Here is a 57,244-nt window from a genome sequence, read left to right as displayed (position 1 = left end):
CGCTGATCTGCTCAAGCAAATCGGCGCGCAGCGTGCAGCAGATACAGCCATTGCTCATCTCGATAAGTTCATCGCTGCCACGCTGCAGCGATACGTCGCGCTGCACTTCCTGGGCATCGATATTGACGTCGCTCATGTCGTTGACGATCACCGCCACTCTCAGGCCTTCGCGATTGCGCAGAATATGGTTGAGCAGGGTGGTTTTTCCGGCGCCGAGGAAGCCCGAAAGTACCGTCACCGGTAGTCGGCCCGACTGGGCGCCGGTTATCATGCGTTCACCGCTTGTGCAGGGCTGGCCTTGTCCAGGTAGCCTTCGAAAAGGTCGACCACCACGAACCCATCATCCGCCGCTTCCCCCCACAGGTCTTTCACGCGGAACTCGACGTGGTAGGTAGGCTGATGCGCCGCGCTCGTATCGCCATGGCCAATCGCGTCGGGAAACGGCCACTTCGCCGATGTGCGGTGCAGCACCACACCCTCTTTGCCACGCACGTAAGCCGGCATGCGCACATGCCCTGCCACGTACTCGTCGCGAACCACCACACGGTCGCCCACTTCGAACGGCGGCCTCCCGGTCAGTGCCGCGCGACCTTTGGCATGGGCGGGGTTGGCCAGCTTGAAGTGCGAGCCCAGCGCCTCGTCGAGCTCCGCCTGGGTGATCACGCCGGTTTCGACCAGCAGGGTGGCGGTGGCGATGACATAGCGTTCGTAGTACTGCGTGCCCACGTGTTGACGCACGTCCAGGCGTTCGACGGCGTGACGCACTTCGTCCACGCTGAACTTCTTCAAGTGATCGACGCCGATGAACATCAAGCTGTAGGCCAGGTGTTCCCAGTCCTGTTTGAACACCGGTGTGTAGCTCAGGCTGTTGATGGTGTGGGGGATTTTGCCAAAGCCCTGGAAACCGCCAAGATCATGAAAGCCATCCATTGTGCATGCCTCTGAAAAGTTAAGAAACAACGCGCCTCGGCTACGCTGCGTGGGGCAGCGCCACACCGATCAGCACATCCTTGGTGATCAATTTTTGCAGCGCCTCTTCATCCATGGCCTCGCTGCCCTTGGGCCTCACCGGCAATACCAGGTAGCGGGTTTCGGCGCTGGTGTCCCACACCTTGACGGTGACGTCATTGGGCAGCTCGGTGCCCAGTTCGCGCAGGACCGTGCGGCCTTCACGGACCAGCCGGGCACGGAATTCGAAGCCCTTGTACCACTCCGGCGGCAGGCCGAGAACGGGCCAGTTGGTGCATGAACACAGGCTGCAGACGATGACGTTTTTGAGTGTCGGCGTGTCTTCCAGGGCAACGATGTATTCGCCCTGTGGGCCGGTGTAGCCGAACTGCGCGCAGGCGGCGGTGCCGTCGCGCAGCAGCAGCTCCCGAAACGCCGGGTCCACCCACGCCCGGGCCACCACCCGGGCGCCGTTTTCCGGGCTCCATTCGTGTGCCATCAGCTGTGTCATCTGTTCTATGTAACCGTCGGGAATCAGCTCCTTTTGCTTGAGCACCTGAAGTAACGCCTGTGCTCGCTCGCCTGGGGTCGAAGTGGTGTGGTCATGGGTTTTCATCGTTGGACTCCTCATCATTGAGCTTCGAAGCAGCGACTGATGGCTTTATTGTTTTTGCGCTTCACGGGGGCGAATCGATTACAGGGTTTTCCAGTCGACGGACGCCTCGAAGGCGGCGGCTGCCTGGTAGATCGTGCCTTCGGCGTAATGCTTGCCCACCAGCATCATCCCGACCGGCAGGCCGTCCACCAGGCCGCAGGGAATCGACATGGCCGGATGGCCGGTGATGTCCTGGGCTGAGGCATTGCCGATCATTTCCAGCGCGCGGGCCACGTATTCGGTAATCGAGCAATCGGCGTGCGGATGGGGCTGGGCAACGATAGGCACGGTCGGCAATACCAGCAGGTCATAGCGCGCCAGTGCCGCGTCATAACCGGCCCGCGCCATGCGCCGCAGGTTTTGCGACTTGGCATAGAAACGCCCGTTGTAGCGATCCAGGCCGTATTGGCCGATGAACATGCACATCTTCAGGGACGCCGACAACGTATCGGCCTGCTCGCGCCATTGCACCTGCTTGTCGAGCAACGCGACGTCATACAGACCTTGCCAGTTAAAGCCGGCCCCATTGCCGTGCATCATCTGCATGGTCAGGCCTTCACAGCCGATGGGCAGCCACAGCGAACCGGCGATGGCGTGTTCGGGCACCGACACCTCTTCGACCTCTGCGCCCAGCCGCGCAAGTTGGGCGATGGCGTTGCGTACCGAAGCGGCGACGCGCGCGTCCTGGTTCGCCAGTGCGAAGCCTTCCTGCAGAATGCCGATCCGCAGCCCTTGCACCCCGCGCTGCAGATAGTCGCTGTAGCTGTCGACCCGTGGCGCGGCCTGGCGTGGATCGAGCCCATCCGCGCCGGCCATGACCTCCAGCATCAACGCGTTGTCGCGCACCGTGGCGGTGATGGGGCCGGCATGGTCGATCGTCGCTTCGATGGCCATGATGCCGGTGTAAGGCACCAGGCCATGGGTCGGCTTCATCCCGTAGGTGCCGCAGAATGCCGACGGAATCCGGATGGACCCGCCCTGATCGCCGCCGACCGCCAGATCGGCTTCGCCCGTGGCAACCAGCGCCGCGCTGCCGGACGAGGAGCCGCCCGACGAAAAGCCTTGGCGGTAGGGGTTATGCACCGGCGCGGGGTCGGAGGTATGACTGCCACCGGACACGCAATAATGCTCGCACGTCGCTTTGCCAATGATGGTTGCCCCCGCATCCAGTAAACGGGTGACGACCGTGGCGTCGAACGACGGCACGAAGCCCTCCAGCGGCTTGGCACCATTCATCATGGGCACGCCGGCCAGCGAGATATTGTCCTTGAGGACGACCGTTTTGCCCGCCAGCTTGCCGGTGCGGGCACCGTTGACTTCGGTGCGTACATACCAGGCATTGAGCGGGTTGTGCGCCGCCGAGGGGCGATAGCCCGGCGTGCGCTCGTAGCGTATCGGCGGGATGCAGTCAGGCAGCGAATCGATCAGATCGTAGGCGTCGAAGCTCGGTTGCATCAAGGCCAGGTATTCGCTGGCCTGTGCGTGGTCGAGCTGCATGTGCAGGTTACCGGCGATATCCAGTAGCTGCTCCAGGGTGGGGCGAACGATTGCCATAGTGAGGCTTTCCTTATCCTAAAGGCCTGTGAGCACGGCGTGCTCGGCAAAAAAATCAGTGGGCCTGGAAGCCAGGATAATCCCGGCCGACCCACTCGGGCTTGGCTGAAAAAGACAGCGGCTTGGTTGAAACGGACAGCTCTCTGTCTGTCTCAAAACACGCGCGCGTAACGCAGGTTCATCCGAAAGTTTTCCCTGGGGCCGTTCTCCACCGAAAGGTCCTTGCCCAACTGCAGTTGGATCTGGTCCTGGGCGGTAAAGAATTTGGTGGCCGTCACGCGAAAGTTGGTCGTGCCCATTTCGTTGTCCTGGTTGACGTGTTCGATATTGGTCTCACCGGCCCAGGTACGCCCAAAGCCGATGCCGAACGCGGTCGTGGCGTCAGGCATGTAGCGCCCCATCACCTGCGCCGCGTAGGACACGTCCTGCTTGAGGCGGTCGCCATTGGCACCGAAATCGGTGTTATCGCCATACCAGGTCGCGCCGCCTACCAGGTCCATCGCCCAGTGTTCAGTGAAGTGCTTGACGTAGGCGCTCTGCAATTCGAACTTCCAGCGGTTCTCACCGATGTTCAGCGCGTCGTCCTTGTCGTAAGTGCCAGTGGGTACATACACATAGGGCGCGATGCTGAGGGTGTCGCGGGCGTCGTTCAGCCGCCACTTGAGCGGCGCCGTCAGGATCAGGTCGCCGATGCCGCGCGTGCTGCCCAGTGCCGACGCATCGCCGCCGGTGGACACGTGGCCGAAGGGCAACAGGAATTGCGGGTCGATGGTGAGCGTGTCGCTCAACGCGTAAACATGCAGCAGACGCAGGATGCCGACGTCCGAGTTCAGGTTGAAGTCCGAGCTGGCCTTATGGCCGTTGGTATAGGCCGAGTTCGTGGTGGAGTGCTGGTAGTAAATCGCACCGATGGTCGCGCCGACGGGGTATTGCTCGTAATCGCCGGGGGCCACCTCGACGGCGTGCGCCTGCAGCGCGGGCAATACGGTGGTGAGTGTCAGCAGACGGATCTTGTTGTTCATCGCGTATTCCTTGCAAAGGGGGGCCGTGCCGCCTGAAAAAAACGGCAAGCGAGCTGAAGTCCGGGTGGGCTGTAACGCCGCGGGGGCTTAGGCTGACGCCGCTTGCGCGTCGCGCAGCATGCCGGTATGCGGGTGGCAGTTGATGTACTCGAACACCTGGCTTTTGGCGTCCGACACCGACACTTCGTGGTACAGGCGCAACTTTTTCAAACCGGCGGCCACGCGGAAAAACGTCACGAAAATGCGCAGGTGGGTGGGGTGGGATTCGGCCCAGCGTTCGAGTTTTTCGAGTGAGCGCCAGTGGCCGATGTTGTAGCTGACGTCGAGGAAATTGCCGTCCATACCGATATTGCGCACGAACCGATTGCTGTAGCAGCCAAGGGGTTGGCCGTTGTCGCGCAGGAAGTCCATGCCGTCCTGCAGCGTCGGCAGGATTTCATCGAGGTACAGTGAACGTTCGTCCGCTTCGGCATCCGCCCAGTCCTGGCCCGAACGAATCAGCGCAATGTTGTCATGGCCCAGCACCACGACGCGCCCGCCTTTGGCAGGGTCGCCTGCGACGACGCGCAGTTCATCGGACGGCTTCATCCAGTCCGTTTGAGAGATCGGAAAACGATCGCGCATCGAGCCCCAATAACCATGCTCTTCGATTTCCCCGCTGGTGGAGTCCATGACCGCGCCGACACCCGGCAGGTTTTCCTGGAAGGCATACAGGGTTTCGAATTGCTCGGCACGTGGTGCGGTGATCTCACGGAAGTAACCCAGGCCCTCACCGAGACGCTCCGGCGCCGCCCACCAGCCATTCACCTCGGCTGAACGCAGCCAGCGGCAGTGGGCGGCCGGGTCTTTCCAGTAACCCACGACAATCAGATTATCGAAGCCGCTGTTGTCGGTGTGGTGGGTCAAATCGTGGGTCTGCGGGCCATCGGGCAGGCTGAAGCTGCTCACGATATGCCGCATGGCCTGCAATGCAGCCTCGCGTTGCGCCTCGCCTCGATATTGCACACCCAGGTAAGCCATCACCACTTGTTGCAACTGCTCGTCAGCGCGTGCCACCCACATCGGAAACGGTGGCTGGTACTCCTCGGGCACGCGGCGAGACAAGGTGCGCGGACATTTGAGATGTTTGTCGATTGCAGATTCCATGTTGAGCTCCTGGTTATTATCGTTCAGGCATACGGTTCAGGCTTGGCGGTCCCGCGGTTGTCCGCGCTCGGTGACCTGCCGGCGATGCAGCAGCTGCATGACGCCCCATTCGATCCACCAGCAGGTCGACTCTTCCGGCACGAGGTCGCGTTGGTGCAGAAGCCAGGATGAGTCAGACAATCGTTGCGCAGAGTGTGGGTGCATGGTGTGCCTCATCAGCGGGGGTATGAGCGGCTGTGAGGCAGAAATTAGGCTGGCTGGCGATAGGCCGCTTTGTTCATCAGGACAACTGTTTGGCTGGCAAGGACAACACTGCATTGACGGCTCGCCACGAACGGTTTTGGTGCGTGCACGGCCAAAGCCTGAAGACCTTTGCGTCCAAATGGGGAGGGTTTGCTTTTCACCAACTATGCCGCGTGGCGGTGACTTGCAGAGGAGTGACGCCCTTGACGCTCTGCGGGGCTAGGTGATTTCGCCTGGCCTGTTAATTGCTTGATTGCGTTCAAAAGCCAATGAAAATTTTTCGAGCGCTTACTGCACCGGTACCGAGGGACGTGCCATGAACTCAACCATTCAGTATTCGACCCTTGCCGTTTCGGCACCTCGTCGCTTCGATTATTGGAAAGAAGTGGTATGCCGCCATTGCCTGGCGGCCGATAGCCAGCCCATGTCCCAGAGCGGTTTTGACGGTGCGCTCGCAGTAAATCCCATGGGAGATCTGGATATCTGTTCCTTGTCCTCACCCCTGCATTATTGGGAGCGCTCCGCCGGGCATTTGCGCAGCGGTCCGGCTGAAGATATATGGCTGGGTTTCTCTCGAAACGGCTATGGCCAACTTGAGCAGGGCGGGCGCAAAACAACCCTGTCGCCTGGCAATTTATTTCTTTATGACGCAAATCAGGCATTCCGATTCAGCTTTGGTGGTACCGAAAATCACCTGGTCCGAATCCCGCGAGCACTGCTCACCGAGCGCCTGCCACGAATCGCCGACTACACGGCCATGGTCCTTGATGACCGGCGCCCCGGCGTTATGCCATTGCGTGAAATGCTGCGACAGGCCTCAAATACGCCGGCTTCGTTGCAGGATGCGAATATCTCCACCCGTTACTCAAGTGCCATGCTCGATCTGCTCGTTATCAGCCTTGAACTCCAGGACCTCAAGACGACTCACGAGGAACTGGATCTCTATGGCCGTATAATGCAGTACATCCAGCGGCACCTGACCGAGCCGGATCTTTCGATTGAAGTCATTGCCCAGGCCCACCACGTGTCGACCAGAACCGTCACCCGCGCCTTCGCTCGCTATCAGAAAACGCCGGTCGCAGAGATCTGGAAAGAACGCCTGAATGCCAGTCGCGAAGCGATTGAGCGTGGTCAAGTGCGCAGCGTTTCCCAGGCGGCGCTGGACTTCGGCTTTTCCGATTTCTCCCACTTCAGTCATGCGTTTCGAAAGGCATTTGGGGTTGCGCCCAATACCCTGTTACATCGAAATTGATATTCACACCTGAGGAATACTCGGGAATAACAGGACGATAGGTTAGTTGCACACGCAGTACGAGCTTTTCCCAAGACACACCCATCTCAATGCTAACCGGATGCGGTGTTTGGCGTTTCCAAAGTCGTGAAAGTTACCCGGGCTTTAGCCGGTTAGAACAGAGATCGTCCTCGTGGCGGGATGGTAACATCAAGTATGGCGTGAGTGCCGAACAGGGAATAGGAGATGCAGGGACTGCCTATGGTGCCCTCTCGCAAGTCGGTTCGGCAACTTTGGAGGAAGGAGGCGCTGCAGGCTACACTGATGGCTCTGAACGCACGACCAAGATTGAGGATGCTTATCTGGGATGACGGTCGGGTAATCTGTTTGATGTCATTGGCCAGCACGGTATCGACGCTTTATTCGGTCGACAAAATATTGCAGTTGGCGACGGCTTCCTTGTTCAGGGCGACGCCTTCAGTGCGGGCCGCGGCTTCGCCAACGGCCAATACAACCGAGGAGGCGCTTTCTAAGTGGCTGCCCGTAAAGCATTTGATAAGACAGCAGTGTTGCGCATTGGTGTTAAAGAGGGGCTGGCGTGGCGATCTGATGTGGCTTAAATCCGGTAACCATGCTCAGGCCAATACCGAAATGTATGTCGGCACGCTGGAACACTTGGCTGCAGCGGGTAGCGGTGTAGTGCTCAGTGCGACATGCCCTGTGTGGCATTGCCGGTCATGCTGTAGGCCCCGATCATGACCAGAATCATTAACAGGCCGATCAGAACCATGGATACGAGGGATAGTGTCTTTGCGTAACGCTCGACCTGTTTCAGTGATATCTCCAACCAGCGAAGGCTGTAGCGGTGCACAGCAGCCGAGAAGCTCTGCGTGGTGGAGAGAACAATCAGAAATTGAATCGCTTCGTGGTCTGGGAATTCATGCCCGGAAAGATCCAAAGCCTCTCCAAAGTTTTTACCCATCCGAACCCCGTAGTGGGCGGCTTCCAGGCGTTCACGCAGCCACGGATTTGCCCCACGCTTTAACGTGTCCAACGCTCCGAGCGGATCGATATTTGCTCGCAGCATGAGCGCGATATTGAGGAGGAAAGTTGAGCCGTGGAGCGCTTTGTAGATTGACCAGGGAGGCAAGATCTCCAGCCGTGTCCGCCAAGGGCCACGGAAATAAGGCAGAGTGACGACACTGGTTACAACCAGGACCACCACAAGGCACAAAGTCAGAAGTCCCCAGTTGGTCACAAAGGTGGCGATCATGTGCAGAACCATGGGTGCGCCGGACCAGGCTTCTGGGTTGGATGAGCGGCTCATGGAGCAGTAGGTTGATCAACTGATTGTTGGGGTCGTTCGACAGGATCAACGAGAGGTTCGGTATGCTGGTCTTGGAGATGATCCGTTCAGGATCCGTAAGATTCTGCGCGATGAGCTCAAATATGCCGCCGCTCGCCTCCTGCGCTATTGGGTAGTAGGAAGAGAGAGAAGGCTGCACAGGGTCCAAATCTATGAGTAGGACCTTCAAGCCTGAATCGGCGCAGAACCCACCGAGATTGGCAGCTTTGGTAGATTTTCCGACGCCACCTTTGGTGGACACTAGCGAGGTTACGAACATGATTTAAAGCCTCTAATGGGGACATTAGAGACTGCGGATTGGATCCAGAGCCTTCATCAGGAGGTTCTGCCTAAACTGAGGGCATGAAACCAATTGGCTTTTAACCAATTGGTCGTAGGTTCGAATCCCACACGACCCACCATTTCGAAAATCTGGAAGGCCCATGAAAATGCGGATTTCCAGGTTTTTTTTTGCCCTGCAGATTATCCGGCCTGAGGTGGGGTAGCTGATTGGGCTTCCGTCACGGCATTAAGGCAACGATCTGTAAGGCAGCTGGCTAGTCTTTCGAAGCTGAAGGCAGGCGATACCGTTTGAGCGCGATGCGCACCCAGACAAGCAGCCGTCTGTCGCGAAACATAGCGCCGGCAAGCCGTGATGTCAAATTGCAAGGCGGAGTGCAGCTTCAGAGCTACTGGAGGCCACGCATATTTTTTCATCCTGACGCAGTGCGTGGCTGTTATCGGCTATCTTGCACGTTTACTGAAACTGAATACATGCTCTGGTCGAGCGCTCATGATGATGGCATTTAGGCCTCGTTTGAGGTGACGGGCTCGCTATGAACAGAAACTGGTGTGGATTTTAATACATTGACCAAAGGTGCGGTCGACATCAGTTCGAGACGCTCCGCTACAGGGGGATTGGAGGCCGTATCGTCGGCTTTTTTGGCCTCACTCGATTCGGTCGTCGCCGGTTGCAGCTCTGTCCCGGATACCAAGCTCACCCGCGGTACTGCGCTGCCAGCCACAGGGCCTGAACTTTTGGGGATTATCGGTCTAACTAGATAATTGATTTTGGCCTGTTGTTGACCTCTTTCATTCATAACTTCTCGCATCAGATCGTAGTCTGGTTCTATGTACTCCATCGTCGTTGCTATATTTGAATGATTCAGCAGATTCTTTGTGATGTGAATATTACGCTCGGGCTGCCTCATCAGTTCGCTGGCTATCGTGTGCCTGAAGCGGTGCGGTGTCATGCGCGTGCCAGTCATATTGGTCAGCTTCTTGTACATGGCCTCCACCTGATCAGAGTTCATATACTCCCGCTTGTAATGACCGGAGAATCTGTTGATATTGAAAACTTGGTCAGTACCAGAAAAGCCAACCTTCTTGGCTGTGTCCATCACCAGCACCAAATGCGGCATCAGTCCATCAGGTATTGGAATCATAAACTCCCGGTGCGTTTTCTCTGTTTCTCCCCTTACTCTTATCAGTCTCTGTCCCAGATCTACGTTTTCGTACCTCAAGCACAGCAGCGCGTTGAGTCTTATGCCTGTGTAATAGAAGGTTTCAAACACTGCCAGCCAGAACCATGCTGGAGTGATCTCTGATCGTTTTCCAGTCGATAGTTCCTCTTGTACGAGAAACCTTAGCCAGTTGCGTGCCCGAACAATGACGTCGTTGCCAATCGTCTTCTTCGGACGTTTGGTAGGCATGACACGGGTATCCTTTAGGGGATTTACTTTCAGCTCGACAAGCCCGTGCTCCATTGCGTACCTGTACACCGTCCGCAGATGGCTTGAGTAAGTATTCCAGCTCCGCTTGGAGATCCTTGCCAGTTCCGATCGGCGCCATTCGAGCATGTCTCGATGAGTGGTTTCGCAGGCTAGGCATTCGCCGAAAAAGTTCACGTACGCTTTCGTAGCCGCTCTGTAAATCTTTACTGTGTCAGGACGAAGGTCATGGGTGAGGATGTACTCCTGGGTCAGTTCCGGAAGCGTCATCGGTTTCATTCAGATGTGTCCTTGTCTACCAATTCTGCCAAGCTGATGACCGGGTTGTCATAGGGCACCTCGCTGAAAACGTCGGTAGGCTCTATGAGCAGATAGCCCCGCAGTTGCTTGCTTTTTCGTGGTCCTTTGACCAGGCACGTCCAGATGTTCAGGCCTGCGCCAGTCTTGCGATGTTTTTTCAGCTTCTCAAAAGAACGCTGAACGACCTGCCAAGCTTCCAGATCCCGCTCTTTAGCCTCACGCTCTATGTCTGGGTGCTCAAGTGCGTAACGTTTGAATATGTCCGGGCTAACCAGAAACGCAGTGCCATCCACGGTATGCACACGAGCCTTGGCGTCATTGATGATGATCCTGTGGGAGATCACGCCCCCCTTCAGCCAGGTGAGGAAATTCAAGCCGTGGCTTGAGCTACCTTCCGGCGAGACTTTTGCCGGCTCTTCGACCGGAGCTTTGTCGTTCGTTGCCTTGATACCCACAAGCTGCCGAGGTTGGCTAAGACTGGTAGCTGCCGGAGGAGGGGGCAAAAAGGGAATCTGATCATCATCGTCTAACGGCTCGGGTGCTGGTTGAGTCGGTGCTGTCGCTACCGGGTCGGGGAACAGATCGAGCAGCTCGTCCAGTGCATCAAAATCTTTTGCTGCAGCAGGCGCTTGCTTAGGTGTCGGGGGCGCTGCTGATACTGCAGGCGTATTTTTGCTGTTCACGGGTTGAGACTCTTCGCCTCCAGCAGGAGCTGGCTCGTTTTCATCTGCCGCTGGTGCAGATTCCACTGTCAGAGTGCCGGTATAGGTCTCAGGCCTATCAGTGGTGTTCGGCCAAATCAGCGCCGGCGCTATTTTCAGCACCGTGAACGTGTTCTTCCAGCCGCGACCATTGTCGATACTGGCCTTCCAAATGGCTTTTCCCACTCCGTTGGGCTGAATGATCGCCTGATCCTGGAGCAGGTTAAACATCGGGGCGTTGGATGAGGGGATGTGTTCGATACCCCCATGCTCCAAGCGTCTACGAGGTCTTGTTGAGCTAAAGCCTGATCTCGTTGCAAGCGCTGCGCATCGCTGCTCTTGAGGCGTTGCTGCATGATTGCGATGGCTTGTTGCTGATTAGCCGGCAGTCCTTCAGAGAGCTTGGCCTCAAGCCGTTCTGATTCGTCCAGGATGATCAGCCGGACATGTGCCGGTGCCTGGACTGGGTGGTTCCGGTCAGTAACGATCCACGTCTCCGCGTTCGCGAGGGGGACCTGTATGGCCGCGATCACAGTCAGGATGGTCATGCGGTTCTTGCAGCTGAAGCGATAGGTTCTGGAGGGGGGCATTAGGCAGTACCTGCAGGTGGTGTCAGGTACAGAAAACGCGATTAATGAACTGTCGTCAGTAGGAAACCGTTATCGGGACGGATAGGGTTTGAAGTGGGTATCAGCGCGGATTTACGGCTGAAGCTGATCTGGAGCATAACTGGAGCGATTAGTACGCAGCCGTAATTTTTGACCACCTAACCGGTGGCAGCCGCGCAGCGTAAGTGTCGTTGCCAGCGACGCTCAGTACGTTGCACACGATTGCATCGGTGTCGCGAAGGTGCGGAAGATCTGCGTTGCGAGCTATATATCGCCGAGTGAATGGCATGCTTTGGCAGGGCTGTGGTGTTGCGGACTCAACGTTGAACAGCCTGCGCCCTGACAGCGAGCTTGTAAAATTACCAGACCGGTATTACCTCAACCATAGCCAAGTCGGCCACCAGCAAGTCCGATAAATATTCCGCCGGCAAGTGGTAACCTTTTTGAAGCTCGGCCACGGGCAGACCTCACCAGAAATCATCGGGTCGCCCCATTCGTCTACCGGCACCTTGGGTTTTCCGGAAAAGCTCATACACTTGCCCTACAGGCCAAGGAGGACTGCTCAACATGACCGATGAACAAGGAAAGGTTGTTTCTATGAAAGAGCAGCTTAAAGCGCGCCAGACCGATGCCAGACGTAGGCAGCAGCTCTTTGATAGAAGGCTTGAGGACGCACACGCAATGGCGCTCATGTTTATGCGCAACCAAGGTGATCATCTGGCGACGATCAAGGCTGCGCTGAAAGTCGCTGACCGGTACGTCGTAACACTGAGGGAGTGCATCCATGTACTGGGAGGCAGTAGTTTGGAAGTCACCGCGACCTTCCCAGAAGGGAAGAAGGCGATAGATAAGCTCTCGCAGTGAACTGTTAAAAGTCTGAGCCTCACAGAGCCCTGCCCAGCGCGGGGTATACCATCCTAAGCAGCTAGCTCCACTGAACCGGCTTTTCGTGTGGCTGCTGCCCTGTGCCCGAGCCGTGAAAAGCAGCCTAAAATTCATGGTCCACCCGGCTAGTGGTACATGTACGTACAAGTAAAAATCAAAAGTATCTTTAAATAATACCCCATTAATCTGCGACGCTTTACCCTGTAGAGTCCTGAATTGTCGGCGGCTCAAATACGATCCCGACGATGAAAATTGATACGATTCCGTGAGGAAAATGCATGCTCGATAACAAGTGCGTCATCATCATCGACGAAACGTTGCCGCTTGGGGTCATCGCTAACACCGCGGCGGTTATCGCTGCCAGCTTTGGAAAACTTTACCCGCAGATGGTGGGCGAAAGCCTTATCGACTGGCAGGGACATGTACACGGTGGCATCACTACAATCGCATTGCCGATCCTAAAAGGCTCGGCAGAGCTACTCAAGAAATTGCGGGAACAGTTGCGCGAGTTCGAGCCAGAAATAATAGTCGTTGATCTCATTAGTGCGACTCGAACAACTCGCTCTTACGAGGAGTATGCCGAGGTCCTAGCGCATGGTCCAGATGACGCAATTCAGTACCAAGGACTTGGGATCATCGGTAACAAGAAGTTGGTAACAAAACTTACTGGCAACCTGGGCCTTCTACGCTGAGCCAAATGCTCTAGGTCATCAGCCTACTATCTGCAACGGAGATGCAATATGAATGAGAACCATAATGATGTAGCGGCCCATCCGCGTTACTTGATTCCGGAGAGCACCTATGCGCATGATCATCCGGAAGTGGTTTACTGGACCAAGCACTTCATGGCAGAAGCAGAAAAGCGCAATGTGTTTACCAATATCCAAGCGACATTGAATGTTCATCGCTCGCTTATGGCGGCAGAGACTATGGCTGCCGCTTGGTACGACTTCACTCGATATGTGCCGACTTTCATCACTAAAGCTGTGGCGCAGACTGACGACCCTGAGCGGCAGCACCATCTGATCCAGATCGCCTATGATGAACTAGGTGGTAATGATAAGAACTATATTCATTCGAAGTTGTTCTTGGAAGCCTTAGATAAGGCAGGTATAAGGCTCGCTTCAAGTTCATCTCCATCTTCTATCAAGGAGATTCTCAAGGTCTTAGACGAGACGCTGGTTGGCACAAAGAGCCAGTACGGCATTGTCGGTCTTCTGCTCAGCTTTGAGATCATCGCAGAAGAAAATATTGAGGCTTTGTTTCAGAGTCTTTGTTATGACGAAGCGAGCGAGTTAGCGTTGGCCGCGACGCCGTTTTTCAAGATACACCGTGCCGATGAGACTGAGCACATCCGTCATTCTATTGCGAACTTCCTTCGCTTTTGCAAGACCGAAAGAGCTCGCGAAGAGTTTCGTGTGTCTTTCGACCAAGGCATCGATTTCTGGCACCGTTTCTGGGACCAGTGCGCGCGCCTGGTAAATCTCGAAGCGAATTCGCGTTCCTGCGCCTGAGCTCGTCCCTACACCCGCTGCAATTAATCAATCAACCGGATACTTAATCCGGTTGATTGACAGTTCTCACGCCGGAGATTTCCAATATGAAGACTGTCGTATTCATCGAAACAAACTTCAGTGGACTCGATGCTATTCGCTATTGCAACGAGGCGGGCTACCGCTCTGTATTGGTGACGGATAGTGTCGAGCGCTTTCGGAAGTGGTTCCCTGCGTCTGTTCTATACAAGCTTGATTTGGCTGATGCGATAGTTTCAGTAGACGATTCCAACGACTTCGAACAAGTACGCGCTGCTATTGAGACGCAGATAGGCCAAATTGATGCTTTGTTGACCTTTGCGGAGATACGTACTGCAGTCACAGCCAAGTTATGCGCACATCTTGGTCTTCGCGGGGCCGATCCAGAAGCCATCGCTATAGCACAGGACAAGTACCGATTCCGTCAAGTCCTGCAAGAGCGAGGTGCGGATAGCGTCAAGGCAGTGCGTATCGAAACAGTCGAAGAGTTACGTTTGCTTGGCGAGTCCATGACCTTTCCCTGCTTCCTAAAGCCGGTACAAGGGCACTCCAGCATTGGCGCTATATCATGCGCCAGTAAGTCCGATATTGAGTCAGTAGTCGCTCGACTTAGCACGATTTCCGAAGACTGGATTTCAACGGCCTTCGTTGTCGAGGAGTTTCTTTCTGGTGACTTGGTGAGTGTAGAGATGCTTACTACGTCAGCGGGAGAGCATCAATTAGTCGGCGTATCTGACCGTGATGTCGTGCATGGCAGCGTTGAGATAGGCGCATCCTTCCCTCTACTTAACGAACACTTGCACGAGATTCAGTCTAAAGCGTGCTCGGCTCTGGACGCAATCGGTTATAACTTCGGGCCGAGCCACATCGAGATTATAGTCACCGCCGACGGCCCCCATTTGGTCGAAGTGAACACTCGTGTCGGCGGCAGCGGACATTCGATCATGCTCGACTTAGCGAGCGGCCGCTCTATCGTTGGCGACTGCATCGAACTCTGTTTAGGTAGTCTGGTACCTCTGCGCCCACTTTATGAGGCGCACCAGGGCGCGGCTTGGAAATGCCTAGTCAGTGAATTGGAGGGTGTAATAGCTAGCCTGCCTTCAGTAGAGTCGATAAAACAAAGTTTTCCGTCTGTACGCGAGGTTTGGCTGCACCATGAAGTGGGTGACAGCATAGACGGTACGCACTCCAACTACAGCTGGATCTTGCAGGTCATGTGCGTAGGCCGTGATCAGCAAGAGGCCAAGAGCAACGCAGCCCAAGTGATAGACTTTGCCTCTCAGCGTACCTCTATAAAACAGCAGGAAATGGCATGATTGGGCTCAATAGGGGGCGCCTCAATCTGCTATTAGGCAGCGCGGCGTTTACACTCTCTTCGGCGGGCTCGGTACTGTTGCACATCGTCCTAGCGCTGGCCGTCTATAAACAGACAGGTTCAGCGCTGTTGACCTCGCTGTTTGTGTCGCTGCAATGGTTACCTGCGTTCTTGGTGGTGCTCTTTCGGAGTGATTGGGAGCACGGGCTTGATCCACGTGCACGCTGGTATCTCCTCGATCTGCTCTCAGCCGTGCTGACACTCCCAATATTTTTCCTCGCTGATGGGCAAAACTATTGGGCCATTGTGTTTGTTCTGCTGATCCGTGGCGTGGTAGACCAAATTAACCGCATCAACAAAACTATCGCGACGCGAGTTCTTTTTCCCAAAGAAAAGGTAACTCACTATGCGTCCTTTTTACAGTCCAGCTATCATGTAGGCATCGGTCTAGCTGCCATGGCGGGAGTTTTTTTCGCTAGCTATGTCGACCTTAAAATAGTTGTGCTAATCGACGCGTTTACTTTTGTGCTTTCAGCTGGACTTATATGGCTAACTCGCTCAATATCCGGACTAGTCAAGGCGGATGCGGTTTCTAATGGCTCTTTGTTCGCTCGCTTTCGGGAGTATCGTCAAGCTCTATCCAATGATCCTCGTCTACTCCTTTGCGCTGCGTTGATGCCTTTGACGGCAACATTCTTCCAAGGGACCTACAGCGTACTGCAGCCGATCTTCCCTGTGTCTCGTTTTGGATTGGATGTGTCAGCAGTATCCATATCGTACGTGCTGGCAAGTATCGGTATCGTAATCGGCTCATGGTCATTCAGCCTATTTTGTAAAAAGTTTAGGCTCTTTGAACGCTCTTTTTATAACTCTAGGATGTTGGCGATAGGTTGCTCAGCGCTTGCTGCTGCGTTATACGTCGGCGTTGTTAGCGCACCTACTCCGTTGCTTAGCGCAGTATGCTTTTCGCTGATGATCGTGGTCTTCGAGTTTCTTTGGATGATGGGCTATGCCGGTACCGTAGCCTTCGCCCCCGCCGGCCGGCTGGGCTCTATCTTCGGCATCTCATTCGCTCTAGGTTGCTTGTTTGCTAGTCTCCTTTCGACGCTACTTGGCTTCGTATTGGATTTCTTCGGTAATAACTATTTTTACCTCATCGCTTTGCTGATGTTCGCTTACTTGTCGTGTGTCGCACTTTTATTGCGGCCTGAGCAGAATGTTGCAGCTGTTGCTGTCCAGGATTAATACAGAATGTTCTAACTGAACAACCAAGAAGGAACGGCAGAAATGGGTAACTGGATTACGTCTGAGTTGTGCGAGCTGAATGAAGAGAATATGAACCTTCTTCTCGATTTTAAGATCCCGGGAATCATTGTCAGAGGATTTCTACCCATTGAGTTGTGCAAGGAAGTCGCAAAGAGTCTTGTGGCGCTAAGTTTTGAAAACTATGACCACCTTAAAGAGATTCCCGTTAATCACATTGGGCTTTGCCATAACCAGTGGGCGAACGATCAAAAAGACGTCTATTTCGGAAAAAAACATCAGGCCCAGCAGGTGATCGACAACATCTATGAGAAACTGAGCATTGATCCGGTCAAGATGGTCACCGAGGCGCTCACTCAAAGAAGTGGCCGTCAGGCTGCTATATTCGAAGAGCCCGGTTTCGGTAGCTACTTTGCTGGTGCTTTCCGTAGCTTCCGCGGACACGGAAAACTTCACGTCGATCATGCGCCCACCCACATACTGAAGCCTTGGGCAGTCACTGAGATTAGCCGGCAGATGACCTGGAATCTCTATTATTCGCAGTTGGACAGCGGAGGCGAACTCGTCATTTACGACACCATTCATACGTCTCAGAACGAGCCGATGAAGGTGGCTGGGGACTACTACTTTCCTTACGAAGTTCTGGAGAGCAAGGACCGCATAAGTCTTATACCTAAAGTGGGCGACCTGATCATTTTCAACACGCAAAACTTCCACGAAATCTTAGGCAACAGCAGTGGCGGTCATCGTGTCTCACAGACCTCATTCATCGGCTTAAAGGCAGATGGTTCATTGGGATTGTGGTCGTGAAGGCTTCGTACGGTTCAGGTAATGGAGGCATGAAAGTGAGATTATTCAGGCATATGGCCTTCGGTATAGCAGGATTGCTTTCACTGCCAGCGCTAGCCGCGCAGACGCTGGTTTACTGTTCTGAGGGGAGTCCAGAGGCACTAAACCCGCAGCGCACTCTGTCCGGTACAGCGCGTAACGCGACTGCTACCACTATCTACGATCGTCTCGTCGATTTCGAACCTGGCACTACCAATGTCGTACCCTCGCTGGCGGAAAGCTGGACCATTTCCGAGGATCGCAAGGTCTATGAATTCAGTCTACGCCGCGGGGTTAAGTTTCAGAAGACGGATTATTTCACCCCGACGCGGGAGCTGACGGCAGACGACGTGATTTTCTCGATCAACCGCCAATTCGACTCCAACCATCCATACCACAGCGTTGGCGGCGGAAGTTATCAGTACTTTCAGGGCATGGGTATGGATAAGTTGATTGATCGGGTTGAAAAGCTTGACGAGCATCACGTACGAATTGTTCTTAACCAGCCGGAGGCGCCTTTCTTGGCAGACATGGCGATGCCTTTCATGTCCATTCTGTCTGCTGAATACGGTGAACAGTTAATGGTGCGCGGTACACCTGATGAGATAGACCAGTTGCCGATCGGCACAGGTCCTTATCTCTATCGTAGCTACCAGAAAGACAGTGTCCTACGTTTCGCCTCGCACCCTGGCTATTGGGGAGTGCCAGCTAAGATAGACAACCTCGTGTTTGCGATCACTCCCGACCCTAGTGTTCGTCTTCAGAAGATGAAGACTGGTGAGTGTCAAATCGCTGTTTCGCCGGCACCGGCCGACCTTGACGCAATACGCAAAGATAAACGCCTGGTTCTCGATGAGGCTGAGGGAATGAATGTCGGCTACTTGGCGATGAATGTACAAAAGGCCCCGTTTAACGACGTAAAAGTGAGGCGCGCCATTGCCCATGCGCTGAATAAACAGAACTACATCAATGCGGTTTATCAAGGGACAGGTGAAGTTGCTATTAACCCCTATCCGTCCAGCCTGTGGTCATATACCCGTAATGTCTCCACTTATAATTATGATCCTGCTATGGCGCGTAAGCTATTGACCGAAGCCGGCTATCCCGATGGATTTAAGACCACGTTATGGACCTTACCCGTTAGCCGTCCTTACAACCCTAATGGGCGCAAAATGGGAGAGATGATGCAAGCAGACCTAGCTCGTGTGGGTATACGGGTGGAGCTTGCTACCTTCGATTGGGGTACCTACCTGGACAAGGTCAAACGCGGTGAGCATCAGATGGTCCAGTTAGGTTGGTCCGGAGATAATGGCGATCCCGACAACTTCCTCTATACCCTGCTAAGTTGTGATTCAGTCACTCGGGGGTCAAATAACTCGCGCTACTGCTCGGCAGAGTTTGATCGCTTGATCAGCCAGGCACGTGTCGAGTCGGACCAAGCGTTGCGCGCTAGCCTCTACCAACAGGCGTTAGGACTATTGAGCCAGGACGTACCGGTAATTCCTATCGCACACTCGAAGGTGTACAGGGTGCTAAGCCCTAAGCTGGCAGGGTATAAGATGAATCCATTCGACATGGATTACTTCTCCCAGCTGTCGTTGCGTGATCAATGAGGTGGTGGATGGCTCGTGTGCAAGGGCTATTCGGGGTGTTGCCCACTTTACTCGGCATCAGTCTAATCGCTTTCTTCGTGATACGCCTTGCGCCCGGCGATCCGGTTCTACTGATGATTGGCGAACGCGGTGCAGACCAAGCTCAGTACGCACAGATGGTCGAGCGCCTCGGACTCGATGAGGCGCTACCGCTGCAGTATTTGCACTTCATGGGGAACGCGTTGCTTGGCGACTTGGGTACATCCGTGGTCAGCGGTCGCACGGTGCTTTCTGAAATCTTATCGAGGTGGCCAGCGACTATGGAACTAGGTTTCGCTGCGATAGCGATTGCTCTAATAGTCGGTGTGCCAGCGGGAGTGCTCGCTGCGGTCAAGCGCGATACCTGGTTCGATCGATTGGTAACGGTGATTTCTCTGATCGGCTATTCGATGCCGATTTTCTGGCTGGGATTGGTGCTCATCCTGATGGTTTCAGTCTTGTTAGGCTGGACCCCTGTATCCGGCCGTCTTGGAATCGAGTATGAGGTTCCTGTTAGGACCGGCTTCCTGTTAATCGACACTGTATTTCCCGATGTTTTTCGGACCTATGGTCTGGCTGCGTTCTTCAGCGCGTTGCATCACCTCATTTTGCCGTCTTTAACCATGGCGGCAGTACCATTGGCCGTGTTCGCTAGGATTACTCGCAGCAGCATGCTTTACGTTCTCGGCGAAGACTATATCCGAACCGCTCGCGCCAAGGGCTTGGCCGAGCGACAGGTTATCTGGAAGCATGCGTTAAAGAATGCTTTGTTGCCGATCATCACAGTAGGTGGTCTGTTTTTCATCAGCGCTGCTATAGCCGGTGCCATTCTTACCGAGTCTATCTTCGGGTGGCCAGGTATAGGCAGCTACGTTGTCAGTAGTGTTAACGCCCGTGATTATCCAGTAATCCAAGGCTGCATCCTATTAATAGGGGTGCTAGTGATCGTGACAAACAGGGCAGTTGACCGGCTCTATCGCATGGCCAATCCGAAAATGAGGAGCTGAGATGCGCAACGTCTTGCCATTGTTTCCCTTTTCTCTAAGTAGTTCTGGATCCCTTGGTCTGCTTACGATCTTAATAATTATTGCGTTCTGCCTCTTCGGTCCGGTTCTGTTTGGGCTAGAACCCTATGAGATGAGCGACGACCTACTTTCAGTTCCGAACTGGCTAGGTGGCAATAGCGGCGTCCTGGGTACCGACGACTTGGGACGCGACCAGCTTGCACGGCTGGTATATGGTGCGCGCAGCTCGCTGGCTATAGGTGTAGTAGTGGTGCTTATTTCCTGCACTGTCGGTTCGCTGCTCGGCCTCTACGCCGCCTGCTTTGGCGGTACGGTTGATCGAGCTATCACGCGCCTTGTCGACGTGATTATGTCGTTGCCTAGCATCTTGCTGGCAATCGTAATCGTTGCGGTACTTGGACCTGGGCTTGTAAATGCGATGTTCGCCGTGGCTCTTGTCTCCATGCCTCGTTTCGTAAGAATCGTTCGTGCAGTAGCGCTGGCGGAAATGCAGAAGCAGTACATCTCGGCCGCACGAACTTGTGGTGCATCGACACAACAAATTATCTGGAGTGAGGTGCTGCCAAACTGTTGGGGAGCAATAATCGTCCAGGCGTCGCTGGGGTTCAGCGACGCGATCTTGGAGATTGCCGCCCTCGGTTTTCTGGGTCTTGGTGCACAGCCGCCCACCGCAGAATGGGGCGCAATGTTGGCCGACTCGCGCGCCTTCATTGCTTCTGAACCACAACTAATGTTATTCCCTGGGCTGTGTATCTTCCTGACTGTGATCAGTTTCAACCTGCTTGGCGATGCATTGCAGGATCTCCTTGATCCTCGGTTGGGGGGCAGACGATGATCCTTTCGGTGGAGAAACTTTGCATTCGCCTGCCACTGGCAGGTCAGATGCGCTACGTGGTTCGCGATCTCAGTTTCACAGTCGCCGCAGGCGAAACCTTGGGAATTGTAGGTGAATCCGGATGCGGCAAAAGCCTGACCAATCTCGCACTAATGGGACTATTGCCGACAGGGGCTGAAGTGTCGGCCGAGCGCCTCGATTTGTGCGGTCGAAATCTACTCGCATTGTCAGGAGCTAGCGACTGGAGGAAAGTACGCGGAAGTTGCGCAGCGATGATCTTCCAGAATCCGATGAGTTCTTTGAACCCGGTAATGACCATAGGCGCGCAATTGGCGGAGGCCTTGTGGCTGGCCGATCCGGACGCTTCTCGGGCTACAGTTCGCGAGACGCTGCTGGCGCTTCTTGACCAAGTCGGCATTCCACGTCCAGCGGCGCGCGCTGCGGCCTATCCGCACGAGCTTTCTGGCGGGATGGCGCAGCGAGTGATGATCGCAATGGCCCTAGCGCTAAAGCCAGCACTCCTAATTGCCGATGAACCGACTACCGCACTTGACTCCACTACCCAGTGGCAGATCATGGATCTGCTCTTGCGTCTTCGGGATGAAAAAGGTATGGCCATGATGCTTATATCCCACGATATTGGTTTGGTCAGTGCCTACGCCGATTACGTCCAGGTCATGTACGCCGGTGAACTCGTCGAACATGGTCCTGCTAACGAGTTGCTTGAGCAACCTAGGCATCCCTACACTCGGGGCCTGATTTCGTCTCAGCCTGGCTACGCGGGCAGAGCGCGCAAAACTCTCCTCCCTGCGATCGGTGGGCAAGTTCCTTCGCTTAATAGCGAAACAATTGGTTGTCGTTTTGCCAGTCGCTGTCCATCGGTTAGAGAGCAATGCGGCGTGGAACAAACGCTTCGTCGTCCGCCCGGTACTACGAACGTTATGGTCCGTTGCATTCAATGAGGAGAAGCAAAGTGCCTAGTCAAAATGTCCTGTCGTTCGAGGGGGTGACCAAAACTTTCGAAACCGCTTCTGCTACAGATGCAGTAAAAGCCGTGAGCGAAGTTTCTTTGCAAGTAAGGCGTGGTGAGACGCTGGCGATTGTCGGCGAGTCCGGCAGCGGAAAGTCCACCCTAGTGCGTCTGCTGATGAAACTCGAATCGCCCAGCTCTGGGCGGATTTTTTTAGATCAAGGCGGCGTAGTCTGTGACATCGCTAAAATCGCTACGAGTGATTTCTATCGTAGGGTCCAGATGGTATTTCAGGACCCCTACGGTTCGCTGAACGGGCGTAGGCGCGTATGGGAGATAGTTAGCGCTGGAGTGGCTTACTTGGGGCTGAAACGCACGCGCGCTGATCTTCGCGAAGCTGCAGAAGAGGCTTTGGCGTCGGTAGGGCTGCCTGCAGCATATCTGGACACCTATCCAGACCATTTGAGCGGTGGTCAACGGCAGCGGGTCTCCATAGCCAGGGCGCTAGCGGCGAGGCCCGAGATTTTAGTGCTGGACGAGCCGCTTTCCGCGTTGGACGTCTCGGTACAGGCACAGATCGTCAACCTGCTATTGGAATTGCAGGAACGTATGAAGTTGACTTATTTGTTCATTTCACACGACCTCGCTGTCGTCCGACACATCGCTGACACAGTCGCTGTTATGCGTTCTGGGCAGTTGATTGAGGTCGGACCAGTCGAAGATGTTATCGATCGCCCCGCACACTCTTACACCCAAGCTTTGGTAGGGGCCTCATTCGCTGTCCGATCAGTACGGTCTGAGCCTAGAGAGCAGGGGTTTTTTCTGGATGTAGGAGCTTCGTCTATGCAGATTAGAGGTATCGCATGAGTAAGACTTTGGCGCCTGCACTTGGGTATTTGACGTTACAAGTACGCTTCAACGGAGTGTGCCACTCCGGAGTCTGCGACCCCCAAAGAACTCTGCTGGAGAATATCGAGGCTATGGGGCTTCAGATCCGGAGCGCTTGCCGGCGCGGACGCTGTGGATCTTGCAAGGTACGGCTCGAGGTCGGGGGATTGCATCCGGAGCGGCATATTCTTGAAGACGGGTACGTCTTGTCCTGTTGCTCTCTTCTCACCAGCGACGCTTCAGTCGTGGTTGACTACACCTGTAAGGACTCTCAATGATCAATTTTCAAAGTATTCTCGGACGTCGCTCTCAGCCTCTGATCGGCGGCGAGATAGACCGCGAAGAGTTGCAAAGTATTCTGTCTTGCGCTTTAACCGCGCCAGATCACAAGCGGCTCAGACCTTGGCGCTATATCGTATGCCATCCTGAGCACAAGGAGGTCTTGACGTGGTTGATCGTATCCAGCTTGCCTGAAACCTCTGCGGACCTGCGAGAGAACCAGGTAGAGCAGGTTCGGCGCAAGCTTAGCTTTGCTCCGCATATTGTAATCTGCTTGCTAGAAATTAATCGCTCTTGCACAGTGCCTGAGGTAGAGCAAGTGCTATCCGCAGGCGCGGCGATTCAGAACATGATCATCGCGGCCGAGGGACAAGGCCACAAATGCTATTGGAAGACAGGAGAGTGGGCATATAACATGAGATTACACGAGAAACTTTCTCTGAATCCCGATACCATCATTACTGCATTCCTAGGCTTCGGCAAGAATGCCGAGACTGCCCATAAGCCTAGGTCGGTCGAGCGTGCGGCATACGCCGACCATTTCATCTCGGTTGAAGAGCTTGTCACCCCGGCTTATTTAGCCGAGGCTGTTGAGCTTGGGGTTCCTAGATTCTGATCACGCTGCGGAGAACATGAAATGGAGTTTGCATTAATTTTGACGATGAGCATGTTTTCGCTAAGTATGTCCATCTCCCCTGGCCCGGTGAATATGGTCATAATCGCCTCCGGGGCGAACCACGGCTTCTGGAGGACTTTTCCGTTCGTCTCTGGGGCGACCATTGGGTTCACGCTGCTGCTGATCTTCGTAGGGTTTTGGTTCCTCAGAGTAATTGAGAGCTACCCCGTGTTTTTTGAGTACCTAGGCGTTGCCGGATCAGTCTTCATTATTTACGTAGGCTACAAGATCGCCTCGTCGCGTCCTGAGTTGGTGGTGGAGAAGGGTGATGTCCCTAGCTTCATGCAGGGCTTCTTGCTCCAGTGGCTCAACCCTAAAGCATGGATCGCCTGCGCTTCCGGCGCAGCGCTTTTCTCAAGCCCGCACACGCACACCACGCTGATAACCTTTATGTCGATTTATTTTGTAGTTTGCTACATATCGCTAGCTGCTTGGGCGGTGCTGGGAGATCGAGTTTCAGTTCTGCTGAACGGCACCATGCGCATTCGTATATTCAACCTGTTGATGGGCGGTATGTTAATCGCTACCGCCTTTTACATGCTCTATCTGCAGTTCTTCGCCTCTACTCCAGCGAACGGGAGCTGAACGAGTCGTATATATTATTAATGAGCGTATATGCGATGCTGCTAGTTGTGATGTTTGGCGGCCATACAGCATATACTTTCAGGGGGTCCAGTATCCACTCTGGAAGTACCGCAACAATCTCATTTCGTTGAATGCCTCGGTTACTTAGGAAATTCGGCGGAGCGGCGAGTCCTACCTTGAGTTGGGCAAACCTATAAGAGGCTTCCACGCTGTCCACGCGAAGGTGAGGCGTATACTTTATTTGTGCTACCTCACCGCTCCCCATGTGTCGGAATAACCTTGTGTTTGGTCGCATAGTAAGGCCAATCCACTTCATAGCTTCCAGATCGCGAGGGTGTTTAACTGGCTCGCTTTCGGCTAAAAGACTTTTGGCTGCAATTACTTGGCGAGGCAATGTAAATAGGTGGCGCGCTTTCAGTGAGCTATCAGGTAGCTCGCCGATGCGGAAAGCAACGTCGATGCTCTCAGCTATTATGTCGTGGCGACTATCGTTGCAGGAAATGCTAAGACAGACATCAGGGTGCTTTTCAATGAAATTTACTATGTGTTTAGTAAACTCACTGTTTATGAAAACGGCGGGAATAGAAATGCGTAAATTGTTTTTGGTCGAAATGGAGCGTTGTTTGAAGTCGATTACTCCTTTTTCGTACAGCTCTAGCATAGATTTCGCAGTCTCTAAAAGCTTATTTCCGTCGTCAGTAAGCGAAAGCTTACGAGTATTACGGTAAAGCAGTGCGCTGCCTAAGTTTTTTTCTAATTTGGATAGATGTAGGCTTGCCGTCGCTGTCGCAAGTCCCAGTGCTTCAGCCCCGCCGGATATTGATCCGACCTCTACGATTTTCGCGAATACTATTAAATAGCGTATATCTTCAATCATCGGTCTTCAACTCAGCAACTAGGCATCTACGTTAAGACTTTGAGTCCTTTCTAGCGATAACGTAACATTCTTGATGAGCTCAGGAAACGGTTTCGTCAAAAAAAAGTCGTTTTTTGATACGAATTGGTCGTATACCTCTAAAAAAGTCTTTTAACATCAATAGCTTAAAATTGCTTATGAATGTGAAGAATTTTGGCATGATCGCACGCCACTTCTAATCACCGATTTAGGAAAGTAAAGCGCAGGATTGATGACTGTAAATTTTCGTTGTGACATCAAATACCCAGCGGTAATGTTTCGCTGAAACCGCGCAGGAATTTAGGTCGTGTAAATGAGTGCGTGGGATCATTAGGCCCACTACATAGGGCAGCTCGCATCGCGCTTGCAAAGCTTGTTCAAAGGCTGGATTAATTCATCTATCCCTCGTGCTGGCCAGCCAGTCCATTGCGGAGAGCAGCACGTCACCGTCAGGTGCTCCCTGCAGCTTGATCGAGCGACCAGATTGCTTGTCCTTAATGACCAGCGTCGGGGTGGCTGTGATGCCGTCCTGGCTCGCCTTGTGAGCCTGGCTAATGACGGCCTTTTGCACAGACGGGTTACTCGCAGCGCAGTTATCAATGAAGTGCTGTCGATCTTCAAGCCCAGGGATCTGCGGATTGCCCGCGGTTCCGGCACCGTTTGACCGAGTACGCTGATAAATGAGCTCGACTGCGAGCCAGAAGGCGTCATTGCCTCTCTCAATCCCCGCGCACTCAGCCCAACGAGCCTCATAGCTCGCTGCAGGCTCATGCATCGGCAGGGGCAGATGGTGCCACTGAAGATTCACGTCTGAATGCTGATCAACCCATGCTTTGAGCTGTGGGAAGTAATCCTTGCAATAAGGACATTCCATATCTGCATATTCGACGATGGTGAAACGGGCGCCACGGCTCCCGTATACCCATCCGCCACTTTGTCTCTTCTGATCGGCTGCCGGCGCCACGAGGTCACCTGTGACGCCAGGCTTATTCTGCATCACCTCGGTCAGCAGAAAAGGTGAGATAGCCAAGGCGACCGCACCGATGCAGTAGAGGATTTGCCGGCGCGTCGGTCGCTTCATGCGGAGGCCTCTTTGTCGAGAAGCTGTTTTGCCAGCAGCTCCTGATCCAGCAGCGTCAGAAGAGCTTTCTGGGCGCTTTCAGGCTGAGGGTGATGCTGAAGCCACTGATCCAGTGCTTTGTGCAGTTGGGACTGAATCTCTCGGCGATCTACCGCTACATGTTTGACGACTTGTAGGTGCTCGATCAGTACCGGCGCGCAGATCTTCAATGCGAGCAGGGAGTCTTCCTGCGGGCACTGAAGTATTTTGGTCAGACTGTCGATCAGATTTTGAGTCAGGGCATCCATGGCTCTCATGCCAGGTTCTCCAATGCACGGGGTGTTGGGAATGTAATGTTCAGGGGCTCAATACCTCGTTTCCGGTCGAGATCTGCAGCTACTTCCAGGGCAGCTCCCAACTCGTCGACACCCATGGACTGCATCAGGTCGTAACGCTGTTTTTTCTCTTCAGGCTCGGTCATGGCCAATGCCAGGTACAGGCTCGGCGGAACAGCGCGAAACAGGACTTCCATCGATTTCGAAAGAACCACGCCTTCGGTGTATTTACCGCTCTCTTTGCGTGCTGACAGCATCAAGCCCTTCTGTGCAGGTGTGAGCTCACGGAAACGGGACATCTTTTCCACTTCGTCAGGCGGCATGTTCAAGCAGATCCACCACTCGATCATGTTGAGCATTGGTGCAGTTGAGGGAGGAAAGTCATCCATGTTCTGTGTTGCCAGCCAGAACCAAGCCCCGAGCTTTCGCCACATTTTGGTGATCTTCATAATGTAAGGGGCGAGGAGGGGGTTTTTGGTAATGATGTGGCCTTCGTCTGTCACGTTGACCAGAGGACGGCCCTTGTACTGATCACGCTCCGCTATGTTGTTCACGGTGTTGATCAGCGAGATGTAAGCGATCGACAACTGGGCGTTGTAGCCCTCACGTGCGTAGGTGGCCAAGTCGACGATGGTCAGATCCGCCTCAGGCCAAGGCGTAACGGCCACACCGTTGCCTTTGATGCAGCCGTCACCTCGGGTTTTGGCTCCGAGTACAGCGGCGATGTCTTTACCTTGGCTGGGCTTCTCGCACAGATACAAACGCATAAGGACTCCGATGAGGTCGTTTTACTCAAAGGAGAAACATTGCCTGTTCGAGAAGTGATACGCCTCAGAAAACCCTACATTGGTCCAACGGGGTTAACTCAATCACTTCTCGGATCAGTCAGAACCTACTATCTAGCCTACGATGGTGATGTGAACCTGGTGCTGGTTAACTCTATAAAAATTCGAGACCGCTAATTTGGCTTCACTTAGCGACATAGAGCTTCTCAATACACCATCATAATCAGGCCGATTTGGAGCTCTGTCGCCCCCCTGTAATAGGTCTTCCAGTTTTTTGAAAAATGCAGATGAGAGATCAGTGCCGGGTACATAACTCTCCATCAACCTGCTGATGTCTTCTTCGCGTATATGAGCATGAAGGCCCAGCGTCAACGTCCATGTGCTTGTTCCTGCCGAGTCCTTCTCAATAGTGCGCTCCCATCCGATGACACTATAAAGCTCTGCGCCTTTATTTTTGACCTTGATAATTACATATTCAATTCGCTTCGCGTCGTCTCCTTGAGTACCGCTACGTAGTTCCACGGTCCACTCTGGAGCAAATCCATCGTCATACTCGACTGCTTCAGCACGTTCAACAACATGAACTCTCTTACCCAACATTATGAAATTCCTTTTTGAGGTGGCTCGAAGATCATATCAGTAAGGAGGCTGGAGGCAATCGTATCCCGGGTCCGGTCAAATTCTGAGCCTGATCAGTTCACTGACAAACTTTCACAGTTGAAAACGTCTGATCCGTCCAGTAGATGTTTTAGCGTGATAAAATACATTATCACGCTAATTTAGGAGGACTGACCGTATGTCTATCATTGAGCCAGTTCGGCGTTACTTTCATAGACGGGAGGCTAAAATCATGATCCAAGTTGCGCATAAGGTCAGTTTGTTGGTTCAGGAGCAACCAGCGCCACGAGGCACCTTCGTTTTCCCTGGTATGGATTACGTGGCCAGGCTAGAAGTCGAGGGCAAGCGCGTGGGCCGAATTGCTTACTGCATCAACCCGCTGCGCGACCGTCTCTATATCGACGAGATCAAAGTCGACGCAGATTATCGACGACGCGGGTTCGCCTTAAGCGCGCTCTGGCAACTCTGGCAACAGCACCACCTGCCGATAGTGCCCCTGTATCAATTAGGCACATCAGGTGGATTCTGGCACAAGGCTCGTACACGTTTTGCGGCAGCGGGCGCCGTAATCGGAGATGAGATTCGTAGCATGGAAATGAGTGCCGAAATGGACCGCTGGCAGCACCTAGTGCCCGAGCCGAAACATAAGCGCTTGCAGCGTGAGCTCATGGCCTCGGATGAATGGCCTGCTATCAAAGCCAAATGGGACGCGGAGTACGGTCCATGCCGGGAAGATTGATCTCAATTGAGGAGGGCGGACGCCGGCTTACGGCGGTGCAGTTCCAGCAACTGGCGGCTGTACCCTCAGCCGTGGAGTGGTTTGCCAATATCGATAACCCACGTACCCGCCGGGCATATCAAATCGACCTACAAGACTTCTGCAGTTTCGTCGGCTTGGCCGGGGCCGAGGAGTTTCGCGCCGTGACGCGCGCGCATGTCCTCGCATGGCGGGCTCAATTGGAACAGCGTGGTCTAGCCGGGGCGACGATCCGGCGTAAACTTGCCGCGCTTGCCAGCCTGTTTGATCATCTGCTCGAGAACAATGCAGTGGCGGGGGGCAACCCGGTCCACGGCGTCAAGCGGCCGCGGATCGATAGCAATGAAGGGAAAACGCCGGCGCTCGCGGATCACCAGGCCAAAGCGCTCCTCGACGCGCCGCCGGCGGACAGCCTCAAGGGACTTCGCGATCGTGCCGTGCTGGCCGTTCTTCTTTACCACGGCTTGCGTCGGGAGGAGACTGCGCTGCTCCTAACCAGCGACCTGCAGGAGCGCCGAGGCATTAAGCACCTGCGGGTGCATGGCAAAGGCGGCAAGTTGCGCTGGCTACCGCTGCACCCCGTGGCCGCTGAACGGATCTATGCGTACATGGAACTGGATACTGCGCGGGGAGCCGGGCATGGGGCGCTGTTTCGGTCAGTGCGAGGCCGGTCCACTGGTACCGGGCTCAGCGCCGATGGCATCTACAAGATCGTCTGTCACTGGGCGATCTCTGCCGGTATCAAGGTCGAAGGTCTTGGCGTCCACGGCCTACGGGCCACAGCGGCGACCAATGCACTCGAGCATGACGCTGACATTGCCAAGGTCCAGGCTTGGCTGGGGCACGCAAACATCAGTACCACGCGCCTCTACGACCGTCGCGGTCAGAGGCCAGAAGACTCGCCAACATTCAAGGTGAGTTACTGAAGAGAAATTAAAAAAAAGCCTGCGTTGGCTACGCCGCAGCAGGCTCTCTCCGTCAGTCTAGCCTTAGCCTTTCCAACTGTCGCGAATCGCCTCTACCAGGAGTCTTGCGAGCACCTGAATAGAGAGATTCTTTAGGAAATTTTTCATTCCAAGCCCTCTCGATACGGGCCTTTGTCTTTCGCAACGCTTTTCCGGAACACAGGCGCTGTCGAGAGCATGGTCAGATGATCCCAGTAAGACGCAGGCAGGGTGGGTAAAATCCTCAGGATCGAATCCGCGCGGATTACAAGCCCGCGTCCCTCGGGGTTCGTGTAACTTGCTTTGGTGGCACCCCTGCCTGGTATTACATTTCACATCTGACTGTGAGCGATATTACCCTCTGAGTAGGCAGAGTGCCATACCGACCCAGCCCCAATAACAAGGAAACCTCGCGGTAAAGGCTATCGCTCAGGCAAAAAAAAACCGCCTTAGTAGGGCGGTTTTTGGCTGCATTACGGTTAGTAGCCGCTTTGCAGGGTCTTACAGGGATCATCTGACTGGGATCATATTTACAAAAGTTGACACCGATGGCAACTCATATTTGATCAACGGCCCCTAGAGCCATGTGCCCTGGCTCGGCTCGGTGACCTCTTGGAGAGACACCAATCTGTGCGCGAGGATGTCATAAGGCTACCTGCGGACAGATCTCGTTGCCTATCTTTTTTCTTTACCTGTGCTCAACTGGTGCAGTCGGCTAAAGGCAGGGAAGGTTTCGGTCAATTTCCTCAAAGCCTGACTCGTCTCAATGCGATGATCCATGGCCTCCCGTATCGGTAAACGCGTTTGTCTTTCTGCATCTGTGTCCCCGTTGTTCCTCAGCTCCTTCGCTTTCAGATGCAGTGCTTGGATTTCGTCCGCAGCTTGACTATCTTTTTTCTGCGCTTCATCAAACTGGCGATAGATTTGTGTTCGGCCTTCATGATCCGGATGGAATTCAGCGGCTAGCTGAATGTCCGCCAAAACCGACAAGGAATGCTGGATAGACTCAAGCGCTTTAAGAGCTTGCGGAAGGAAACTATTAAGCGGGTAATCTTGTTCAGCCATATTCTCCACCTGGTTATCCACGGACGCGAATCAGAGCGCCCATGCACTATGCCAATGTCACTATTGATACGCCACTGCTGCTCCGTTCGGTACGCTGACTGGCACAGCGACACCCACGTAGCCAGAGGATGGTGTGATAAGTGTACCGGATGAGGCCGTGCCGATGGCCAGCGATCCCCCAGTCAAATTGATCATCTCTGAAACAAGACCGGGAGGAGGGGATCCGAAGAACGCGTAACTTCGTCCAGCATCGATGACTCCATCCACTCCAGGGTAACGAGCGTACCAGGTGGGCAGATCCAACTGGTTATCGGCCACCGGTCCTGCCCGGGTCGAGAACCCTAGTGGATATCGGCGTCCGTCATGGCCCAGTACAACGCTGTCGAGGGACACGCTGATTACCTTGAACCCACCTGGCAGCTCAGCATTACCAACGGATGCATCAACCTCGAAACCACCTCCATACAGCAACGTGGCATACAGAGCGTTATTCGTCCTGAACACGGTCTTGACCACCGGCAACTGCGGTGTGGTATTGCTGGCCGGGGCGGGCATAGTGTAAGCGGTCTGCGTTACTTGAACCGGCGCAGACGTAGATGTCTTGCCCCCGTTTACGATGTCTTCCTTCGCTCGAGCCCGCGCCGCCTGAGCTGTGAAGAGTAGGGTTTCACTCTGCACTTGGGACAACTCGCCAATGTTGATCCGACTAAGGTCGGTGGGAGAAGGGTCGGCCGCGACGGCCATGTTGCCGACAGCCACGCAGGACAACAGAAGGAGCAGCAGAATCGAGGCGCGAGTGTCAATGCACATAGAGGTCACCTATGACGTTCCAGGTTAATTTGCCGTCTTGAAAGTCGGTTTTGATTTCACGTAGGCGCATTCCAGTGCTTTGCACGCCTTGAAGAACAGTCGCTGGCGGCAACAGGCTCGTGTAGCGGATTTCGAAGTGTCGGTAATCCGGGGGCGGTGGTGGTGGAGGCGCGGGTTGGCCAGGCAAAGCTGGTGGCTGGACAACCGTCACAGGTACTTCCGTGATCTTGGGCTGCAGGTCTTGGGCTTGCAGCCATGAAGTGATGCTGTCCAAAGCCTGCGTTGCCGGGTTCAGAGCGTCATCACCCGCCAGCGGCAGCTCGAACGTGAGCTTCACTGCGGCCATGTTGCCTTCGTCGTAAAACGCTGGTTTATCAGCAAAGTAGCCCGCCGTAGCTGCGCTGAAAGCCATCGTGGTGCTGTTGCCGGTGCGGTTGTAGTTGGCCGACATCAGCGTTCCGTCGCATTTAGCGGAAACGAATAACCGCCCTTCGATTGCCGGTGGTAACTGGTCAATTGCGCCGTTACAGCCTTCAAGAAATACTGGGACAGAAGGCTGTTTCACCCACGGATGCACAAGCGCCTCGATCACAACTGGTGCGTTTGTTCGCTGGTTCAAGGCATCCAATTCAGCTTGCCTTGCCGCCTCTGCCGCTTTCTGCGCCTGGCGAGCAAGTTGCAGCTTATGTTCGTTCCACTGGTGCCACCCAATCAGGCCTGCCACGACCAAGGCACCAATCACCGCGGCTTTCATCAACTCCTGTCTGGACAGGCCGAATGCCAGCGGTGTCAGCTTGTATTCGCGCTTGAGGTTTGATGGCTGCAACAATGTTTCAGGGTCGAATTGTTCGCCACCGCGACCAAACTCCGGCGGGAGAAAGATCTTGTCGAAGCTCATCGAGCGGCTCAACTGCTGAGCCACTTTCTTTTTTATTTCCTCACTGCTAGGTTGAGCCAGTGCCACAGGCTTTGACGACTCCGGCAGTTGGTAACCTGGCCGCAGTACAAAGCAGACACCGCGTGTGACTTCGTTGACCTTGACCTGCCATGCCGGACCGGCCAGGACCTGCAGCGTGTTGCGCAGGCTCATTGGCCCTAGCTTGTACTGGGCAGCAGGAAGAGGGCGTGTGAACAAGATGTTTACGTGACCGGTGCTCGGTGGGCACAAGGTGTAGCCTGAGCGGCTGACCACATACTGCATCGCATCCTGGACAGAAGGATGCATGTTGGCGGGAATGCTGACGTCGATGATCTGGGCCATCAGATCGCGTTGCTCAGTTTCCGGAGCAGTATTCACCAGAGCGTAGCGACCATAGCGCACCATCGGCTCCTGACCGGACTTGGCGCCCCTTGAGTACAGGTCTGGCGAGAGCAGCTCAGGATTCTGGCTGCTGTCGAAAGCTGGTCCAACCGGTTTGTCCGCGACAGATGTGCATCCGGCGAACAGCGCGAGTATGGAAAGTGTGGAAAGCTGCCTGATCATGTGTGCCTTGACCCCATTTCTTGATGGTGGCCAAGGTGCCAGCGCTTAGGTTGCAAAGCACTGCTAAACCCTTAACGGATCGATTGAGGTTATTCGAGCTGGCGTGGGAATAAGGGAAGGTGGGGAGTGCGTCGCGTAAACCCTCCTGCTCAATGCGACACTCCGGCCGGTAAGCTAATGACGATGAAGGCTGACAAAGTCAGCCTCCTTGGTTGTTGTAGACAACGAGTTAAAGCTTAGGATGCAATAAACTGAGTGAACAAAACCAATGCTACAAAAAGAATAATCTGTGCGGTCCATGGGATTGTAAGCAGGTACTTGAACTTCGCAGGGAAGCGTCTAATCTCTTGAATATCCGCCAAGCCCCTTTTTTTGCCTAGACCTGGCACCCACAGGTAAAAATAAATCATGCTGCAACGCATGATTTTCCCAAAAGCCCCGCATTTGAGAAGGCCATCTTGTTATGTTCTACAAACACACAGCTGGGGAGGCAGCGTTCAAATTTTTCGGTATAAGCGTGTGCGATATAAAAAGTAATGCACATCATTACAACGATCGATAGAGTAATCATAGTCGCTATTAACCCGACATCCACGTCAGTCGTTGACTCTGACCGGCGCACCCGTGATTTGAGTCGTACCCTTGCTCACTGTGGTAATGGCGTTGCCCTTGATCTCAATGCCATCCGGCGTGAGGGTGATGCTGCTTTCCCCCACTTGGAGAATGATGTGTTGCTTGGCGTTGACCTGGATGAACTGGTTATCCACCTGAATCGTCAGTGAGCCTTCCTGAACGTTCATCACGGTGTCTTTCTTGATGATCTCGGTTTGCCTGCCATCGACAGTCATCGTGCGGTTGTTGCCAACTTTATGGGTTTCGTCGAGCTCGATCTCGGTGTCCATGTTGCGCTCAGCGTGCATGATGAGTTGCTCGGCGCCGGCCTTGTCTTCGAACCGGAAGAAATTCGCCGTCCCGCCGTCGCCCTTCATCGACCGGGTCAAGAAACCACTCTGAGTCTTGTTCGCCGGAAGCGACCATGGCGGGGTATTCTGGCTGTTGTAGAGGCTGCCCATGATCAGCGGACGGTCAGGGTTGCCGTCGAGAAATACAACGACGACTTCGTCGCCGACACGGGGTATCTGAATACTGCCGAAGCCGCCACTTGCACCGGACTGGGCGACGCGTACCCAACAAGAGCTTTTGTCGTCGAACTGGCCGTTGCGATCCCAGTGGAACTGCACCTTCACGCGGCCCATTTCATCGGTGTAGATTTCCTCACCAGGGGGGCCAACGATAATTGCGGTTTGTGGGCCGTTAATTGAGGGTTTGCGAGTTGCTAACTGAGGCCGATAAGCAATTTTTTTGCGAACACATACAAATTTGTTGAGGTAACCGGCCTGATCACCAGTCAAGTAGTTATTACTACCTACGTGGTCAACAGATATGATTAAGAACTGCCGGTTTTCAGAGGTGCCAGCATCGTGTTCGTAGTGCTGGGTCAGCTCGAACGTATAGCCCGGCTTCATGACACGACAGTTGCTATCGCCATAAAATGTTTTACCTAATAACTCCAAGGCCTCAATCCGGTTACGGACCATTGCCTCACCATCCTCATAGTTTCCATGAGTATACTGCCCCGGGAAATCGTATATCTCAAAACTGTCGATGTCTCCCTGCTGATTCATACTCTGCATGGAGACTGGCAGCGCATTGTTTGGCTGGCGGTAATCAAAGGTACGTACGGAAACTTTGCCTGACTGCAGTTGGCGAGTCGCACTCCACTGGGTAATCGAGTCAGCCGTCTCGGTCACTGAGGCTGTGTGAAAACGAATCTGAGGCTGCTCCGCCAAAGGCACTAATGTGCTGGAGTCATCAACTACAACCATCACGTGCGAGTCGGCAGTGTGCTCGAAATAGTAAAAAAGACCCTCGTTTTCAAGAAGTCTCTGTACAAAGTTAAAGTCGCTTTCGCGGTACTGAGTGACATAACTATGATTTTTTAAGGACTTGCTCAGGCGAAATTCGTACTTTGGAAATGCTCCATAACTGCCAAATACTTCAGTTAACACATCTTGAACTGTTTTATCTTGAAATGTTCGCGTATCAAATCTACAGGTAAGCATCCATAACCACGGCCCAAGTACCGCACTGTAGCGAGAAAGCCCTCCATCGCTCCCTTGAGTACTAAAACGGTTCACGTAGCCGTTTATGTATCGTGTAGAACCATCGGCAAGTTCGATTTCCACGGTCGCGGGGCGGCCAATGAGTGACTTTAGCTTCACATCGGAACGCTGGCTTAGTAGCGCCAAATTTAGCTCGAAAAGTCGGGACAGGCTTTCTGAACCAGAAAAATGCTCCAGCAGCATTTCCTCATCACCGCCGGACGCAAATGTATTTAGCTTGAAAAGCCTTTTATTCTGCGGGCTCAGCATGGAAAGAAGGTCTGTCAACATTGTGCGCTCCTTGAAAACTGGCTACTGGCAAAACTCATCGGTCTACCTTGGTAACGAAAATGCGGCCAATCCAAGACGCCGCGCGCCTTGAACGAAGCTCTTCCACATTCATGAATGTGTATTCCTGATGTTCTCTCGCCTCTTGATCCTTCAGACTACGTAGGGAAGAGATACTGGTACGATGGTAGAACAGCATAAATAGGGCAATAATTATAAATAGAAAGACGAGCAGCATCGCTGGCGATCTATAAGCGTGGAAAACTGGATAAATCAATATTCCCAGGCCACCCCCAACAGCGCCGAGTGCCCAACGATTCTCCTGCTTTGGCTCAACGACCTCCACGCGCTGCGAGCGTACGATCAGAGACTTTCTAGGACTCCGCCATACACATAGTAGCGAATAGATAATCGTGCAGAGAACTAGAGGTATACAGCTGATCAATAATGACACGCCAAGTCCCAACTTAAACTGCTTGTAGGTTGCGACTAACGCCATTAAAAATGCGAATCCAGGGGCAACACCCAAATTCGTAAATAGCCTAAGACTGGCATACTTACTAAACCTTTCAGTCCGGTACGCGCAGTCAACGCACCAGTAAGTCACCCATATTACAAATACAGCGGAGGGAATAGTCAATATACTCGGTACGACAGCCGCCGAAAACACAGCCAACATGGTGAATAAAAACCAAGCGCCCCATATGGTGGCTAAGTATCGATGCGGTTCAGTATGGAACATTATTGGTCTTTTCCTGTCAGCAAATTACCGAGAGAGGTACCCCACCCGCTTACATCGTCGCTCATAATAATCTGTATTACGAGGCCCACACCTAATCCAATCGCAATTACTACTACCGCAGGCGCACTCATGGTCGCGCCAATCGCTACTCCACTTGCAAAAACTAAAGCATTCGTGGGCTGGCTATAGGCAGTTTTCTCCAAAAAATCCCTGCCACTAGTGGCGCTGTTTATATCCATAACCAATTGTGGGCCGAACGCGAGAATCGGGCCGGCGGCTTTCCCGACGAGCATCTTCCCAACCCCTCGCTGACTATACAAATCGCTGTCGACATGCGCAGTCGATCTTAACGCTTTGGCTGTATTGTATGCCGGGACATGAATCGTATTGCCTACGACGTTACCGCCCACTCGATAGATACTAGCTTTGGCCGTGGCTGGTATTTCAAAGTATAAGTTACCGCGTACGCGAATTAGCTTGATCCTGCCACGAAAAGCCCGATGAGCAGAGACACTTCCTGGCTTTCCACGGGAGGCCGCCCATTTTTTAAGCTGCGTCTTTGTCGATTTACTAAGATCGAGTAGATTTTCAACCTTGGTTGCTTTCGAACCTGCATGGAGGATACCTCCCACACTCGCAAGCGTGCCTGGCAGGTTAGCTGTAGAAAATAGCAAAGGGCCCACGACCGGAATTTTTTCCGCCTTCTCCTTGAGCTCCAAAAACTGTTTTGCTGCTACGTTAGGGGCTTTTTTTAGCTTACCAAACAAGAAAATCAGCGTCGTGTAGTAGTCTTCGGTTTCTTCAGGAGAAAGCTCAGCTTCTGGAGAGCTAAGCTCGCTGATGAGAAATTCCGCAGCACTTAAATCGTCAGTGGCGTAAGTGCCTGCGATGTCCAAGGATGAGGGGAAGGCCCTAGCGGCAACAACACTTGGCCATGGCAATGACCCTTCGCCCAACAATCCTTGCTGGGAGCCTGTCCCCATGGGATCTGCAGCTGTACATGGATAGAGTCCATTACTCACGACCAACCTCCTTTTAAATGCTGGCTCAATGCAAATTACCGTCCAGCAATAGCAGCAAAAAGGCCACCCATCGTTACGAAAGCCTCTAGAAACCAAGATGCATTCGCCACTGGTCAGAACCGCAGCCCGGAGTTACTTAGGCTTCTACCGAGCAATACTTTTCGCTTCCACGCATCAGTACTGCGTTTTCAACCCGAAAGCTATGCTAAAAGCGGCGGAAATCCGTAAAACCAAAACTTCAGCAGCGCCCTTGCTTCAAGTCTACCCTAGGCGACTAGCGATTACTGCACCCGGCAGTGACTGCTCAGACATGCTTAAAACGCGAAAGTGCCATCAGTGTTGGAAAAGAAGGATTCGTCATAGCGCCTAAACTGTCGGTCGCACTGAAAAAATCATAGCTGCTTTGTCACCCCCCTCCATGGGAAACAGTCAAAGCATCCAGGCCAAGGTTTGTTTGCTCAGTTCTTCCGCCTCTGGATCGATCAGATCGCTGGCCAGGGCGCGCTTGTCCATGAGCATCTGCCACAACTGCTGGTCGATGGTGTCCTCAGCTAGCGGGATTTTGACGACAACCATTCGCAACTGCCCGTTGCGATAGGCTCGATCCTCTGCTTGGTCCTGCAGCCCTGGTGTCCATGGAAGCCCCAAAAAAAAGACGTAGTTGGCCGCAGTGAGGTTGTAACCTGTACCGGCGGCCGACCTGGTCCCGATAAACACCCTGCAGTCCGGATCCTGCTGGAAAGCATCAATCGCCTTCTGTCGTTTCTTGGGCGAGTCACTGCCTACCAACGTCACGCACCCGACGCCCATCTTGAGGCAGTGATCACGCAAAGTGGCCACGGATTCCTGATACTCGCAGAAGAGGATCACCTTGTCGTCGACGTCCAGCTCGGCCATCAGATCCGCCAGGATCCGTACCTTCACGCGCTCGAGCAGTTGGCGCAGTGCGCCCAGCCTTGCGAATCGATGCTGGTCGCTGCGCATGATCTGATTGTACTCGTCACGTTCTACTTGGCTGAGTATCACAGGTACAGTCTGGCGCTGCTTCCCCTTCAGGTTGGGCAGCACATCCTTGCGGCGTCGAAGCATCCAGTCAGATATCTCATCTCTAAGCGTCTTGCGAAACTCAGGACTGCCGGCGAATCGCTCGCAGAACTCATTGAGGGGCAGTTGTCCGATTGGATGGCCTGAAAGCCTGAGGAGTGTGTGCAGTTCGGCTTCGCGATTGAGCACAGGCGTGCCCGTCAACAAATAGCGGTTTTGTACCTGAGCCGCGATGTCGAAGCCGTGGCGTGTCCATGCTGCAGTGGGTTCCTTGAGTCGATGAGCCTCGTCAATGACCATCACTGCAAAGCGATTCGCGTGCATGACAAAGTCACCCAGCCTCTCGTAGTTCACGATGATCCAGCCAGCGTTCGCATCAAAAGTTTGCATGGCGATTTGAGCCTGAGGAAACACCATCAGGATCTCACGCTGCCAGTTGATGATCAGGCTGTTGAGCACAATCACCAGAACCGGTTTACCTTGGGCGCGTATGCCAGCGGCAATCACCGCCTGGCGGGTTTTGCCCAGTCCCATGTCGTCGGCCAGTAGCGCGCTCGTGCGCTGCAACAGGTGCTTGATACCTGCTGGTTGATGATCCATCAGCGAGAATCCTTCCAGCGCCTTGTCGATATCGGCACTGGTCAACTCGGTGTTTCTGATGGATGGGACAGATGCCAGGTAGATAGCCGGAACTTCATCCCCCAGGTGAATGCGTCACGGTGCACGTCGGACTGGGCAGAGGTGATCCTGTCTCTGAATGCTTGCCAGCTCTCGATGTGTTTGCCGTCTGCGAGCTCTGCCAGCTCGCGGTACAGAACATCAAGGTCGTCGAGCAACTTGTCTTTGGGCACACGCCAAAACTGGTTCAGCGGGTGATCAGACCTTCGTATGAAAAAGCCCCTCCGGCGAAGCAAAAGCTTGTTGGCACCTTGGAGGTAACTGAGCGACAGCCCGAAGTCGTAGCCATCGAAAATGGCTTTGCGCAGCAGGACCGGTCGCTTGTTCATCAATCGAGGCGATCCCATCTTCAGAGCCCCCTGTCCAACAAGCTGTTAGCCCAGCCCACGATTTCCTCACCAAATCGGATGTTGAAGATCGATTTTTCGTCAGCATAACGCGCCATCTTCATCGCCATATTTGGCCATTGCAGGAGCACTGGAATACGACCGCTCCTGACTGCTGCCATGAATAACTCAAAAGCGTTCATCACTGGCGAGTGAGCATCCGGGGTTTCGTTTTCTTGATCTCTGATCTGAACGATGTGCAAATGCTGGGGAGTAAAATCGCCACTCACTCGCTTATTACGGCCTGTTCTGAGTGTGAGCTCGACCGATGCCAACGGCAGTCCAGCAGATCGGATGGATAAGAGTCGACAGTTGCCCGAATATGCACGGAAGTCGTATGTGTCGATGCAGTGACCCAGAGAGCGATGCTCCTGGTCTAAGTCTGCTGGGCAGCGTAATTCGACAATCTGCAAACCGGTCACACTGCAGGTGATTGGATCACTGCCCAGCAGCAGCCCCGGCCACCTTGTGAAACAGTCGGATGGCTCAGGTGGGTAATCCCGCTCCAGCCTCGCTCTGATGTCTGCGAGTGCTCCATGGAACGCATCGACTACATTGGAAATTTGGCGGAAGTTTAAACCGCTTACGAACGCGTACAGCCGGCGCTTGGTGTTACGAGCCTCGCAACTTCCAGCGCGTTCTAGATTGTCGAACAGCTCTCTGAAATCAACAAGTTTGGCCGCCATGCCTGACCAGGCAGGGTCTGCCCAGTCAGTAGGGCAGCCCACCAAAAGATTGTTCATGTCACGCAAGGGGCGAAGTAATCGCCATGGAATAGCTGACCGGAACGCATAGAAAAAACGCCATTCTGCTTTCGTTCTCGGGCGACGATTGCCTAGCACAGAGCCCGCGATCAAATGCTCCCAGCCTGCCTCAAGGCCCTCAGAATTCAAACGACTGAGCGCGCTGCCGGTGTCGTAGACCCGCTGCTGGCCAAGGAATCGGATCGCGGACGTCGGGACTGAGAACAACCATGCTAAGACCCTGTTTAAAGGCAAGCCTGTGTCTACGGATCGCCCTAAGAACCCAGCCCCGTCCATGACGGTTTCACCCTCCCATGAGCAGCAAAACTCCTGAAGTTCGCGCCATGGGCATTCCTCCAGTAGTCCACCTGCAATCATGGGCCACGGCATTCCAACCCCAACGATCAATACCGGCACCAACACCGGTTGTGCTTTCAAGGCCTGTAGTCGACGTGTGCGATCGCCTTGAGCGAGCCAGTTGTAAAGTTTGGCGGAAGGGCACTGCACGGAACGCACTGCATGCAGCAGCTCCTGGTCGAGACTCTGACAAAACCTCTTCACTGCCGCGCCGATACAGGTGATGTAAAATCGGCCGCGTGGGGCGTAAAAACGTTTGTTCCGGCCCTCTGAATTAAACGCGCCCAAATCGTACTTCGTCAGCGGTCTTATACTAAGTTCCACTTCATTCCGCGCCAGATCCCGCGCTGGTTTGCAGAATGATGTAAGAAGGGCATCCGCACTGTCATGAGTAATAAACTTATGAGCCAGCTTCAAAGCTTGGCTCGGACTTGGTGCGTGGCCTGGGACTTTTCTCTTCTCATCAAATCGCACCGCTGAAATCAGCTGGCCATCGAAGTATTGCAGCTGCCTGCCGAGCCGCGCCACAGTTGGACGTGCAACCGAGTCATCGTTATGAAGAGCAACGCACCAGCATCGAGTTGATGAGGTGTGAGTAAGGTAGTGCAGTATGAACTCGTCACGTCCTTCCGCCGGTACGTGGAAATGGTCAGCCCATGTGTTGGCAACAGCACGATGACGCTCTGGGAATTTTGCAATATCGAGAAGAGTTTGGACGAAAGTTGTTTCGCAAATAGGCTCGGCGGTCATGAATCAATGAGCTCAAAGTGACTTGAGGCAGCACTGTCCTAGACCTGATCTGCGCTCGCCATGCGTAACCGTAAACGTGGGGGGAGTGGGTTAATCGCGCTGAGTCAGAAATTGAAGCTTTGCTGTTGCTCCTGGGCAAAACCCTTTAGCCACGATGCGCGCATGGCTGGATGCCGGTAGGGGCATTCGTGGAGGGGGACGCCTTTACGCGCGGCATCAGCACCCGCGAGCATTACGGCATGGTGAGGGTTGTTGAATCGACGCCGATCTGAAGTCTCATGCGTCGCTGCTGGGGCTGCTCTCACAACTGAGGATTCCCGTGGAGTAGATCGGATACATCCAAGGCTTCACGAACGAGGCGATTTTTTCAACCTGCAGGGTGTTTTACAGTTGCCAGCACCGCAGCTTCTTGCCGAGCTTCCTTTACGTCGATGTTATCGAGACGCGCTTCAAAAAGCTCATTCAGGGTCATTTCATCTTCCACTGATGTCCCGGTGATGACTCCTCCATTCCTGATAACCACCTGATTCAATTCACTCGTCAGGGCGGTCCTTGATGCGGTGTCGTCTGGCATGCGGATGACATAGGTTACAAAGTTGTTGAGACTCATGAGATTCGACCAGTAAGAGATTTATCGTAACTTGGGATACCCGACGTGAAGGGTTCTTTCACCCGCTGATCCACGTAAAGGGCGTTTTTTTGCTCTGGAGAGTAAACAGTTCAGAAGTAGCTGCCTGCTGGTGAAGAACGACGCTGATCAGTTTCGTTTCCACCAGCAGCATCACGCAGAGGGCGCGATTTTTTGGAGAGGCGTGCTACACAGGAATGTCGTCGTCGAAATCCGTTGGTGCATCGTTGCTGTTGTTCTGCGCCGGTTGCGCCGGCTGATAACGCGTCGCCTGTTGAGGCTGGGACTGCGTTAAATGCACGGCTTCAATTCTGGCCGGAAGGATCGCCACGCGTGAAGCTTGCACCTTCAACTGCGTAAAGTCGTCCCCATCCTTGGTCCAGCTATCCATGATCGCCCGGCCTTGGATCAGCACCCTCATGCCTTTCTGATAAAGGTTGGCATAGTGCTCTGCTTCTTTGTGCCAGAACTCGACGTTGGCCCAGAATCCTCCACGGTCCTCAAAGCCTTTGCCATCGCTTTTTGGAATCGAGTTGTCGAAGTAAACGTTCAGCCGTAGCAAGCGGCGTGGTTCATTGTTGCCGTTAGCAAACTCCTTGAATTCTGGAACAGAGCCGATGTTGCCTTCCCAATCTACTGATGTGCCCATGTTAGGACTCCTTCTGGGTGTGTGGGGTACCTCACCGTTGCGCAGGTGATGTAGGATCTGTGCGACCATGGCTTCATTAAGTGGGTTATGTCTTTTTGACATGCTCAAACTCCTGTCTCAGAAAGCCGTGATAAAACCTCACGAGGCTTGTCCCCCATCAACGTCCATCACTTCCAGCTCGACCAGCCTTCGGCCCAGACGAATGAGGCGGAACAGCTTGACGATGCAGGCGTCGTCAAGACGTCCAGCCAACACAGCATCCCGGTCTTCATATCTGGGGCTGGCCGTACCTCCGGTACTGCCTCAACCAGAGCCTCTTTCCAGAGTCTGAGGGTTTCCTGTTCTTCAGCTGTGAGTTCTGCTTTCGCACGCTCCTCAAGGACTTTCGACTGCAGAGTGGCTAGCCGATCCTCGACATCAGATCCATCGTCATAAGAGATGTCATTGGCCAATGACTCAACGAGCTGAGTACGAAGATAGCCGAGGCAACTGACTCGGTAAGCGGTCAGGCTGCTCCAACCTATCAGTTGGCTAAACGGCGTCAGTAGACTGCTTCTAACGTGGCTATTGAAGTCGCTCGTGGAGTAGACCCAGTCATGTGTGCCAATACGGTTGAAATGAAGTGCGGTTTTGATGAGATCGAGTTTCTGGTCCAGGCTCTCAGTGGGCAAAGGATATGTAGCAGCAATCAGTTGTTTCGCTCTTGCGTTCCGCGCGTCCTGCCGACGTTTGGCCGCTTTCTCGTCGCGGACACGTTTTTCCTTGGCATGCTCGACATGAGAGTTGACTGATTCAAGGAGCTGCGCGGCCTGAGTGAGCAGTTCACGCTGTTCTACGCTCAAGTAATCACCCAGTCGGCTAACCAAGCCGCGGCCCATCTGATGGCCGGAGCTTAAATTGCGAAGCTCACGTGACGTGTTCGTAAGCTTGGTCTGAGCGGCGCGCAGTTCTGATGAGTTGTACTGCTCGTTGAGCTTCTGCATCAACTGAGGAGTAATGCCGGAAGCTTCCGTGAGATTTGTCTTTGCCATCTCATTGACCCCCTTTTACCAGGGCCTCTACGGCGGACTCAGTCATCGCCTCGAAACGGTCGGACCATTGCGGAAAAAGCTCAATCACCAGCTCTCGAATAACCTGAAGCGCGCTCGGTGCACGTCGATTGGAAGGTTTCTTGTATTCGAGGCGATGTGCCGACATGCCTGCTGTAGATCCCTCGCGGAAAGTTACTGAAGCAGGAACTGTGCTGTTGAGGACATCGACTTCCATGTTGTCCGCGAAGGTCCTCCTAAGAGCGTCATGAATCCCGCGAGCGTCAACGGTCTGGTCGAGGCAGTTGACATCGGGTACTGGAATCAACGTGCTCGCAACTGACAGGCCGCTGCCTGCCTGCCTTACTGACTGGCCCGCGTCGGCGCTTTTTGACCCAGGCGTATCAGTTCGTTGGAGAAGCACAAACCAGCGATGATCAGGGCCGCTCCCGGATAGAGGCTTTCGCGCGGTACTTCATTGAGGGCTACAAATGCCAGCAACGCCGCAAACAGCGGTTCGGTGAGTTCAAGCGCTTGCACCTGGGATGGCTTGAGGTACTCAATGGCCTTGGTCGTGCAGAAAAAGCCGAGGATGGTCGGCAGGGCGGCCAGCGCCAGCAGTGCGGCAATAGCCATTGATGACAGCTCGCCGATCACGAAACCATCGGCGGCGGCCGGCATCAGCAGGTACAGGCTGCCGAAGAAGAGCAATTGACGAGTGAAATGCAGGCCTCCCGAAACGCCCATTTTTTTCATGGCAACCGAAAACGCACCGTAGCCACAGCCTGCGATCGAGGCCAGGGCTGCACCTTCCAGAGTGAAGCCCTGTTGCAAATCAGCGCCGAAGATCACCGCAATACCTGAGATGGCCAGTGCGGCGCCCACGGTTGCGTTTGCTGTGATGGCATCCTTCAGTAACAGGCGCCCCAGAATGATCGACGAGATTGAGGCACTGGCCATGAGTACGACGACGACACCCGCCGCAGCGTAATGTCGGTAGGCGGACGTTTCGAAATGGAAGAGCACGAAAATACCAAGGAACGCGCAGATCGCGGCCTGGCTCCATTTGGCGGCTGATGTCGGACGCTTGAGGAAACGCAGCACGATCGAGAGCAGTATGCACCCCAGTATCGTTTTGATGACGGCAACGCTGCTGGAGGTGAAGCCATTGCTCATGAGTACCTTGCTGAGCACACCAATGGTTGCGTTCAGTGCGGCGGCGGAGAGCGCAAAGATAACGCCCTTGCTGAAATTGGATTGCATTGATGACGTTCCCTGTCGCTGGTTTGTCGTTTGAGAGGAGTGAAGCGGTTGCGGGTGGCCTGCAGATCCACGCTGGCCTTGGCAATCATCGGGCAATGTTCGGCGAGTTCGATAAACCGGGTCAAGGCCTGAAAAGTTGTCGAATGCGGCAGCAACCCATAAAGCAGGTAATCCTTGACGCCTGACACGAGCGTCAAAAGCAGTGCGAGCAAGACGTTGGCGCACGACCACGGAAAGCAGTTCCAGCTTACTGGGGCTGCGAATCAGCCGATTGACCAGCAGATACTTCAGGTTTGCCGGTGCGCCGATCAGCAGGGTTGCCAGTAGTAACAGCCGAGGCGTGGACTCGCCCAGGTAAATCGCCAGGCTGTGCCGGAAAGTTGATATTGTTTCGCCATCTTAATCGGCCGGGTTCAGTTGTTGATGTACGTTACAGAGACCGTGTTACCCGGGTTTACATCATGGACGATCATGATATATTAACGCGATAATGTGTTTAAAGGTGGATAAATTAAATTTAATTGTTGTTTCTCGATCAGTGAATGTACGCTCGTTTAAATATTGCCAGAGGGCGATAATGAGCATGCGTACGTCGAGGCGCTACAGGGCTTAATTCAATAGATTACCCGCTAATATGAGTGACTGCCATGAGTGATATTCTAAATAAAATAAAACATTACAAGCTTCAAGAAATAGAAGCGGCAAAAACTAACGTACCATTAAGTCGCATCAAGCAGCGTGCCCTCGAACAGTCCAGTCCCCGCGGTTTTTATAAAGCACTGAAAGCAAAAGAACAGCAGGGTCTGTTGGGGCTCATTGCAGAAATAAAGAAAGCAAGTCCATCAAAAGGCCTGATTCGCGAAGACTTCAACCCGCCCGAACTGGCGAAGGCTTATGAAACCGGTGGGGCCGCCTGTTTATCCGTTCTGACCGACACGCCCAGCTTCCAGGGTTCCCCGCAGTTTCTCATCGATGCGCGAAACGCTTGCGCCCTTCCTGTGTTACGAAAAGACTTCATGTTTGACACTTATCAGGTGTATGAAGCACGTGCCTGGGGTGCGGATTGCATATTGCTGATCATGGCCTCATTGACTGACGACCTGGCCGCCGAACTTGAAGATGCGGCCATGACGCTGGGGATGGACGTTCTGGTGGAAGTGCATGACGAACATGAAATGGAGCGTGCGCTCAAACTGTCTTCTCCGCTGCTCGGCGTCAATAATCGCAACCTGCATACCTTCGAAGTAGACCTCGGCACAAGCGAGCGACTGGCATCCATGGTGCCCGCAGGCAAACTGCTGGTCGGTGAAAGTGGCATCGGCAACCATAACGATTGCCTGCGACTCAAAAAATCCGGCATTACTACCTTTCTGGTCGGCGAAAGTCTGATGCGTAAAGAGGATGTTACTGCGGCCACAAGAGCACTGCTGACCGGCAGTGCTGACTGACGCGAAGGAAACTCACGGCTCAGGGGGGCGTTAATGCGCTCCTTTGACCGCCCTGCACTTGTCCAGACGTATGCAGTTGATTGGCCCTGAATGCTGTGGAATCAGTATCCACAGCATCACGACCTGAAGCAGTAGAAAACCCTTAGAGCGAAAACCTGGCCACCAGCTTGTTCATGTCTACAGCAAGCACTGAGAGCTCGGCACTGGCCGCCGCTGTCTGATTGGCCCCCGTTGCACTCTGGATGGAAAGATCGCGGATACTCATCAGGTTGCCGTCGACCGAACGGGCGACCTGCGCCTGCTGCTCCGATGCGGTCGCAATCATCAGGTTCATTTCGTTGATTTCATTAATTGCTTTCGCGATCAGGGTCAGTGCTGCTCCGGCTTCATGAGCGATGGTGAGTGTGCCACCGGCCTGATCGCAACTTTCACTCATGGCCTTGGTGGCCTGTGCAGTGCCCGTGAGGATGTCGCCAATCATTTTCTCGATTTCCTGAGTCGAGGTCTGGGTACGATGGGCCAGCGCTCTGACCTCATCAGCCACCACCGCGAAACCGCGTCCCTGCTCACCTGCCCGGGCGGCTTCGATAGCTGCGTTCAAGGCCAGGAGATTGGTTTGTTCCGCAATCGTACGAATGACTTCCAATACCTTGCTGATGTCCTTGGACTGCACGGCCAGACGCTCTACATCGACACTGGTGCTCTGCACGGTCTTGCTCAGTTTCTCGATGGCGTCGACCGTACTGGTAACCCGTGCTGCGCCGGTGCGGGTTGACTGATCAGAGGCTTTGGCTGCATCCGATGCAGCGGCAGCATTACGCGCCACCTCATCGACCGCAGCGGTCATCTGGTTAACGGCGGTGGCTGCCTGATCAATTTCGTTATTCTGGCGCAGCAAACCTTTGCTCGACTCCTCGGTGACCGCGTTCATTTCTTCAGCGGCGGATGCCAGTTGAGTGGATGAATCACCGATCAGCTTGATCGTATCGCGCAGATTGTTTTGCATGACCTGGGTAGAGCGCATCAGGTCGGAAAATTCGTCTTTGCCCGTGACGGTAATCACGCTGCGCAGATCACCCTTGGCGATGGTGTCGTTGACACGCAGCATGTCGCGCAACGGCGTGACGATACTTTTGGTGAACAGCACGGCCAGCACAATCGTCGCCAGCGTCGCGGCTGCAATAATGAAGATCACAAACGTTAAGCCGCTTTGATACGAATCCTCGGATTCTTTTCCTGAGTTTGCCGCCTCGTCAATGTTCATTTGAACAAGCCCGTTCACAGCGTCGTCGAGAAGACGGGTAACAGGCGTCACGTTTGAACTCAGGTAGGCCAGCGCTTCAGTGGTTGCGTTTTGACGGATAAGTGCAGTCACCTGGTCAAATGCAACCAGTGCTTTATCGGTGTTTTCCGACACGGCTTTGAACAGTTGTCCTTCTTTATCGCTGGCGACAAAAGGGGCGTAAAGGGCTACCTGCTTTTTCAACTCCTCACTCAGCGAAGCGATCATGCCGGAGGTCGTGGCCATGTCCTGCGGATTGGTCTGGGACAGCATTCTGCGGACTTCCAGGCGCAGGCGCAGCATCGTGGCATTGATTCGGTCTGCAACCACCACGCTGGCCAATGCATCGTTCTCAATGTCTCTGGCCGTCTCGCGGATTTCTCCCATTTTCCATACTGAAATACCACCCAAGGCGACCAATAAGAGTGCAATAAACATAAAGCTGAGTGCTGCGCGCGCAGATACTTTCAAGTTTCTCATTGTCACTGACCTCCTTGTAGAATTGATTTTTCACGGCTTTAGAACTATCGGCTACCAGAAATATTACTTGAGGTGGTCGGGTTTGGTTTCTGGATTAGTTCGTGCATTAGTTGCGCACGGTTTTATTCTTTAATTTGTTTAGTGCGCTTTTTTGGGGCGGGATTCATGTAAGTCAGAGGGTGTACAGCTCGCCTGTTTTGAGCGTGCAATCACTAGGAGCTTGAAAAATAAGAGAAAAGCTATCTTTTTAGAGTGGCCGGACAGCCAGGCGCTCTTACCCCTCTCAATCGTAACCATTTAATACGGTCAGCGTTTCAGGGGTATAAATCAGGGCTCAAGAGCAGTCGCTTTTGTCTGGAGGGTCCCGTGACGACTTGCTGCGTGAGCTATCCCACGCAAGGCTTCATAACGATTCTCTGATCACCAGCGGGCAGTCCACCGGCTGGGAGCCCGACACTTCAAGGCTTTCAATCAGGTGCCGGGCGGCGTTGCGACCGATCTCGTAATACGGCAGTTGCACCGTGGTCAGCGCAGGAATGAACAGCTCGGCGATGCCGATCATGTTGTCATAACCCAGTACGGCAACATCTCCGGGGATTTTCAGGCCTTGGCCCAGCAGCAACTGGTAGGCACAAAAGGCAATGCGGTCATTGCCGCAGATCAGAATGTCGAACTGAGGACGCCCATCTATCATGTGCCGTGCAAGGATAGCGGCGGTTTCCCAGTAGGCATCGTGTTCGGACAGGTTGTATTGCAAGAGTTCGTCGCGAGTCAGGCCGAATGCCTCGCAGGCACGCAACATACCCGCTTGGCGGATTTCCCAGGCCAGGCTCTGTTTTGGCAGGTTTATGAACAACGGGCGTCGATAGCCCTTGCTGAACGCGTGGTGCAAGGCGCGGTACTGACCCGTTTCGTCGTCTGGCACATAACTGACCAGGCTGCTGTCGTCGGCTACGCAGTTGGCGAGCACCAGCGGCTTGCTCTTCAGGCGCTGGGGGATACTCACTTTGCGTAACCCCATGGCGCTGAAGATCAACCCGTCCGGGCGGTGCGACAGCATCAGGTCAATGTTCTGGTCGGTAGGCGGATTGCTTAGCAGGTTGAGAATAAATACGTTCCAGCCTGCCTGCTGCGCGGTCTGTTCGATTGATAGCAGCAGCTCGACCGCAAACGGCGTCGTTGCGGTGTCCAGGGCAAATACGCCGATGGTTCGGGTCTGCAGGTTGTCGCCGCGAATCCTGCGAGCCGACAGGCTGGGTACGAATTGAAGCTCATCAATCGCGTTGCGCACTCGCTGATAAGTCTCCGGGCTCAGTTTTCCCGGATCATTGAGCGCCCGAGACACCGTCATCAGAGATACACCGGCCAGTTTTGCAACGTCTTTAACTGAGGTCATGCGAAGCGGAGCCTGTCGGGTTGACTGATAATTATCATGCTACAGAGACCTGATTTTTTTCGCGACTTCAATGATTTACCGACAGGTATCCCGAGGCGAGTTGCCATGCGTCGGCGATGCAGACCCGGCCTCCGGTTCCGTTGGCAATAAGCTTTACCCCCAGGCTGTCGGTCTGTGGATAAAGACGGCTGCTGAAGCTGAAACTGCCGTTTTGCTCGAACACCTCGATGGACGAGCGATCAAGGAAGATCCGCAGTTCAAGCTGATTCTGTTGTGGATCTATCGCTACACTGCGCTGACCGCTGACGTGTGTGCCCGACTGAGTACGGTCGAGTATCAAACGTTTCAGCGACGCATCGTAGTAAAGCAGCGTCTGCTCCTTGCCATCCTCACTGCAACGCAAGGCCACACCCAGGCGACCTTCGATGCAGTCGAGCAGGTCCAGGTGCACGTGGATTTCGAGCATGTCGCCGTGTATGTCGGCCAGCCATTGGCTACCCGCTTCGCTCCACCATGGGGTGCCTGGCAGTGACGCGTTGCGCAACGCTGTCAGCTCGCGCGCGGGCTGCACGCACAGGCGATCGGCGCGTACTTCAAGTTCTCTCGGCAGGCCCAGCATGCCGCGCCAGTGATGTGCCTCGGTTGGGGTCGGGCTTTCCCACATGTCGATCCAGGCCCACAGCAGACGCCTGCCATCGGCAGCCACCAGCGTCTGCGCCGCATAGAAATCGTGACCGCTGTCCAGCTCGATAAAAGGCCCGCCGGTGAACTGCCATTGACTGTCGACCTGGCCCACTCGATAGCCGGTGTGAAACCTGTTCAGTCGCTCGTAGCGCTGCGCCGGCATGCCCTGGGGGGAGTAAAGCAGTACGTCGCGTTCATTGAGGCCAAACAGGTCCGGGCATTCCCACATATAGCCGTCGCCTTCGCCGCCTGTGGACACATAACTGACGAAGTCCCACGCGTGCAGGTCCCTGGATCGATAGAGTGGCAGCAGCGGTTTGTCGCCCAGGCGTGCGCCGGCAATCAGGTACCAGTGGCCATCCTGTCGCCAGACTTTCGGGTCACGGAAATGAATCATCCCGTCTTGCGGCGGGGTGTCGATAACGGCGCCGTGTTTGATGAAGCTGATGCCGTCGGTACTGGTGGCCAGGCACTGCACCTGACGGATGAAACGCTCGTCGCCCACGTCACCCAGCCACGTGTGCCCGGTGTAGATCAGCGCCAGGGTGTCGTCATATACCACTGCACTGCCGGAAAAACAGCCGTCCCGGTCGAAGTCATCACCGGGTGCCAGGGCAATGGGCAGGTGCTGCCAATGGACCAGATCGGCACTCTTTGCATGGCCCCAGTACATCGGGCCCCATTTCGCGTCGAACGGGTGGTGCTGATAGAACACGTGATATTCGCCACGAAAGAACACCACCCCGTTAGGGTCATTCATCCAGCCCGCAGGCGGGGCCAGGTGGTAACCGGGGCGATAATCGTAGACGAGCTGCGACAGGCCCTCTTCCAGCGCATGGCGCGCGCGCTCGAGGGCGGGAGACATCGGCTTGCTCATGGGATTTGCAGAAAAACTCATAGGGTGCCTGCTTGTACGAGGTGCGGTGTGGTGCCGGGTGTCAGGTGTTGACTGGCGTCTGTGTGGCGCTTCAGGGCCAGGCCATCGGCGTCGAACAGGTGCAGGTTGCTGTCGTCGAATTGCAGCGCGACCTGATCGCCTGCCTGCCAGCCGGCCTTGGCATCGCAGCGACAAATCAAGGGCTCGCTCGCCCCGGTAGCCAGATGCACATAGACCTCGCTGCCCAGGTATTCGACACCGGATACCGTGACGCCAACGCCGTTGTTCGCAACATTGAGGGTGATGTGCTCCGGGCGAACACCCAGGGTCAGTTGCGCATCCTCGGTCAGATTCGAGCTGTCGAAGGACAGGGATTTCATACCCAGTGCCGGGATGTCGATCAGGCTGTTGCGACCCGGTGCCTGCAAGCTTACTGGCAGAAAATTCATTCTCGGCGAGCCCAGAAAACCGGCGACGAAGAGGCTGGCAGGGCGCTCGTAGAGTTCGCGTGGTGAGCCGACCTGTTCGACCTGACCGCCGTTGAGCACGACAATCTTGTCCGCCAGGGTCATCGCCTCGACCTGATCGTGGGTGACGTAGATCATCGTCGAGCCCAGCCGCTTGTGGAGCCGTGCGATTTCGTTGCGCATCTGAACCCGCAACGAGGCGTCCAGGTTGGAGAGCGGTTCATCGAACAACAGGATGTCCGGTTCCCGCGCCATGGCTCTGCCCATGGCCACACGCTGACGCTGCCCGCCGGACAGTTCCCGGGGTTTGCGTTGCAGCAGTTTGTCCAGTTGCAGGATCTGCGCGGTTTTCAGCACGCGTTCGCGCAGGCTGCTTTTTTCCGTTTTGGCCAGCTTGAGGCCGAAACTGATGTTGTCGTAGACGCTCATGTGCGGGTACAGGGCGTAGGACTGAAAGACCATACCGACACCACGCTCGCGCGGTTCCAGGTCATTGACCCGTCGTCCGTCGATCAGCAGGTCGCCAGCACAGATCGAATCCAGTCCGGCGATCAAGCGCAGCAGCGTCGACTTTCCGCAGCCCGAAGGGCCGACGAACACAACGAACTCACCCGCAGCGATCTCCAGGCTGACATCGCGCAGAATGCGCGTGCCGCCCAATTGCTTGTTGATGTTGGCTAGCTTCAATTTCATCACGATGCTGTTCCTTGTCAGTTGTGTGCATCAACCTTTCAACGCGCCGGCAGTGAGGCCGGAAACGATGCGGCGCTGGAAGATCAGCACCAGAATCACCAGTGGGACGGTCACCAGCACCGACGCCGCCATCAACAGGCCCCAAGGCAATTCGTGGGAGCTGCCACCCGAAATCAGGGCGATGGCGACCGGGACCGTTCGTTGCGCATCTGTCAGGGTGAAGGTCAGGGCAAACAGGAACTCGTTCCACGCGGCAATAAAAGCCAGTAGGCCGGTCGTGACCAGCGCGGGCCACAGCAGCGGCAACAGCACGCGGGTGAGCGTGACCCAGGGCGATGCGCCATCCATGATTGCCGCTTCTTCCAGCTCATGCGGCAGTTGCCCCATAAACGTGGTCAGCACCCAGACGGTGAAAGGCAGGGTAAAAATCGTGTAGCTCAGGATCAGTGCCCATGAGGTGTTGTACAGACCCAGTGCGCGGATCACTTCAAACAGCCCCGACAGCACCGCGACCTGAGGAAACATCGAGACGCCGAGCACCATCATCAGCACCGTGCCGCGGCCTCGGAACTTGACCCTGCCCAGGGCGTAGGACGCCGTCAGGCCCAGGAACAGCGCCAGCACTACCACACTCAGCGCAACCACCAGCGAGTTGGCGATGGCCTGCAGGAATGACGCCTGACTGAGGACCGCTGCGTAATTGGAGAAGTCGGCTTCGGTGATCCAGTAGCTCACTTCAAACAAGGCACTGGACGGTTTCAGCGAGGTCAGGATGGCGTAATAGAAAGGGAAGATCGCGTACAGCAGCACGACCCCGACCAGGCCCCAGAAGGCCAGGCGCAGCAGCGCTTTCTTCAGTGGGCGCAGGTTCATGAGCGCACCTCCAGCTGGCGACGTCCGAGGTACAGATAAAGCATGGCAATCACTGCCACGACCAGAAACAGCAGGGTGGAGGCGGCGCTGCCGTAGCCGACGTCCTGGAACTCCACCAGGTGCTGGCGGGCATAGACCGACATGCTCATGGTGCTCGAAGAGTTGGAGGTCAGGACGTAGATGACGTCGAAGACCCGCAACGAATCGAGAATGCGAAAGATCGCGGCGACCAACAAGGCGGGCATCAGCAACGGCAAGGTGACTCGCCAGAACACCCGCACCGGATGAATGCCGTCGACCCTGGCGGCTTCGTAGCAATCGCTTGGCAGCATCTGCAGTGCTGCGAGCATCAGCAGGGTGACAAAGGGCACGGTCTTCCAGACGTCGACGATGATCACTGCCCACATCGACAGGTCCGCATCTGCCGTCCAGGCCAGCGGCGCGTCGATCAGGCCCAGGCTCAGCATCATATGGTTGATGATGCCGAACTGGTCATTGAGCATCCACGACCAGATCTTCGCTGAGACGATGGTCGGAATCGCCCAAGGGATCAGAATCAATGCACGGACCAGCGCGCGGCCGGTGAACTTGACGTTCAACAGCAACGCCACCATCAGTCCCAGGACCATTTCCAGCCCGACCGACACCACGGTGAAATGCAGGGTGTTGCGCACCGCGTTCCACCATTGCGGATCGACCAGCACGCCAGACCAGATGACGCCGTCGTAGAGCAGATAATTGCTCAGGCCCACGAATGAGCCACTGCCGGTATCCGACAGATCGGCATCGGTCAGGCTGAACCAGAATGTGCGCAGCAACGGCCAGGCCGCCACCAGGACCAGGCACACCAGCATCGGCGTCAGAAACAGCCAGGCGGCGCGTAGCCTGCGACGTTGTACAGGCGTTTCCCGGGTGACGAGTTCGTCGTCTCCGGGGAAGTCGGTAGAAGAGACGGGCATGTTGATTTCCTTACGTGTGGCTTACCAGTTCCGGCGTTTGATGCGGGTCAGTTCGCGTTCCAGTTCGACCAGTGCCTGATCGACCGGAATATCGCCCGCCAGCACGCTATGCACCCGATCGAAGAATGCGTTGGAGACGCGTGGGTAGCCGTTGGCCGTGATCGCGGCGGGGCGCATGACCCCATTGCTGAGGATGCTGTGCAACTGCGGGTAGTAAGGCATCGCCGCGAGCAACTCGAGGTCGGCATACAGGGACTCGATGACCGGGTTGTAGGCACCTGCCAGGGCACGCTGTTTTTGCTGCTGGGCGCTGGTCAGGTAGGCAACCAGTTCTGCCGCCAGTTTGGGGTTGCGGCTGTAGCGCGAAACCGCCAGGCCCCAGCCTCCGAGCGTTGAAGCGTGGGTGCCGTTCGCGCCGCCACTGGGCAGGGGCGCGACGCCGACCTTGTCTTTTATCGCGCTGTCCTTGCTTTGCACCAAGGCCCAGACGTAAGGCCAGTTGCGCATGAACAGCGCATTTCCCGACTGGAATACGCCACGGCCTTCTTCCTCGGTGTAGTTGAGGACGCCGGGCGGGGAGATCTCGCCGATCCAGCTTTTTGCCAAGGTCAGCGCGACTCGTGAGGCCTGGCTGTTGACCACGATGTCTCCGCGCGGGTTGACCAGTCCGCCGTCGGGCTGGCTGCTGATCCATTCCAGGGCGTTGCACGTCAGGCCTTCATAGGCGCGCCCTTGGAACACGTAGCCCCACATAGTGGCATTCCCCGCATCGCGTTCGGCTTTTTGCACTTTTTTGGCGGTAGCGGTCATGTCCTCCCAGGTCTGGGGGACCGGCTGCTGGTACTTGTCGAGCAGATCCTTGCGGTAATACAGCAGCCCCGAGTCGGTAAACCAGGGCATCGACACCAGCCGGCCGTCGACGGTGGCGTTGTCCACCTGTGCCTGGAAATAGCCTTGTGTCGCATTTGCCGGAAGCAGTTCGCGCAGATTCGTCAGGTGTTTGGCGAGCATCCCCGGCCACACCATGTCGATTTGAATGATGTCGATGTCGGTGGACTGGGCGCTGAGGATCTGCTGGTAGAACGACAGGCGCTCGGTTGCAGAGTTAGGCGTGGAAACCACCTGAACGTTGTTGCCGGTCTGTTTTGACCAGCTATCGACTGCCTCCTTGCACAGTTGCAATTCAGCGCCGACGGCCCCGCACGAGATCGTCAGATCGGCTGCGTTCGACAGCGCAGAAAACCCGGCAGACAGGGTGAACAGCGTGACGGGAAGAAGAGATTTCAGCTGTTTCATAGAGCCCTCTTTATTTTTGTTTTTATAAAAGTTAACGTTAACATCGTCAATGTAACAGCGTATTTTCGATGTGGCACCCTTTTTTCTCCGATTTGCACAATTTTGTGCTGAAGGAAAAAGGCCCGGCCAACGTCACGAAAACAATAAAAAAAAACAGGAAGTCCACATGCAGAACGCATCAAGATGGCTACTCGCAGGGGTACTCGGCACCTCGACAACCGTCTCTCAGGCCGCGACTCTGGAAGAGCGGATGGCCGCATTCGAAGCCCGTGCCAGCGCTGCGGAAAAACGTGCAGCCGCAGCCGAACAGCAAACCCAGGCGCTCGCCAGGGAGCTTCAGCAACTCAAACTCTCGACCCCCGTTGCGCAGCCTGCCGCACCCACTTCTGCGTCCACCGTTGCGGCCAGTTCACAGCCGGCTCTGGATGATCGCGTGGCAAAACTCGAAGCCCGCCAGCAAAGCATGGAGAAGCCAGGCAGTGCCGGACACCTCACCGACGGGTTCAGCTTCAAGGGCTACGCTCGCTCCGGTCTGTTGATCAACGACGGTTTGGGCGGCGGTCGCGGTGGGCCTTATACAACCCCCGCAGGTTCAGTCGGTGGTGCGGTCGGGCGCCTGGGTAACGAAGACGACACCTACATGCGCTTCGATCTGTCGAAAGAGATCTACGCGCAGAACGGCACGCGCTCCAAGTTCACCGTCTCCATCGCCGACGGCGTTGAAAGCTATAACGACTGGACGGCCACCGAAAGCAGCTTGAACGTGCGTCAGGTATTTACCGAACTCGACCACATTGCCGCCTTCAAGGGGAATTCAGTGTTCGAAAACGCCACGCTGTGGGCCGGCAAGCGCTTCGACAGGGATAATTTCGATATCCACTGGCTGGACTCGGACGTGGTCTTTCTGGCCGGGACCGGTGGCGGTATCTACGATGTGCAGATGACCAAGGACTGGCGCTCGAACTACTCCCTGATCGGACGTAACTACGGCGATTTCAGTGAGGGCGGCGTCGATGCCGATGTGGAAAGCTACATCCTGACCTCCAACCAATTCTTCGACAATGGTCAGTGGCAGTGGATGTTCAACGCCATTGGCGCAAAGAAAAACGACGTCGGTACGCGCACCAATCAAGCCGGTTTTGCGCCCGCAGATTCAGGCCTGCACACCATGTTGGCCAATCACCAGAAGGACTTTTTCGGTCGGGAAGGCTTCTTCAAGACGGCGTTGCTCTATGGGCAGGGCCTGGCTGCGCAGGTCAAGGACATTGGCGCGGATGGCGAACTGATCGACGACGCCCGCGCAGTGCGTCTGGCCATGTATGGCGAGACACCTATCGCGCCAGGATGGCGCATCGGCCCGAGCCTGCTGGCCGAGCAGAGCAAAGACCGCTACGTCAAAGGCGACGATTACCGCTGGCTCACGCTGAACATGCGCCTGCCCAATGAGATCAACAGCAACTTCGAGATGGCCTACGAGCTGAGTTGGCAAACCATGGACCTCGACCCCAAAGGCTATCTGCAACGCAACGCGGTTGACGGTAACTTCTGGAAGTTTACGGTTGCGCCGACCTTCAAGCCGGACATGGGTGACCTGCTCACACGTCCCGAACTGCGAGTGTTCGCAAGCCTCATGAACTGGTCTTCGGATCTGGACCGCTACAGCACGACCGGCAACTTCGGCAAAAGTGATTTCAACTCCGGTGGTGTTTGGCAGTTCGGCATCCAGATGGAGACCTGGTTCTAGGCTCTGCAGGTAAAGCCCGGCACCGTGTGCCGGGCTTTGAATCGGTTTACTGCTACCCGATGAGCATCGGGACAATTCGTCCTACTGACCAGCTACGCTCTTCATCACCTGCACCTTGAGCACCTTGTTGGCAGCGGTAATGTACGCCCAGCTTGCCTGCTCGCTGGAGCAGAACGTCAGGTTGCTGGTATCGGCAGCCGCGACCAGCAGTTTTCCGAGTGGCTTGCCTGCTGCGGAAAACACCTGAATACCTTCCTTGCTGCTGCTCCACAGGTTGCCAAGCGCGTCGACTTTGATCCCGTCAGGGATGCCGGGCTGGATGTCAGCGAACACCTTGCCGTTGATCAAGCGACCGTCG

General features: G+C 54.8%; 55 protein-coding genes and 2 pseudogenes (2 of these 57 running past the window's edge). 19 read left to right on the top strand and 38 right to left on the bottom strand.

Annotated elements, in window-relative coordinates; all coding sequences use genetic code 11:
• The 6 genes from ACW55A_RS21820 to oxdA all read right to left on the bottom strand — a co-directional run.
• Positions 1-271 carry the 5' end (the start) of a GTP-binding protein gene (locus ACW55A_RS21820; RefSeq protein ID WP_410935126.1) on the bottom strand. It extends 992 nt beyond the left edge of the window, so the window shows 271 of its 1,263 coding nt (coding positions 1-271); the start codon lies at positions 269-271; its stop codon lies beyond the left edge, outside the window.
• A complete protein-coding gene (gene nthB / locus ACW55A_RS21815) occupies positions 268-930 on the bottom strand; it encodes a nitrile hydratase subunit beta (RefSeq protein WP_410935125.1) in 663 nt (220 codons plus the stop codon). Before nthB ends, ACW55A_RS21820 begins: the two co-directional genes overlap by 4 nt.
• A gap of 40 nt (positions 931-970) precedes the next feature.
• Entirely contained in the window at positions 971-1,564 is a 594-nt protein-coding gene (nthA, locus tag ACW55A_RS21810) for a nitrile hydratase subunit alpha (protein WP_410935124.1), read from the bottom strand.
• 78 nt (positions 1,565-1,642) lie between these two features.
• On the bottom strand, positions 1,643-3,157 hold the full coding sequence (locus ACW55A_RS21805) for an amidase (protein WP_410935123.1): 1,515 nt from the start codon (positions 3,155-3,157) through the stop codon (positions 1,643-1,645).
• 152 nt (positions 3,158-3,309) lie between these two features.
• The gene (locus tag ACW55A_RS21800) at positions 3,310-4,179 is read right to left on the bottom strand and encodes a transporter (RefSeq protein WP_410935122.1); all 870 of its coding nucleotides are present in this window, start codon (positions 4,177-4,179) and stop codon (positions 3,310-3,312) included.
• Between the two features lie 87 nt (positions 4,180-4,266).
• Positions 4,267-5,325 (bottom strand): aliphatic aldoxime dehydratase, encoded by a 1,059-nt coding sequence (oxdA, locus tag ACW55A_RS21795; RefSeq protein ID WP_410935121.1) that lies wholly within the window; start codon positions 5,323-5,325, stop codon positions 4,267-4,269.
• Between the two features lie 559 nt (positions 5,326-5,884).
• On the opposite strand from oxdA, the gene ACW55A_RS21790 reads away from it, so the two are divergent.
• A complete protein-coding gene (locus tag ACW55A_RS21790; RefSeq protein ID WP_498811611.1) occupies positions 5,885-6,820 on the top strand; it encodes an AraC-like ligand-binding domain-containing protein in 936 nt (311 codons plus the stop codon).
• A 682-nt stretch (positions 6,821-7,502) separates the two neighbouring features.
• On the opposite strand, the gene ACW55A_RS21785 is transcribed toward ACW55A_RS21790, so the two are convergent.
• The 5 genes and pseudogenes from ACW55A_RS21785 to ACW55A_RS21765 all read right to left on the bottom strand — a co-directional run.
• A complete protein-coding gene (locus tag ACW55A_RS21785; protein WP_498811640.1) occupies positions 7,503-8,072 on the bottom strand; it encodes a type II secretion system F family protein in 570 nt (189 codons plus the stop codon).
• A gap of 100 nt (positions 8,073-8,172) precedes the next feature.
• Positions 8,173-8,424 (bottom strand): annotated as a pseudogene (locus tag ACW55A_RS21780) (ParA family protein); the annotation flags it as partial.
• A 526-nt stretch (positions 8,425-8,950) separates the two neighbouring features.
• Positions 8,951-10,153 carry a site-specific integrase gene (locus ACW55A_RS21775; protein WP_498811610.1) on the bottom strand — a complete coding sequence of 401 codons (1,203 nt, stop codon included), beginning with the start codon at positions 10,151-10,153 and terminating at the stop codon, positions 8,951-8,953.
• Positions 10,150-11,151, bottom strand: a complete 1,002-nt coding sequence (locus tag ACW55A_RS21770; RefSeq protein ID WP_498811609.1) for a conjugal transfer nickase/helicase domain-containing protein — start codon at positions 11,149-11,151, stop codon at positions 10,150-10,152. The genes ACW55A_RS21775 and ACW55A_RS21770 overlap by 4 nt, the downstream gene beginning before the upstream one ends.
• Positions 11,142-11,423: pseudogene (locus tag ACW55A_RS21765) on the bottom strand (TIGR03757 family integrating conjugative element protein); the annotation flags it as partial. The gene ACW55A_RS21770 and the pseudogene ACW55A_RS21765, both read right to left, overlap by 10 nt.
• Positions 11,424-12,050: 627 nt before the next feature.
• On the opposite strand from ACW55A_RS21765, the gene ACW55A_RS21760 reads away from it, so the two are divergent.
• From ACW55A_RS21760 to ACW55A_RS21695, 14 genes are all read left to right on the top strand, one after another.
• Complete coding sequence (locus ACW55A_RS21760) at positions 12,051-12,347, top strand: hypothetical protein (protein ID WP_054078788.1); 297 nt, start codon at positions 12,051-12,053, stop codon at positions 12,345-12,347.
• A 299-nt stretch (positions 12,348-12,646) separates the two neighbouring features.
• Positions 12,647-13,060, top strand: a complete 414-nt coding sequence (locus ACW55A_RS21755) for a DUF2000 domain-containing protein (RefSeq protein ID WP_054078789.1) — start codon at positions 12,647-12,649, stop codon at positions 13,058-13,060.
• A 48-nt stretch (positions 13,061-13,108) separates the two neighbouring features.
• Complete coding sequence (locus tag ACW55A_RS21750; RefSeq protein WP_054078790.1) at positions 13,109-13,882, top strand: iron-containing redox enzyme family protein; 774 nt, start codon at positions 13,109-13,111, stop codon at positions 13,880-13,882.
• A gap of 86 nt (positions 13,883-13,968) precedes the next feature.
• On the top strand, positions 13,969-15,216 hold the full coding sequence (locus ACW55A_RS21745) for an ATP-grasp domain-containing protein (protein ID WP_153221034.1): 1,248 nt from the start codon (positions 13,969-13,971) through the stop codon (positions 15,214-15,216).
• Positions 15,213-16,460 carry an MFS transporter gene (locus ACW55A_RS21740; RefSeq protein ID WP_153221035.1) on the top strand — a complete coding sequence of 416 codons (1,248 nt, stop codon included), beginning with the start codon at positions 15,213-15,215 and terminating at the stop codon, positions 16,458-16,460. Before ACW55A_RS21745 ends, ACW55A_RS21740 begins: the two co-directional genes overlap by 4 nt.
• A 42-nt stretch (positions 16,461-16,502) precedes the next feature.
• Entirely contained in the window at positions 16,503-17,288 is a 786-nt protein-coding gene (locus ACW55A_RS21735; RefSeq protein WP_153221036.1) for a 2OG-Fe(II)-dependent halogenase WelO5 family protein, read from the top strand.
• 29 nt (positions 17,289-17,317) lie between these two features.
• Positions 17,318-18,919 (top strand): ABC transporter substrate-binding protein, encoded by a 1,602-nt coding sequence (locus ACW55A_RS21730; protein ID WP_153221037.1) that lies wholly within the window; start codon positions 17,318-17,320, stop codon positions 18,917-18,919.
• Positions 18,920-18,927: 8 nt separating this feature from the next.
• Complete coding sequence (locus tag ACW55A_RS21725; RefSeq protein ID WP_498811608.1) at positions 18,928-19,944, top strand: ABC transporter permease; 1,017 nt, start codon at positions 18,928-18,930, stop codon at positions 19,942-19,944.
• A gap of 1 nt (position 19,945) precedes the next feature.
• Entirely contained in the window at positions 19,946-20,797 is an 852-nt protein-coding gene (locus tag ACW55A_RS21720; RefSeq protein WP_455809728.1) for an ABC transporter permease, read from the top strand.
• Positions 20,794-21,759: an ABC transporter ATP-binding protein gene (locus ACW55A_RS21715; protein ID WP_498811607.1), complete on the top strand. Its 966-nt coding sequence runs from the start codon at positions 20,794-20,796 to the stop codon at positions 21,757-21,759. The genes ACW55A_RS21720 and ACW55A_RS21715 overlap by 4 nt, the downstream gene beginning before the upstream one ends.
• A gap of 11 nt (positions 21,760-21,770) precedes the next feature.
• Positions 21,771-22,634, top strand: coding sequence for an ATP-binding cassette domain-containing protein (locus ACW55A_RS21710; RefSeq protein WP_498811606.1), 864 nt, complete (start codon positions 21,771-21,773; stop codon positions 22,632-22,634).
• Positions 22,631-22,933, top strand: coding sequence for a 2Fe-2S iron-sulfur cluster-binding protein (locus tag ACW55A_RS21705; RefSeq protein ID WP_081004065.1), 303 nt, complete (start codon positions 22,631-22,633; stop codon positions 22,931-22,933). The genes ACW55A_RS21710 and ACW55A_RS21705 overlap by 4 nt, the downstream gene beginning before the upstream one ends.
• On the top strand, positions 22,930-23,550 hold the full coding sequence (locus tag ACW55A_RS21700; protein ID WP_054078799.1) for a nitroreductase family protein: 621 nt from the start codon (positions 22,930-22,932) through the stop codon (positions 23,548-23,550). The genes ACW55A_RS21705 and ACW55A_RS21700 overlap by 4 nt, the downstream gene beginning before the upstream one ends.
• A gap of 21 nt (positions 23,551-23,571) precedes the next feature.
• Positions 23,572-24,195 (top strand): LysE family translocator, encoded by a 624-nt coding sequence (locus ACW55A_RS21695; protein ID WP_054078800.1) that lies wholly within the window; start codon positions 23,572-23,574, stop codon positions 24,193-24,195.
• Here the strand turns inward: ACW55A_RS21695 and ACW55A_RS21690 are convergent.
• From ACW55A_RS21690 to ACW55A_RS21670, 5 genes are all read right to left on the bottom strand, one after another.
• Positions 24,173-25,072, bottom strand: a complete 900-nt coding sequence (locus tag ACW55A_RS21690; RefSeq protein WP_498811605.1) for a LysR family transcriptional regulator — start codon at positions 25,070-25,072, stop codon at positions 24,173-24,175. The genes ACW55A_RS21695 and ACW55A_RS21690 overlap by 23 nt on opposite strands.
• Positions 25,073-25,484: 412 nt before the next feature.
• Entirely contained in the window at positions 25,485-26,171 is a 687-nt protein-coding gene (locus ACW55A_RS21685) for a DsbA family protein (RefSeq protein WP_122302802.1), read from the bottom strand.
• On the bottom strand, positions 26,168-26,458 hold the full coding sequence (locus ACW55A_RS21680; RefSeq protein ID WP_162235171.1) for a hypothetical protein: 291 nt from the start codon (positions 26,456-26,458) through the stop codon (positions 26,168-26,170). Before ACW55A_RS21680 ends, ACW55A_RS21685 begins: the two co-directional genes overlap by 4 nt.
• Positions 26,459-26,463: 5 nt before the next feature.
• Positions 26,464-27,252 carry a hypothetical protein gene (locus tag ACW55A_RS21675; RefSeq protein ID WP_499140637.1) on the bottom strand — a complete coding sequence of 263 codons (789 nt, stop codon included), beginning with the start codon at positions 27,250-27,252 and terminating at the stop codon, positions 26,464-26,466.
• A gap of 132 nt (positions 27,253-27,384) precedes the next feature.
• Positions 27,385-27,870, bottom strand: coding sequence for a hypothetical protein (locus ACW55A_RS21670; protein WP_498811604.1), 486 nt, complete (start codon positions 27,868-27,870; stop codon positions 27,385-27,387).
• 196 nt (positions 27,871-28,066) lie between these two features.
• Here ACW55A_RS21670 and ACW55A_RS21665 point away from each other — a divergent pair, with 196 nt between their 5' ends.
• A complete protein-coding gene (locus ACW55A_RS21665) occupies positions 28,067-28,627 on the top strand; it encodes an N-acetyltransferase (RefSeq protein ID WP_232924920.1) in 561 nt (186 codons plus the stop codon).
• Entirely contained in the window at positions 28,612-29,571 is a 960-nt protein-coding gene (locus tag ACW55A_RS21660) for a tyrosine-type recombinase/integrase (RefSeq protein WP_498811603.1), read from the top strand. The genes ACW55A_RS21665 and ACW55A_RS21660 overlap by 16 nt, the downstream gene beginning before the upstream one ends.
• 693 nt (positions 29,572-30,264) lie before the next feature.
• Here the strand turns inward: ACW55A_RS21660 and ACW55A_RS21655 are convergent.
• The 14 genes from ACW55A_RS21655 to ACW55A_RS21590 all read right to left on the bottom strand — a co-directional run bounded on the left by ACW55A_RS21655 (position 30,265) and on the right by ACW55A_RS21590 (position 44,918).
• Positions 30,265-30,654, bottom strand: coding sequence for a hypothetical protein (locus tag ACW55A_RS21655; RefSeq protein ID WP_198701503.1), 390 nt, complete (start codon positions 30,652-30,654; stop codon positions 30,265-30,267).
• Positions 30,655-30,714: 60 nt separating this feature from the next.
• Complete coding sequence (gene pilP / locus ACW55A_RS21650; RefSeq protein ID WP_498811602.1) at positions 30,715-31,464, bottom strand: type IV pilus biogenesis protein PilP; 750 nt, start codon at positions 31,462-31,464, stop codon at positions 30,715-30,717.
• A complete protein-coding gene (pilL2, locus tag ACW55A_RS21645; RefSeq protein ID WP_498811601.1) occupies positions 31,454-32,947 on the bottom strand; it encodes a PFGI-1 class ICE element type IV pilus protein PilL2 in 1,494 nt (497 codons plus the stop codon). The genes pilP and pilL2 overlap by 11 nt, the downstream gene beginning before the upstream one ends.
• Positions 32,948-33,543: 596 nt before the next feature.
• Positions 33,544-35,400, bottom strand: coding sequence for a type VI secretion system tip protein TssI/VgrG (gene tssI / locus ACW55A_RS21640; protein ID WP_117144296.1), 1,857 nt, complete (start codon positions 35,398-35,400; stop codon positions 33,544-33,546).
• Positions 35,401-36,138: 738 nt separating this feature from the next.
• On the bottom strand, positions 36,139-37,161 hold the full coding sequence (locus ACW55A_RS21635; protein ID WP_498811600.1) for a hypothetical protein: 1,023 nt from the start codon (positions 37,159-37,161) through the stop codon (positions 36,139-36,141).
• Positions 37,162-37,590: 429 nt separating this feature from the next.
• A complete protein-coding gene (locus tag ACW55A_RS21630) occupies positions 37,591-38,850 on the bottom strand; it encodes a DEAD/DEAH box helicase (RefSeq protein ID WP_498811599.1) in 1,260 nt (419 codons plus the stop codon).
• On the bottom strand, positions 38,847-39,212 hold the full coding sequence (locus tag ACW55A_RS21625) for a hypothetical protein (protein ID WP_498811598.1): 366 nt from the start codon (positions 39,210-39,212) through the stop codon (positions 38,847-38,849). Before ACW55A_RS21625 ends, ACW55A_RS21630 begins: the two co-directional genes overlap by 4 nt.
• Before the next feature lie 20 nt (positions 39,213-39,232).
• A complete protein-coding gene (locus tag ACW55A_RS21620; protein WP_498811597.1) occupies positions 39,233-41,119 on the bottom strand; it encodes a hypothetical protein in 1,887 nt (628 codons plus the stop codon).
• Between the two features lie 104 nt (positions 41,120-41,223).
• Positions 41,224-41,424 carry a CrpP family ICE-associated protein gene (locus ACW55A_RS21615; protein ID WP_096115387.1) on the bottom strand — a complete coding sequence of 67 codons (201 nt, stop codon included), beginning with the start codon at positions 41,422-41,424 and terminating at the stop codon, positions 41,224-41,226.
• Positions 41,425-41,486: 62 nt separating this feature from the next.
• A complete protein-coding gene (locus ACW55A_RS21610; protein WP_117182460.1) occupies positions 41,487-41,729 on the bottom strand; it encodes a hypothetical protein in 243 nt (80 codons plus the stop codon).
• 205 nt (positions 41,730-41,934) lie between these two features.
• Entirely contained in the window at positions 41,935-42,396 is a 462-nt protein-coding gene (locus tag ACW55A_RS21605) for a single-stranded DNA-binding protein (RefSeq protein ID WP_498811596.1), read from the bottom strand.
• A gap of 167 nt (positions 42,397-42,563) precedes the next feature.
• Positions 42,564-43,427, bottom strand: coding sequence for a hypothetical protein (locus ACW55A_RS21600; protein ID WP_498811595.1), 864 nt, complete (start codon positions 43,425-43,427; stop codon positions 42,564-42,566).
• 1 nt (position 43,428) lies between these two features.
• Entirely contained in the window at positions 43,429-43,662 is a 234-nt protein-coding gene (locus tag ACW55A_RS21595; RefSeq protein WP_498811594.1) for a hypothetical protein, read from the bottom strand.
• A 125-nt stretch (positions 43,663-43,787) separates the two neighbouring features.
• Positions 43,788-44,918, bottom strand: coding sequence for a DMT family transporter (locus tag ACW55A_RS21590; protein ID WP_498811593.1), 1,131 nt, complete (start codon positions 44,916-44,918; stop codon positions 43,788-43,790).
• 416 nt (positions 44,919-45,334) lie between these two features.
• On the opposite strand from ACW55A_RS21590, the gene trpC reads away from it, so the two are divergent.
• On the top strand, positions 45,335-46,135 hold the full coding sequence (trpC, locus tag ACW55A_RS21585; RefSeq protein WP_455809632.1) for an indole-3-glycerol phosphate synthase TrpC: 801 nt from the start codon (positions 45,335-45,337) through the stop codon (positions 46,133-46,135).
• 142 nt (positions 46,136-46,277) lie between these two features.
• Here the strand turns inward: trpC and ACW55A_RS21580 are convergent, their stop codons facing one another.
• From ACW55A_RS21580 to ACW55A_RS21550, 7 genes are all read right to left on the bottom strand, one after another.
• Positions 46,278-47,897 carry a methyl-accepting chemotaxis protein gene (locus ACW55A_RS21580; RefSeq protein ID WP_099266490.1) on the bottom strand — a complete coding sequence of 540 codons (1,620 nt, stop codon included), beginning with the start codon at positions 47,895-47,897 and terminating at the stop codon, positions 46,278-46,280.
• 403 nt (positions 47,898-48,300) lie between these two features.
• Positions 48,301-49,293, bottom strand: coding sequence for a LacI family DNA-binding transcriptional regulator (locus tag ACW55A_RS21575; RefSeq protein ID WP_096120346.1), 993 nt, complete (start codon positions 49,291-49,293; stop codon positions 48,301-48,303).
• Positions 49,294-49,360: 67 nt separating this feature from the next.
• On the bottom strand, positions 49,361-50,875 hold the full coding sequence (locus tag ACW55A_RS21570) for a glycoside hydrolase family 32 protein (RefSeq protein ID WP_455809633.1): 1,515 nt from the start codon (positions 50,873-50,875) through the stop codon (positions 49,361-49,363).
• A complete protein-coding gene (locus ACW55A_RS21565; RefSeq protein WP_499140636.1) occupies positions 50,872-52,014 on the bottom strand; it encodes an ABC transporter ATP-binding protein in 1,143 nt (380 codons plus the stop codon). Before ACW55A_RS21565 ends, ACW55A_RS21570 begins: the two co-directional genes overlap by 4 nt.
• Before the next feature lie 30 nt (positions 52,015-52,044).
• Positions 52,045-52,887: a carbohydrate ABC transporter permease gene (locus ACW55A_RS21560; RefSeq protein ID WP_003430791.1), complete on the bottom strand. Its 843-nt coding sequence runs from the start codon at positions 52,885-52,887 to the stop codon at positions 52,045-52,047.
• Complete coding sequence (locus ACW55A_RS21555) at positions 52,884-53,846, bottom strand: carbohydrate ABC transporter permease (protein ID WP_003430789.1); 963 nt, start codon at positions 53,844-53,846, stop codon at positions 52,884-52,886. The genes ACW55A_RS21560 and ACW55A_RS21555 overlap by 4 nt, the downstream gene beginning before the upstream one ends.
• Positions 53,847-53,867: 21 nt before the next feature.
• Positions 53,868-55,142 carry an ABC transporter substrate-binding protein gene (locus ACW55A_RS21550; protein WP_498811592.1) on the bottom strand — a complete coding sequence of 425 codons (1,275 nt, stop codon included), beginning with the start codon at positions 55,140-55,142 and terminating at the stop codon, positions 53,868-53,870.
• A gap of 166 nt (positions 55,143-55,308) precedes the next feature.
• On the opposite strand from ACW55A_RS21550, the gene ACW55A_RS21545 reads away from it, so the two are divergent.
• The gene (locus ACW55A_RS21545; RefSeq protein WP_498811591.1) at positions 55,309-56,886 is read left to right on the top strand and encodes a carbohydrate porin; all 1,578 of its coding nucleotides are present in this window, start codon (positions 55,309-55,311) and stop codon (positions 56,884-56,886) included.
• 81 nt (positions 56,887-56,967) lie between these two features.
• Here the strand turns inward: ACW55A_RS21545 and ACW55A_RS21540 are convergent, their stop codons facing one another.
• Positions 56,968-57,244: the final stretch of an SMP-30/gluconolactonase/LRE family protein gene (locus ACW55A_RS21540; RefSeq protein WP_498811590.1), read on the bottom strand. 740 nt of this gene lie beyond the right edge of the window; 277 of the gene's 1,017 nt are visible here — the last part of the coding sequence; its start codon lies beyond the right edge, outside the window; the stop codon is at positions 56,968-56,970.

The organism is Plantibacter cousiniae (nom. nud.) (assembly GCF_977070315.1).
The sequence above is the reverse complement of the archived record's forward strand: the minus strand, read 5'-3'. Positions and strand labels throughout refer to the sequence as shown.

Excerpts from the sequence above, each read along its gene's own strand:
- ACW55A_RS21730 (WP_153221037.1), top strand. The coding sequence starts at position 17,318 with ATGAAAGTGAGATTATTCAGGCATATGGCCTTCGGTATAGCAGGATTG.
- ACW55A_RS21660 (WP_498811603.1), top strand. The coding sequence starts at position 28,612 with ATGCCGGGAAGATTGATCTCAATTGAGGAGGGCGGACGCCGGCTTACG.
- oxdA (WP_410935121.1), bottom strand. The coding sequence starts at position 5,325 with ATGGAATCTGCAATCGACAAACATCTCAAATGTCCGCGCACCTTGTCT.
- ACW55A_RS21735 (WP_153221036.1), top strand. The coding sequence starts at position 16,503 with ATGGGTAACTGGATTACGTCTGAGTTGTGCGAGCTGAATGAAGAGAAT.
- ACW55A_RS21605 (WP_498811596.1), bottom strand. The coding sequence starts at position 42,396 with ATGGGCACATCAGTAGATTGGGAAGGCAACATCGGCTCTGTTCCAGAA.
- pilL2 (WP_498811601.1), bottom strand. The coding sequence starts at position 32,947 with ATGATCAGGCAGCTTTCCACACTTTCCATACTCGCGCTGTTCGCCGGA.
- ACW55A_RS21695 (WP_054078800.1), top strand. The coding sequence starts at position 23,572 with ATGGAGTTTGCATTAATTTTGACGATGAGCATGTTTTCGCTAAGTATG.
- ACW55A_RS21745 (WP_153221034.1), top strand. The coding sequence starts at position 13,969 with ATGAAGACTGTCGTATTCATCGAAACAAACTTCAGTGGACTCGATGCT.
- trpC (WP_455809632.1), top strand. The coding sequence starts at position 45,335 with ATGAGTGATATTCTAAATAAAATAAAACATTACAAGCTTCAAGAAATA.
- ACW55A_RS21665 (WP_232924920.1), top strand. The coding sequence starts at position 28,067 with ATGTCTATCATTGAGCCAGTTCGGCGTTACTTTCATAGACGGGAGGCT.
- ACW55A_RS21670 (WP_498811604.1), bottom strand. The coding sequence starts at position 27,870 with ATGTTGGGTAAGAGAGTTCATGTTGTTGAACGTGCTGAAGCAGTCGAG.
- ACW55A_RS21550 (WP_498811592.1), bottom strand. The coding sequence starts at position 55,142 with ATGAAACAGCTGAAATCTCTTCTTCCCGTCACGCTGTTCACCCTGTCT.
- ACW55A_RS21680 (WP_162235171.1), bottom strand. The coding sequence starts at position 26,458 with ATGGATGCCCTGACTCAAAATCTGATCGACAGTCTGACCAAAATACTT.
- ACW55A_RS21565 (WP_499140636.1), bottom strand. The coding sequence starts at position 52,014 with ATGAAATTGAAGCTAGCCAACATCAACAAGCAATTGGGCGGCACGCGC.
- ACW55A_RS21675 (WP_499140637.1), bottom strand. The coding sequence starts at position 27,252 with ATGCGTTTGTATCTGTGCGAGAAGCCCAGCCAAGGTAAAGACATCGCC.
- ACW55A_RS21555 (WP_003430789.1), bottom strand. The coding sequence starts at position 53,846 with ATGCCCGTCTCTTCTACCGACTTCCCCGGAGACGACGAACTCGTCACC.
- ACW55A_RS21785 (WP_498811640.1), bottom strand. The coding sequence starts at position 8,072 with ATGATCGCCACCTTTGTGACCAACTGGGGACTTCTGACTTTGTGCCTT.
- pilP (WP_498811602.1), bottom strand. The coding sequence starts at position 31,464 with ATGTGCATTGACACTCGCGCCTCGATTCTGCTGCTCCTTCTGTTGTCC.
- ACW55A_RS21725 (WP_498811608.1), top strand. The coding sequence starts at position 18,928 with ATGGCTCGTGTGCAAGGGCTATTCGGGGTGTTGCCCACTTTACTCGGC.
- ACW55A_RS21655 (WP_198701503.1), bottom strand. The coding sequence starts at position 30,654 with ATGGCTGAACAAGATTACCCGCTTAATAGTTTCCTTCCGCAAGCTCTT.
- ACW55A_RS21805 (WP_410935123.1), bottom strand. The coding sequence starts at position 3,157 with ATGGCAATCGTTCGCCCCACCCTGGAGCAGCTACTGGATATCGCCGGT.
- ACW55A_RS21595 (WP_498811594.1), bottom strand. The coding sequence starts at position 43,662 with ATGGAAGTCGATGTCCTCAACAGCACAGTTCCTGCTTCAGTAACTTTC.
- ACW55A_RS21715 (WP_498811607.1), top strand. The coding sequence starts at position 20,794 with ATGATCCTTTCGGTGGAGAAACTTTGCATTCGCCTGCCACTGGCAGGT.
- nthA (WP_410935124.1), bottom strand. The coding sequence starts at position 1,564 with ATGAAAACCCATGACCACACCACTTCGACCCCAGGCGAGCGAGCACAG.
- ACW55A_RS21560 (WP_003430791.1), bottom strand. The coding sequence starts at position 52,887 with ATGAACCTGCGCCCACTGAAGAAAGCGCTGCTGCGCCTGGCCTTCTGG.
- ACW55A_RS21790 (WP_498811611.1), top strand. The coding sequence starts at position 5,885 with ATGAACTCAACCATTCAGTATTCGACCCTTGCCGTTTCGGCACCTCGT.
- ACW55A_RS21545 (WP_498811591.1), top strand. The coding sequence starts at position 55,309 with ATGCAGAACGCATCAAGATGGCTACTCGCAGGGGTACTCGGCACCTCG.
- tssI (WP_117144296.1), bottom strand. The coding sequence starts at position 35,400 with ATGTTGACAGACCTTCTTTCCATGCTGAGCCCGCAGAATAAAAGGCTT.
- ACW55A_RS21620 (WP_498811597.1), bottom strand. The coding sequence starts at position 41,119 with ATGACCGCCGAGCCTATTTGCGAAACAACTTTCGTCCAAACTCTTCTC.
- ACW55A_RS21600 (WP_498811595.1), bottom strand. The coding sequence starts at position 43,427 with ATGGCAAAGACAAATCTCACGGAAGCTTCCGGCATTACTCCTCAGTTG.
- ACW55A_RS21700 (WP_054078799.1), top strand. The coding sequence starts at position 22,930 with ATGATCAATTTTCAAAGTATTCTCGGACGTCGCTCTCAGCCTCTGATC.
- ACW55A_RS21760 (WP_054078788.1), top strand. The coding sequence starts at position 12,051 with ATGACCGATGAACAAGGAAAGGTTGTTTCTATGAAAGAGCAGCTTAAA.
- ACW55A_RS21580 (WP_099266490.1), bottom strand. The coding sequence starts at position 47,897 with ATGAGAAACTTGAAAGTATCTGCGCGCGCAGCACTCAGCTTTATGTTT.
- nthB (WP_410935125.1), bottom strand. The coding sequence starts at position 930 with ATGGATGGCTTTCATGATCTTGGCGGTTTCCAGGGCTTTGGCAAAATC.
- ACW55A_RS21570 (WP_455809633.1), bottom strand. The coding sequence starts at position 50,875 with ATGAGTTTTTCTGCAAATCCCATGAGCAAGCCGATGTCTCCCGCCCTC.
- ACW55A_RS21705 (WP_081004065.1), top strand. The coding sequence starts at position 22,631 with ATGAGTAAGACTTTGGCGCCTGCACTTGGGTATTTGACGTTACAAGTA.
- ACW55A_RS21690 (WP_498811605.1), bottom strand. The coding sequence starts at position 25,072 with ATGATTGAAGATATACGCTATTTAATAGTATTCGCGAAAATCGTAGAG.
- ACW55A_RS21740 (WP_153221035.1), top strand. The coding sequence starts at position 15,213 with ATGATTGGGCTCAATAGGGGGCGCCTCAATCTGCTATTAGGCAGCGCG.
- ACW55A_RS21685 (WP_122302802.1), bottom strand. The coding sequence starts at position 26,171 with ATGAAGCGACCGACGCGCCGGCAAATCCTCTACTGCATCGGTGCGGTC.
- ACW55A_RS21610 (WP_117182460.1), bottom strand. The coding sequence starts at position 41,729 with ATGAGTCTCAACAACTTTGTAACCTATGTCATCCGCATGCCAGACGAC.
- ACW55A_RS21720 (WP_455809728.1), top strand. The coding sequence starts at position 19,946 with ATGCGCAACGTCTTGCCATTGTTTCCCTTTTCTCTAAGTAGTTCTGGA.
- ACW55A_RS21775 (WP_498811610.1), bottom strand. The coding sequence starts at position 10,153 with ATGAAACCGATGACGCTTCCGGAACTGACCCAGGAGTACATCCTCACC.
- ACW55A_RS21750 (WP_054078790.1), top strand. The coding sequence starts at position 13,109 with ATGAATGAGAACCATAATGATGTAGCGGCCCATCCGCGTTACTTGATT.
- ACW55A_RS21575 (WP_096120346.1), bottom strand. The coding sequence starts at position 49,293 with ATGACCTCAGTTAAAGACGTTGCAAAACTGGCCGGTGTATCTCTGATG.
- ACW55A_RS21625 (WP_498811598.1), bottom strand. The coding sequence starts at position 39,212 with ATGAACAAGCGACCGGTCCTGCTGCGCAAAGCCATTTTCGATGGCTAC.
- ACW55A_RS21755 (WP_054078789.1), top strand. The coding sequence starts at position 12,647 with ATGCTCGATAACAAGTGCGTCATCATCATCGACGAAACGTTGCCGCTT.
- ACW55A_RS21800 (WP_410935122.1), bottom strand. The coding sequence starts at position 4,179 with ATGAACAACAAGATCCGTCTGCTGACACTCACCACCGTATTGCCCGCG.